General features: G+C 57.5%; 54 protein-coding genes (2 of these 54 cut by a window edge). 33 read left to right on the top strand and 21 right to left on the bottom strand.

Annotated features, from left to right (window positions below; all coding sequences use genetic code 11):
* The 5 genes from KUV22_RS11175 to KUV22_RS11195 all read left to right on the top strand — a co-directional run.
* Positions 1-440, top strand: partial view of an SPOR domain-containing protein gene (locus KUV22_RS11175; protein ID WP_222231140.1) — the 3' portion only. 127 nt of this gene lie to the left of the window's left edge; the window shows 440 of its 567 coding nt (coding positions 128-567); its start codon lies beyond the left edge, outside the window; its stop codon occupies positions 438-440.
* 99 nt (positions 441-539) lie between these two features.
* Positions 540-1079: an ATP-dependent protease subunit HslV gene (gene hslV / locus KUV22_RS11180; protein ID WP_222231142.1), complete on the top strand. Its 540-nt coding sequence runs from the start codon at positions 540-542 to the stop codon at positions 1077-1079.
* Positions 1080-1294: 215 nt separating this feature from the next.
* On the top strand, positions 1295-2608 hold the full coding sequence (hslU, locus tag KUV22_RS11185; RefSeq protein ID WP_222231144.1) for an ATP-dependent protease ATPase subunit HslU: 1314 nt from the start codon (positions 1295-1297) through the stop codon (positions 2606-2608).
* Between the two features lie 93 nt (positions 2609-2701).
* Positions 2702-3079, top strand: coding sequence for a gamma-butyrobetaine hydroxylase-like domain-containing protein (locus KUV22_RS11190; RefSeq protein WP_222231146.1), 378 nt, complete (start codon positions 2702-2704; stop codon positions 3077-3079).
* A 130-nt stretch (positions 3080-3209) separates the two neighbouring features.
* Complete coding sequence (locus KUV22_RS11195; protein ID WP_222231147.1) at positions 3210-4823, top strand: alkaline phosphatase; 1614 nt, start codon at positions 3210-3212, stop codon at positions 4821-4823.
* 45 nt (positions 4824-4868) lie between these two features.
* Here KUV22_RS11195 and KUV22_RS11200 read toward each other — a convergent pair whose 3' ends face one another.
* Complete coding sequence (locus KUV22_RS11200) at positions 4869-5702, bottom strand: CHAD domain-containing protein (protein WP_222231148.1); 834 nt, start codon at positions 5700-5702, stop codon at positions 4869-4871.
* 130 nt (positions 5703-5832) lie between these two features.
* On the opposite strand from KUV22_RS11200, the gene ubiE reads away from it, so the two are divergent.
* The 9 genes from ubiE (at position 5833) to KUV22_RS11245 (ending at position 12646) form a co-directional block, all read left to right on the top strand.
* On the top strand, positions 5833-6582 hold the full coding sequence (gene ubiE, locus KUV22_RS11205; protein ID WP_222231150.1) for a bifunctional demethylmenaquinone methyltransferase/2-methoxy-6-polyprenyl-1,4-benzoquinol methylase UbiE: 750 nt from the start codon (positions 5833-5835) through the stop codon (positions 6580-6582).
* Between the two features lie 171 nt (positions 6583-6753).
* Positions 6754-7425 (top strand): ubiquinone biosynthesis accessory factor UbiJ, encoded by a 672-nt coding sequence (locus KUV22_RS11210; RefSeq protein ID WP_222231153.1) that lies wholly within the window; start codon positions 6754-6756, stop codon positions 7423-7425.
* 1 nt (position 7426) lies between these two features.
* Positions 7427-9061 (top strand): ubiquinone biosynthesis regulatory protein kinase UbiB, encoded by a 1635-nt coding sequence (gene ubiB / locus KUV22_RS11215; protein WP_222231155.1) that lies wholly within the window; start codon positions 7427-7429, stop codon positions 9059-9061.
* A 111-nt stretch (positions 9062-9172) separates the two neighbouring features.
* Entirely contained in the window at positions 9173-9592 is a 420-nt protein-coding gene (gene hisI / locus KUV22_RS11220) for a phosphoribosyl-AMP cyclohydrolase (RefSeq protein ID WP_222231157.1), read from the top strand.
* Entirely contained in the window at positions 9589-9936 is a 348-nt protein-coding gene (locus KUV22_RS11225; RefSeq protein ID WP_222231160.1) for a phosphoribosyl-ATP diphosphatase, read from the top strand. The genes hisI and KUV22_RS11225 overlap by 4 nt, the downstream gene beginning before the upstream one ends.
* A 49-nt stretch (positions 9937-9985) precedes the next feature.
* Entirely contained in the window at positions 9986-10228 is a 243-nt protein-coding gene (tatA, locus tag KUV22_RS11230; protein WP_222231162.1) for a twin-arginine translocase TatA/TatE family subunit, read from the top strand.
* Between the two features lie 51 nt (positions 10229-10279).
* Entirely contained in the window at positions 10280-10990 is a 711-nt protein-coding gene (gene tatB / locus KUV22_RS11235; RefSeq protein WP_222231164.1) for a Sec-independent protein translocase protein TatB, read from the top strand.
* Positions 10987-11727 (top strand): twin-arginine translocase subunit TatC, encoded by a 741-nt coding sequence (tatC, locus tag KUV22_RS11240; protein WP_010132022.1) that lies wholly within the window; start codon positions 10987-10989, stop codon positions 11725-11727. Before tatB ends, tatC begins: the two co-directional genes overlap by 4 nt.
* Positions 11728-11821: 94 nt before the next feature.
* A complete protein-coding gene (locus tag KUV22_RS11245) occupies positions 11822-12646 on the top strand; it encodes an esterase/lipase family protein (RefSeq protein WP_222231166.1) in 825 nt (274 codons plus the stop codon).
* 42 nt (positions 12647-12688) lie between these two features.
* On the opposite strand, the gene KUV22_RS11250 is transcribed toward KUV22_RS11245, so the two are convergent.
* A complete protein-coding gene (locus KUV22_RS11250) occupies positions 12689-12922 on the bottom strand; it encodes a hypothetical protein (protein ID WP_222231167.1) in 234 nt (77 codons plus the stop codon).
* Between KUV22_RS11250 and KUV22_RS11255 the strand changes: the two genes are divergently transcribed.
* Positions 12921-14129: an aminopeptidase gene (locus KUV22_RS11255; RefSeq protein ID WP_224918468.1), complete on the top strand. Its 1209-nt coding sequence runs from the start codon at positions 12921-12923 to the stop codon at positions 14127-14129. The genes KUV22_RS11250 and KUV22_RS11255 overlap by 2 nt on opposite strands.
* Here KUV22_RS11255 and dtd read toward each other — a convergent pair.
* A complete protein-coding gene (gene dtd, locus KUV22_RS11260; protein ID WP_222231169.1) occupies positions 14060-14506 on the bottom strand; it encodes a D-aminoacyl-tRNA deacylase in 447 nt (148 codons plus the stop codon). The genes KUV22_RS11255 and dtd overlap by 70 nt on opposite strands.
* A 96-nt stretch (positions 14507-14602) precedes the next feature.
* Between dtd and KUV22_RS11265 the strand changes: the two genes are divergently transcribed.
* The 7 genes from KUV22_RS11265 to KUV22_RS11295 all read left to right on the top strand — a co-directional run bounded on the left by KUV22_RS11265 (position 14603) and on the right by KUV22_RS11295 (position 25997).
* Positions 14603-16741, top strand: coding sequence for a prolyl oligopeptidase family serine peptidase (locus tag KUV22_RS11265; RefSeq protein WP_222231172.1), 2139 nt, complete (start codon positions 14603-14605; stop codon positions 16739-16741).
* Between the two features lie 48 nt (positions 16742-16789).
* On the top strand, positions 16790-17806 hold the full coding sequence (locus KUV22_RS11270) for an NAD-dependent epimerase/dehydratase family protein (protein WP_222231174.1): 1017 nt from the start codon (positions 16790-16792) through the stop codon (positions 17804-17806).
* 146 nt (positions 17807-17952) lie between these two features.
* The gene (locus KUV22_RS11275) at positions 17953-18801 is read left to right on the top strand and encodes a mechanosensitive ion channel family protein (RefSeq protein WP_222231177.1); all 849 of its coding nucleotides are present in this window, start codon (positions 17953-17955) and stop codon (positions 18799-18801) included.
* Positions 18802-18965: 164 nt separating this feature from the next.
* Positions 18966-20870, top strand: coding sequence for a DUF885 domain-containing protein (locus KUV22_RS11280; RefSeq protein WP_222231180.1), 1905 nt, complete (start codon positions 18966-18968; stop codon positions 20868-20870).
* A 160-nt stretch (positions 20871-21030) separates the two neighbouring features.
* Positions 21031-22182 carry a PQQ-dependent sugar dehydrogenase gene (locus KUV22_RS11285; protein WP_222231183.1) on the top strand — a complete coding sequence of 384 codons (1152 nt, stop codon included), beginning with the start codon at positions 21031-21033 and terminating at the stop codon, positions 22180-22182.
* 352 nt (positions 22183-22534) lie between these two features.
* Positions 22535-25117, top strand: a complete 2583-nt coding sequence (locus KUV22_RS11290) for a plasma-membrane proton-efflux P-type ATPase (protein WP_261319442.1) — start codon at positions 22535-22537, stop codon at positions 25115-25117.
* Positions 25104-25997: a polyphosphate kinase 2 family protein gene (locus tag KUV22_RS11295; RefSeq protein ID WP_222231185.1), complete on the top strand. Its 894-nt coding sequence runs from the start codon at positions 25104-25106 to the stop codon at positions 25995-25997. The genes KUV22_RS11290 and KUV22_RS11295 overlap by 14 nt, the downstream gene beginning before the upstream one ends.
* A 47-nt stretch (positions 25998-26044) precedes the next feature.
* Here the strand turns inward: KUV22_RS11295 and KUV22_RS11300 are convergent, their stop codons facing one another.
* On the bottom strand, positions 26045-27724 hold the full coding sequence (locus tag KUV22_RS11300; RefSeq protein ID WP_222231188.1) for an NAD-dependent malic enzyme: 1680 nt from the start codon (positions 27722-27724) through the stop codon (positions 26045-26047).
* Between the two features lie 228 nt (positions 27725-27952).
* On the opposite strand from KUV22_RS11300, the gene KUV22_RS11305 reads away from it, so the two are divergent.
* Entirely contained in the window at positions 27953-28342 is a 390-nt protein-coding gene (locus KUV22_RS11305) for an acyl-CoA thioesterase (RefSeq protein WP_222231191.1), read from the top strand.
* A gap of 31 nt (positions 28343-28373) precedes the next feature.
* Here the strand turns inward: KUV22_RS11305 and KUV22_RS11310 are convergent, their stop codons facing one another.
* On the bottom strand, positions 28374-29498 hold the full coding sequence (locus tag KUV22_RS11310) for a GGDEF domain-containing protein (protein ID WP_222231193.1): 1125 nt from the start codon (positions 29496-29498) through the stop codon (positions 28374-28376).
* A gap of 81 nt (positions 29499-29579) precedes the next feature.
* Between KUV22_RS11310 and KUV22_RS11315 the strand changes: the two genes are divergently transcribed.
* Positions 29580-30131, top strand: coding sequence for a macro domain-containing protein (locus KUV22_RS11315; RefSeq protein ID WP_222231194.1), 552 nt, complete (start codon positions 29580-29582; stop codon positions 30129-30131).
* A 108-nt stretch (positions 30132-30239) separates the two neighbouring features.
* Here KUV22_RS11315 and KUV22_RS11320 read toward each other — a convergent pair whose 3' ends face one another.
* Complete coding sequence (locus KUV22_RS11320; protein WP_222231196.1) at positions 30240-30386, bottom strand: hypothetical protein; 147 nt, start codon at positions 30384-30386, stop codon at positions 30240-30242.
* A 23-nt stretch (positions 30387-30409) separates the two neighbouring features.
* On the opposite strand from KUV22_RS11320, the gene KUV22_RS11325 reads away from it, so the two are divergent.
* From KUV22_RS11325 to KUV22_RS11335, 3 genes are all read left to right on the top strand, one after another.
* Complete coding sequence (locus KUV22_RS11325) at positions 30410-31186, top strand: outer membrane beta-barrel protein (RefSeq protein WP_222231198.1); 777 nt, start codon at positions 30410-30412, stop codon at positions 31184-31186.
* Between the two features lie 127 nt (positions 31187-31313).
* Complete coding sequence (locus KUV22_RS11330; RefSeq protein ID WP_222231200.1) at positions 31314-31874, top strand: glutathione S-transferase family protein; 561 nt, start codon at positions 31314-31316, stop codon at positions 31872-31874.
* Between the two features lie 256 nt (positions 31875-32130).
* Positions 32131-34026: a C39 family peptidase gene (locus KUV22_RS11335; RefSeq protein WP_222231202.1), complete on the top strand. Its 1896-nt coding sequence runs from the start codon at positions 32131-32133 to the stop codon at positions 34024-34026.
* 64 nt (positions 34027-34090) lie between these two features.
* Here the strand turns inward: KUV22_RS11335 and typA are convergent, their stop codons facing one another.
* The 7 genes from typA to thiI form a co-directional block, all read right to left on the bottom strand.
* A complete protein-coding gene (typA, locus tag KUV22_RS11340) occupies positions 34091-35899 on the bottom strand; it encodes a translational GTPase TypA (protein ID WP_222231203.1) in 1809 nt (602 codons plus the stop codon).
* A 363-nt stretch (positions 35900-36262) separates the two neighbouring features.
* Positions 36263-38692: a transporter substrate-binding domain-containing protein gene (locus KUV22_RS11345; protein WP_222231205.1), complete on the bottom strand. Its 2430-nt coding sequence runs from the start codon at positions 38690-38692 to the stop codon at positions 36263-36265.
* A 183-nt stretch (positions 38693-38875) separates the two neighbouring features.
* A complete protein-coding gene (locus KUV22_RS11350; RefSeq protein ID WP_222231207.1) occupies positions 38876-40066 on the bottom strand; it encodes an ATP-binding protein in 1191 nt (396 codons plus the stop codon).
* Entirely contained in the window at positions 40066-40767 is a 702-nt protein-coding gene (locus KUV22_RS11355) for a response regulator transcription factor (protein ID WP_222231209.1), read from the bottom strand. The genes KUV22_RS11350 and KUV22_RS11355 overlap by 1 nt, the downstream gene beginning before the upstream one ends.
* On the bottom strand, positions 40764-41141 hold the full coding sequence (locus KUV22_RS11360) for a DUF3019 domain-containing protein (protein ID WP_222231211.1): 378 nt from the start codon (positions 41139-41141) through the stop codon (positions 40764-40766). The genes KUV22_RS11355 and KUV22_RS11360 overlap by 4 nt, the downstream gene beginning before the upstream one ends.
* Positions 41138-41977, bottom strand: coding sequence for a MipA/OmpV family protein (locus KUV22_RS11365; RefSeq protein WP_222231213.1), 840 nt, complete (start codon positions 41975-41977; stop codon positions 41138-41140). Before KUV22_RS11365 ends, KUV22_RS11360 begins: the two co-directional genes overlap by 4 nt.
* A gap of 234 nt (positions 41978-42211) precedes the next feature.
* Positions 42212-43684 carry a tRNA uracil 4-sulfurtransferase ThiI gene (gene thiI, locus KUV22_RS11370; protein WP_222231215.1) on the bottom strand — a complete coding sequence of 491 codons (1473 nt, stop codon included), beginning with the start codon at positions 43682-43684 and terminating at the stop codon, positions 42212-42214.
* A 391-nt stretch (positions 43685-44075) separates the two neighbouring features.
* Between thiI and glnA the strand changes: the two genes are divergently transcribed.
* The 6 genes from glnA (at position 44076) to KUV22_RS11400 (ending at position 50613) form a co-directional block, all read left to right on the top strand.
* Positions 44076-45482, top strand: a complete 1407-nt coding sequence (glnA, locus tag KUV22_RS11375) for a glutamate--ammonia ligase (RefSeq protein WP_222231217.1) — start codon at positions 44076-44078, stop codon at positions 45480-45482.
* A gap of 214 nt (positions 45483-45696) precedes the next feature.
* Entirely contained in the window at positions 45697-46377 is a 681-nt protein-coding gene (locus KUV22_RS11380) for a DUF4124 domain-containing protein (protein ID WP_222231219.1), read from the top strand.
* Between the two features lie 342 nt (positions 46378-46719).
* On the top strand, positions 46720-47793 hold the full coding sequence (gene glnL / locus KUV22_RS11385; RefSeq protein ID WP_222231221.1) for a nitrogen regulation protein NR(II): 1074 nt from the start codon (positions 46720-46722) through the stop codon (positions 47791-47793).
* 59 nt (positions 47794-47852) lie between these two features.
* On the top strand, positions 47853-49265 hold the full coding sequence (glnG, locus tag KUV22_RS11390) for a nitrogen regulation protein NR(I) (RefSeq protein ID WP_222231223.1): 1413 nt from the start codon (positions 47853-47855) through the stop codon (positions 49263-49265).
* A gap of 133 nt (positions 49266-49398) precedes the next feature.
* The gene (locus tag KUV22_RS11395) at positions 49399-49734 is read left to right on the top strand and encodes a zinc ribbon domain-containing protein YjdM (protein WP_222231225.1); all 336 of its coding nucleotides are present in this window, start codon (positions 49399-49401) and stop codon (positions 49732-49734) included.
* A gap of 84 nt (positions 49735-49818) precedes the next feature.
* Positions 49819-50613, top strand: coding sequence for a bestrophin-like domain (locus tag KUV22_RS11400; RefSeq protein ID WP_222231227.1), 795 nt, complete (start codon positions 49819-49821; stop codon positions 50611-50613).
* A gap of 3 nt (positions 50614-50616) precedes the next feature.
* On the opposite strand, the gene KUV22_RS11405 is transcribed toward KUV22_RS11400, so the two are convergent.
* The 8 genes from KUV22_RS11405 to KUV22_RS11440 all read right to left on the bottom strand — a co-directional run.
* Positions 50617-51159, bottom strand: coding sequence for a DUF3833 domain-containing protein (locus tag KUV22_RS11405; RefSeq protein ID WP_222231229.1), 543 nt, complete (start codon positions 51157-51159; stop codon positions 50617-50619).
* Between the two features lie 77 nt (positions 51160-51236).
* A complete protein-coding gene (locus KUV22_RS11410; RefSeq protein WP_222231230.1) occupies positions 51237-52358 on the bottom strand; it encodes an AI-2E family transporter in 1122 nt (373 codons plus the stop codon).
* 89 nt (positions 52359-52447) lie between these two features.
* A complete protein-coding gene (locus KUV22_RS11415; protein WP_077407599.1) occupies positions 52448-53176 on the bottom strand; it encodes a D-Ala-D-Ala carboxypeptidase family metallohydrolase in 729 nt (242 codons plus the stop codon).
* Between the two features lie 36 nt (positions 53177-53212).
* Positions 53213-53893: a D-Ala-D-Ala carboxypeptidase family metallohydrolase gene (locus tag KUV22_RS11420; RefSeq protein WP_222231232.1), complete on the bottom strand. Its 681-nt coding sequence runs from the start codon at positions 53891-53893 to the stop codon at positions 53213-53215.
* A 194-nt stretch (positions 53894-54087) separates the two neighbouring features.
* Entirely contained in the window at positions 54088-55635 is a 1548-nt protein-coding gene (locus KUV22_RS11425) for a phosphoenolpyruvate carboxykinase (RefSeq protein ID WP_222231234.1), read from the bottom strand.
* A gap of 390 nt (positions 55636-56025) precedes the next feature.
* Complete coding sequence (gene hslO / locus KUV22_RS11430) at positions 56026-56904, bottom strand: Hsp33 family molecular chaperone HslO (protein WP_222231236.1); 879 nt, start codon at positions 56902-56904, stop codon at positions 56026-56028.
* Between the two features lie 239 nt (positions 56905-57143).
* Complete coding sequence (locus tag KUV22_RS11435) at positions 57144-57608, bottom strand: DUF4124 domain-containing protein (protein ID WP_222231238.1); 465 nt, start codon at positions 57606-57608, stop codon at positions 57144-57146.
* Between the two features lie 55 nt (positions 57609-57663).
* Positions 57664-57671 carry the 3' end of a S1C family serine protease gene (locus tag KUV22_RS11440; RefSeq protein WP_222231240.1) on the bottom strand. Its footprint extends 1528 nt past the window's final position, so 8 of the gene's 1536 nt are visible here — the last part of the coding sequence; its start codon lies off the right edge, out of view; it ends in the stop codon at positions 57664-57666.

Here is a 57671-nt window from a genome sequence, read left to right on the forward strand (position 1 = left end):
AGATGCAGGTGGCCAAGCGCACGGAAAAGCCCGTCGCCGACAAGCCCGCCCCGGGTGAATCCAAGCCGCGCTTCGACTTCTACAAGCTGCTGGAAGAAAACGAAGTCAAAGTCCCCGAGCCGAAAAACCCGCAAGTGCGGGTGCGTGACGGCGACAAGCCCGCGGAAGATTCGCCGGTGCAGAGCGAGCCCAAATCCGATCTGGTGTATATCCTGCAGGCCGCCAGTTTCCGCGACAAAGCTGAAGCCGAGCGCCTGCGCGCCCAGCTGATGCTCGCCAACCTCGACGTCAAAGTGGAATCGGCCACCGACAACCGCGGCACCTGGCACCGGGTTCTCGTCGGCCCGTATACCAACCGCTCCAAGGTCGCCAAGGCCCGCAGCGTGCTCGCCGAACACCGTTTGATGCCGCTGGTGCTCAAGCGTCCGGCGCAGGGATAAACAAATCCTTTCCGACTGCCCGGTTTTCACCGGGCAACATTGAAATCCCCCTTCTCCGACCACACTTAGTGCTTCTGAATCCAAAATGCAGAGGCACCAGTGGAACAATATCGCGGTACAACCATCCTCTCCTGCCGCCGTAACGGCAAAGTCGTTATCGGTGGTGACGGGCAAGTCTCCATGGGCAACACCATCATGAAAGGTAACGCCCGCAAAGTGCGCCGCCTGTACAACGACAAGGTCATCGCCGGATTTGCCGGCGGCACCGCCGACGCCTTCACCCTGTTCGAGCGCTTCGAAGCCAAGCTCCAGGCCCACAACGGTCAGCTTACCCGCGCCGCCGTCGAACTCGCCAAAGACTGGCGTACTGACCGCGCCCTGCGTCGCCTCGAAGCGCTGCTTGCCGTGGCCGACGAAACCGCTAGCCTGATCGTCACCGGTAACGGCGACGTTATCCAGCCGGAAGACGACCTGATCGCCATCGGTTCCGGTGGCCCCTTCGCCCAGTCCGCAGCGCGCGCGCTGCTGGATAACACCGAGCTGGATGCGCGCACTATCGTCGAGCAGGGTTTGAAAATTGCCGGCGACATTTGTGTGTACACGAACCACCACAACACGATTGAAGAGCTGAGTTACTGATCGCCAAACTGGCAACGAAGCATTCAGGTATGAATTGAAGGTCGGGTGCCGGGTAAAAGATTTCGAAACCGTCGGCGACAGGACGTCGCCGCCGGAGCGTACAGGGATGTATTTATAGCGATTTCGAAATCTTTTACCCGGTGCGCGACCGCCACCGCAACAGCTTCAAAGCACATAGAAGCTGGAACGAAGCGAAAAGAATCCGAGTAAAGACCATGTCCATGACCCCTAGAGAAATCGTTCACGAACTCGACCGTCATATTGTCGGCCAGAACGACGCCAAGCGTGCAGTGGCCATTGCCCTGCGCAACCGCTGGCGCCGCATGCAGGTCAATGAAGAACTGCGCGCGGAAATCACCCCGAAAAACATCCTGATGATCGGCCCCACCGGCGTGGGTAAAACCGAAATTGCCCGCCGCCTCGCCAAACTTGCCGGCGCGCCGTTTATCAAAGTCGAAGCCACCAAATTTACCGAAGTGGGCTACGTCGGACGCGATGTGGAATCCATCGTCCGCGACCTCGTCGAAATGGCCATCAAGCTCGAGCGCGAACGCGCCACCGAAGGCGTAAAGCAGCGGGCCATGGACGCCGCCGAGGATCGCGTGCTCGACGCCCTGCTGCCACCGGCACGCAATACCGACCCGCTGGAAAAAGACTCCGGCACCCGTCAGGTATTCCGCAAAAAACTGCGCGAAGGCGAGCTCGACGACAAGGAAATCGAAATCGACGTCTCCGCCAGTCCCATGGGTGTCGAAATCATGGCGCCTCCGGGCATGGAAGAAATGACCAACCAGCTGCAGGGCATGTTCTCCAATATGTCCAAAGGCAAAACCCAGAAGCGCAAGCTCACCGTCAAGCAGGCGCTCAAGCAGCTGACCGACGACGAAGCGGCCAAACTGATTAACGACGAAGAAATCAAAACCAAAGCCATCCGCTCCGCCGAGCAGAACGGCATTGTGTTTCTCGATGAAATCGACAAAGTTGCCAAGCGCCAGGAAAGTGGTGGTGCCGATGTGTCCCGCGAAGGTGTGCAGCGCGACCTGCTGCCGCTGATCGAAGGCTGCACCGTCACCACCAAATACGGCATGATCAAAACAGACCACATTCTGTTTATCGCCTCCGGTGCCTTCCACCTGTCCAAACCGTCGGATTTGATTCCGGAACTGCAGGGCCGCCTGCCGATTCGTGTGGAACTGAGCTCGCTGACCTCCAAGGACTTCCAGCGTATTCTCACCGAACCTTCGGCCTCGCTCACCGAGCAGCAGAAAGCACTGCTGGGCACCGAGGGCGTCAATCTGGAATTCTCCGAAGACGGTATTCAGCGTATCGCCGAAGTCGCCTTCGAGGTGAACGAAACCACCGAAAACATCGGTGCGCGCCGCCTGCATACGGTGCTCGAGCGCCTGCTGGAAGAAATATCCTTTGCTGGTGGTGACGGCGACAGCACCATTACCATCGATGCGGCTTACGTTGACAAACAGCTGGGTGAGTTGAGTAAAGACGAAGACCTGTCGCGCTTTATTCTCTGACTCTGCTTGTTACTGGTTGGGGGCCGCATAGCGCGGCCCCGCTGTATCTCACTGTATCTTGCCGCCCGCTTCTAATTGACTCTTGGTTTTGCCATGTCCGCACCGAAAAAAATTCGCCTGAACAAGGCCGAAAAAAACCTTTGCCTGCAATACGCCGATAAAGAGTTTGTGCTGCCCGCCGAATACCTGCGGGTCTATTCGCCCAGTGCCGAAGTGCGCGGCCATGGCGCCAGTGACGGTACATTGGTGGATGGGAAAATCCGTGTGGGTATCGACAAGGTCGCCGCCGCCGGGCGCTATGCCCTGCAGATCTTTTTTGATGATGGCCACGATAGCGGTATATACACCTGGGCTTACCTGCGCGAGCTGTGCGATACCCAGGAGGAGAAGTGGCAAAGCTACCTCAAGCAACTGCAGGCCCAGGGCAAGGGTCGCGATCCCGATGAGAGTGCGGTGAAGCTGATTGGTTGAATCTACTCTCTAGGTCAGTAGCAAATCTGTCCGCAAAATCCTCTACACTATCGCCCCAGTCTTTAGCATCTCGCCACTTTGCCGCCTTTATCTTGGGTTTGCGGTCGGCGAATTTTTACCGGGGCACAGTATGCAATTTCATCGACTCCCTCTCACGTTCGTTACCGCCTTTGGCCTGACCGTGGCGGCATGTAGCGATCCTAATACCACCCCGAGTACTTCCTCGAATCCATCACCCAGTAACTCAGCAGCGCAGTCGGGGCAGATTCCCGAGTCGCAACAGAGCAGCAGCTGGTACCGCGATGGCCAGGCCGCACTCGCGGACGCCCAGAATGTGGTGATTAACAATGAGCGCGGTGCGGCCAAGAACATCATTCTGTTTGTGGGTGATGGCATGGGCATCTCCACCGTAACCGCCATGCGCATTCTCGCCGGCCAGATGGAAGGTCAGAGTGGTGAGGAATACCAGCTGAGCTTTGAAACCATGCCGTTTGCCGGCCTGAGCAAAACCTACAACACCAACCAGCAGACACCGGACTCCGCTGGTACCGCCACCGCACTGATGGCCGGGGTGAAAACCAAGGCGGGCGTGTTGAATGTGGATGAAACCGTGGCCCGCGGGGATTGCGCGGCGAGCCTGCAGCACCCGCTTACCACCGCACTCGAGCTGGCGGAGAATCTCGGCAAGAGCACCGGCGTGGTGAGTACCGCACGCATCACCCATGCCACCCCGGCTGCTACCTACGCGAAAGTGCCGGAGCGCGGCTGGGAAGCGACGGCTCCCGAAGGCTGTAAAGACATTGCCACGCAGATGGTGGAACTGGCGGCCGGCGATGGTATCGAAGTGGCCATGGGCGGTGGCCGCCGCAGTTTCCTGCCGGAAGAGGTGGAGGACCTGGAAGGCAAGTCCGGCAAGCGCACCGACGGTATCAACCTGATCGATGCTTGGAAGGCGCGCTATAACGACGGTAGCACCAAGGCGGTATACATCGAAGACCAGTCCGGATTCGATAAACTCGATGTGGCCGGCACCGATAAATTGCTCGGCCTGTTTGCCAGCTCGCACATGCGCTACGAAGAAGATCGCAAGAACGATAAAGCCGGCGAGCCATCCCTATCCCAGATGACCGCCAAAGCCATCGAACTGCTGAGCAAAAACGACAAGGGCTATTTTGCCATGATCGAATCCGGCCGCATCGATCACGGCCACCATGCGGGCAGCGCCTACAGTGCGCTGACCGACGGTGTGGAAATGGCCCGTGCGGTGCAGGTGGCCATGGATAATACCAGTGCCGAAGATACCCTGATCATAGTGACCGCCGACCACAGCCATGTAATGACCATCGCCGGCTACCCCACCCGCGGCAACCCGATTCTTGGCAAGGTGGTCGGCAATGATGAAACCGGCGAGCCCAAGGAAAACGTATCGCTGGCGGCCGATGGCATGCCCTACACCACGATTACCTATGCGAATGGCCTCGGCTTCGCCGACCTCGGTGACAGCACCAATGCGGACGATCGCTATGATGATCCGGTCAATGCTGGGCGCCATGATCTCCACGACATCGATACAGAATCAAGCGGCTTCCACCAGGAGTCGCTGGTGCCATTGGATAGCGAAACCCACGGTGGCGAGGACGTGGGTGTCTGGGCGCGCGGACCGGGTGCCCACCTGCTTACCGGCACCAAAGAGCAGAATGTTATTTTTCATGTGATGGTGCATGCGGGCGGGCTGCTGGATTAAACGGAGCCAGATTAATCGGCGCCGGATTAGTTCAGGCGGTATGTGCTAAGCAAACGACCAGTGTCCCTGCGCGAACAGTTGCCGGCACAGCTGCTCAATTTCATTGCGCAGCTGCTCCAGTCGTTTTTCGGCATGTTTCAGCAATGCGCGCTGCTCGCTGGCCATTTCGGGCGTGTCATCCCCGTAGCGCGCAAGGTGCTGGCAGAGTAGCCGAAGGTCGCGCCAGTCGCCCAGTGCGCTGGCCAGCCTTTGCAGGCCGCGGGTGCGCGCGCCGATGGTTTCCGGATAGTGCTCTTCCAGCAGGCGGCTCTGGTACCACTGGTCTTTGACCCGTTTGCGCAGCGTGTGGAAGCGCTCGTCTGTATTCATTGCAAAGGCGTGTCTCATGGCCTTGAATGCCCGCCGGTAGCTTTTGCAGTAGCCCAATTCAATATCGTCCCAGTTGGCGCCCTGAAAGTGCCACCCATCAATTTTTATCAGCGCCAGTTGCAACGATTTTTCGGCCTGCTCCAGCAGCCTCTCTGTGTGCCCGTTATCCAGTCGGCTCTTCAGGTGCGCTGCGGTGTGTGGGAAGCGGTCGGCTTCCAGCTGATCCTCCAGGGCGAGATGTAGCGATGCGCTTTCGCGGCAGGTACTGAGTGCAGCATTAATGCTGCGGTAACGGGCATTTTCGGTGTGGTACAGGGTGTCGGTCGTGGTATTGGCGTAGCGGATAAGGCGCAACAGGGCGCGCAATTTTTTTCCATGTTTTCGCACACTGTGGATGGCATGCCCGTCTTCCGCCGACTGGCAGCAGGCGATGGCTGCATGCACCTGCGCGCGCGCAACCGCATGAATCGATGGGGCAAGTGGGTGCTTACTGTGCAATTGATAGGACATAAGTAAGACAGGAGCAGAATGGAAAGAGAGCGGCGTTGCCTCGATATTGCTCAAGTTTAGTCTGCGGCGGTGCCGATCAGGTCCGCCCCATGTACAATGTGGCCCTGAAATTTGGCGCAGCAGGCACAAGATGACCGAACGCAAGACGACCCACTTCGGCTACCAGCAGGTACCGGTGGAGGAAAAGGCGGGACGAGTGGCGGATGTATTCCACTCGGTAGCGGCCCGCTATGATGTGATGAACGACCTGATGTCCGGTGGGGTCCACCGCCTGTGGAAACGTTTCACGATTGAGCTTTCTGCGGCGCGCCCGGGCCAGACAATCCTGGATATTGCCGGCGGTACCGGCGACCTGACCGCACGCTTTTCCCGCATCGTTGGCCCCACCGGCAAGGTGGTGTTGGCGGATATCAATGCGTCCATGTTGAAGGTCGGCCGCGATCGCCTGCTGGACCGCGGCATTGCCGGCAATGTGGAGACGGTTCAGGCAGACGCCCAGTACCTGCCCTTCCCTGACAACACCTTTGACTGCATCACCATCGCGTTCGGCCTGCGCAACGTGACGGATAAAGACCTGGCGCTGCGCTCCATGCTGCGCGTGCTGAAACCCGGTGGGCGCCTGCTGGTGCTGGAGTTCTCCAAGCCGGAATCGAAGCTGCTGGAAAAGGTCTACGATCAGTATTCTTTCCGCCTGCTGCCGTTTATGGGCAAGCTGGTGGCGGACGATGCCGATAGCTATCGTTATCTGGCGGAGAGCATTCGCATGCACCCGGACCAGGAAACCCTCAAAGGCATGATGAGCGATGCCGGCTTTGTGGATTGTGAATTCCACAATATGACCGGTGGCATCGTGGCTTTGCACAAGGGCATTAAGCCCTAGTTCTATTTATGTCTGTGGCGGTCCGAACGACGGGAACCCCTCGCGAGACACGCCGTGAACCCATCCCTGGGGGCTCTTCTAAAACATCCCTGTTTTAGAAGGTCTCGCGAGGGGTTCCCGCCGCCCGGACCTTCGCATCAGCGTATTTCGCACGGATGAATTCTGATAACAATGACCGATCCCACCTTCCGCGCCGGTTTTGACGCCACACTGGAAACCGCCATCAACACCGCCCTGCGTTACGACCCGGGCAGCCGCGCACGCCTCGGCAAACTTGCGGGCAAGGTGCTGGGGGTGAACCTCACGGCGCCGGCCATGTCCCTGTTCCTGTTTATCGACGACGAGGGTGAAGGTGGCTACATCGAAGTGCACAGCCGCTGGGATGGCGAGGTGACCACCGAGCTGTCCGGTTCTGCCCTGGCATTTATCCAGTTGCTGAGAAACCGCGATGCCACGCCGGCCAAACTGGGGGTGACGGTGCGCGGTTCCAGTGCACTGCTGGCAGAGCTGCAGTCGACCCTGCGCGAGCTGGATATCGACTGGGAAGAACCCGTCTCCAAGTTAATTGGCGATTCGCCGGCCCATCAGCTGGGCACCGGCGTGCGCATGGCGGCGAGCTGGCTGAAAGACGCGCTCGGCACCGCACCGAAAGCAACCGCGGAAGCGGTGAGTGAAGAGTGGCGCATGACACCGCCGCAGGCGCAGTTCGAAGCCTTTGCCGAGGATGTGGCCGAATTTTCCCACGGTGTGGACCGCTTGGAAGCGCGCCTGGCGATTTTGCAGCGCAAGTTTGCGGCGCAGGTAAAGGCCGCCAGCGGCAAGCCCGGCCAGGAGAAGCGTTGACGTGCCACTAGCGAGAAGCCTCACCATCGCGCGGGTGTTCCTGCGCTACCGACTGAATGAACTGGTGCCGGCGGAGTACCAGCCGCTGTGGCTGCGCACACTGTGGGCGCCCTACAAGCTGTTGCCTGCGGGTAAAGCGAAAAACATGACCCGCGGCGAACGCCTGCGTTGCGCGCTGGAAGACCTCGGGCCTATTTATGTGAAGTTTGGCCAGTTGCTGTCCACGCGCCCGGATCTGCTGCCACCGGACATGGTGCTGGAGCTGAACCAGCTGCAGGACAATGTGCCGCCGTTCCCCATTGACCAGTGTGTCGAGCGTATCGAGGCGTCGCTGGGTGCACCGGTGGATGAATTGTTTGCCGAGTTCGATCGCGAACCGCTGGCGTCCGCGTCAGTGGCGCAGGTACACGGTGCGCGCCTGAAAGGTGAAAACGGCGAGCCCGGCCAATCGGTGGTGGTGAAGGTGCTGCGCCCCGGCATTAATAAGGTGATCCAGCAGGACCTGCAGCTACTGCGTTATATCGCTCGCTGGATCGAGCGCTATCTGCCGGACGGCCCGCGCATGCGCCCGGTGGAGGTGGTGGAAGACTACCGCCACACCATCGAGGGCGAGCTGGACCTGGTGCGCGAGGCCTCCAACGGCTCCGAGCTCAAGCGCAACTTCGCCAATTCGCCCCTGCTGTATGTACCGGAAGTCTACTGGGACTATACCCGTGAGAACGTGCTGGTGCTGGAACGCATCGACGGCATTCCGGTAACCGACCTGGAGCAGCTGCGCGCGCAGAACACCAATATGGAAATGCTGGCCGAGCGCGGTGTGGAGATCTTCTTCAAGCAGGTGTTCGAGCACAACTTCTTCCACGCCGATATGCACCCGGGCAACATCTTTGTGTCTCGCGAACACCCGGATCGCCCCAAGTACATCGCCATCGATACCGCCATCGTCGGCAGCCTGACACGCGAAGATCAGTACTACATGGCGCGCAACATCCTCGCCATGTTCCGCCGCGACTACCGCATGGTGGCCGAATTGCATGTGCAGAGCGGCTGGGTGCGCCGGGATACGCCAATCAACGCCTTCGAGTCCGCGATTCGCGCGGTGTGCGAGCCGATCTTTGAAAAGCCCCTGGGGGAAATCTCCTTTGCGCGTGTGTTAATCAGTTTGTTCCAGACCGCGCGGCGTTTTGAGATGGAAGTCCAGCCCCAGCTGGTACTTTTGCAGAAAACCTTGCTCAATATAGAAGGATTAGGGCGACAGCTTTATCCTCAGCTGGATCTGTGGAAGACTGCCCATCCGTTTCTTGAGCGGTGGATGCGTGAGCGCATTCATCCGAAGACGATTGTCGGCGAAATTAAGCGATATGGGCCGGAATGGCTGGAAAAATTCCCGCAACTTCCGCAAATGGCGTTTTCCGCCCTGGAGCAGGGGCGCGAGCTGGGTCCCCAGCTGCAGCAGCTGAGTGACCAGCTGGCGGGCAGCCGCCAACGTGGGCGTACCCGTTATGCGCGGATGATTGTCGGTGGCTTGCTGGCGGCGGGCGCCGCCCTGTTGGCGTCACCGGGGTTACTGGCGCAGATACCGGCTGCCAGTTGGATTATGGGTGCGGCAGCGCTGGCGCTGCTGCTGTGGCCCTGAAGGATTGGGCGTGGGGCTTTTCATTGAGTCCTGTCGAGGCCCTCGAAAGGTCGGTCACACTCCGGCCTTCAGGCGAGGGTCATGAGCCTACAATATCGAATGCAGTAAGGAATGCGTACGGTGAGTGAAACTGATTTCACAGAAGCAGTCAGCTGGAACAGCGACGGTCTGGTGCCTGCCATTGCGCAGGATTTTAAAACTGGCCGCGTGCTGATGATGGCGTGGATGAATGTCGAATCCCTGCGCCTAACCGCCGAGGAAGGGCGCGCGGTGTACTGGTCCCGCTCCCGCGGCAAGTTGTGGCGCAAGGGCGAGTCTTCCGGCCATGTACAGTTGGTGCGCGAGATGCGCCTCGATTGCGACGGCGACACCATTGTTCTGCTGGTAGAGCAGCTCGGCGGCATCGCCTGCCATACAGGTCGCACCAGTTGTTTCTATCAGGTACTAGAAAACGGCCAGTGGCAGATTCGCCAGCCGGTCATCACCGACCCGAAAGAGATCTATTCAGGGGAGAAGAAGACCGCGTCATGAGTAATATGCTGACACAACTGGACCGGGTCCTGCGTATGCGCATGCAGGAAGCGGATGCCGACTCTTCCTATGTCGCCAGCCTGCACGCCAAGGGGCTGAACAAGATTTTGGAGAAGGTGGGTGAAGAGTCCACCGAGCTGGTGCTTGCCGCCAAGGACGCCGAGGGTAAGGGCGCCGACAGCGACGAGTACCAGGCGATGATTTCGGAAACCGCTGATCTGTGGTTTCACTCCCTGGTGATGCTCAACCATTTGGGCGCGGACTCTCGCGCGGTACTGGATGAGCTGGGGCGTCGATTCGGCCTTTCAGGCCTCGAAGAAAAAGCGTCACGCAGCCAAGACTGACGGCGTGCATTGAACATACGAATTCAAGATTGAATCAGGAGCATTTCTTATGGGTATTAGCTGGCAACAATTGCTGATCTTGCTGGTCATCGTCCTGCTGATTTTCGGCACCAAGCGTCTGCGCAACCTCGGCGGCGACCTCGGTGGTGCCATAAAGGGCTTCAAAAAAGCCATGAAGGAAGAAGACAAAAAGGACGCGGAGGACAAGGATCCGGAATTGCTGGAAAAAGACGAAGCCAGCAAACCGCAGCAGAAAACCTCTACCGAAGAAAAGCAGTCCCAGGACAAGTAAGGCCGGTTATCGGTTTTGCTTTGCATCCGTCGTTAACTGAGCGAGTAGCGCGTGTTTGATATCGGATTTTTTGAACTGCTGTTAATCGCGGTGGTGGGTTTGGTGGTCATTGGCCCCGAACGGCTGCCCGATGCGGTGCGTACCACCGTGCGCTGGTGGACCCAGATCAAGCAGACCCTGGGCAGCGCCAAGGAAGAGCTTGAGCGCGAAGTGGGCGCCGATGATATTCGGCGCGAACTGCACAACGAGCGGGTGCTGAAAGAGTTGCGCGAAAGCCAGCAGGCGATGGAGCGCACCTTCAGTGAAGCGGAACGCAAGTTCGAAAAGGATCTGAAATCGGTAGAAGCCCAGGCGCAGGCACTGAAAGAAGATGCCGCCGCGCATGCGGAGCCGGCAGCGGTGGAAGCCAAGGAGGCAGCCACCGAATCCTCCGCACCGGATCCCGCAGCGGACAAGCTGCGGCAGGCAGAGGACTACCTGCCGGAAGAAGACAAGCGCGCGCTCGCCGAAGGCAACCTCGACGACGACCATTTGCCGGAAGAAGAGGAAGAGCTGGAAGATCCGGATTACCCCGAGCATCTGCACGATCACGGTGAGCCCGAGCTGAACCCGCACCACCCGGATCACTTCAAGCACGAAGAAGATGCGGCCTGGGCAGAAGTTGATCGCCTCGATCCGGCCGAGCCCGCACCGTCTGCCGAGCAGGCGTCACCTCAGCCGCACACTGACAGTCCCACCGAGCCGGAAGACAAACGTCAATGAGTGAGAAAGACCAGCCGTTTATCGAGCACTTGATTGAGATGCGCGACCGCCTGCTGAAGACGCTGCTGGTGGTGGTGGCGATCTTTGCCTGCATGGTGCCCTTCGCCAACGATATCTATAACTTCGTTGCCGATCCGCTGCAGGCGCGCCTTACCGAAGGCGCGGGCATGATTGCCACCGAGGTGACCTCGCCCTTCCTGACGCCGTTTAAAACCACTTTCGTGTTGGCGTTTTTTGTGGCGATCCCGTTTGTGCTGTACCAGTTCTGGGCATTTATCGCGCCGGGCCTGTACAAGCATGAAAAGCGTCTGATCGCGCCGTTGATGATCTCCAGTATTTTCCTGTTTTACGCGGGGATGGCGTTTGCCTACTTTGTGGTGTTCCCGCTGATCTTCGAATTCTTTATCAGCTCGGCTCATGCGGATATCAAGGTGTTGCCGGATATCCGCAGTTACCTCGACCTGGCGTTGAAGCTGTTCTTCGCCTTTGGCTTCGCGTTCGAAATCCCGATCGCCACCCTGCTGTTGATCTGGAGTGGTGCGGTGACCGCGAAAGATCTGGCGCGCAAGCGCCCCTATGTGATCGTTGCCTGCTTTGCCATGGGCATGCTGCTGACCCCGCCCGACGTCATCTCGCAGACCCTGCTTGCGGTGCCCATGTGGATTCTGTTTGAAGTCGGGATTTTCTTCGGCCGCTGGGTAAAACGCGGCAAACCCGAAGAAATAGAGGCCCAGTAACCGGCTGCAGCCATCTGCTTTCACCGTTTTGTCGTATGTTCTTATGCGAGGCAAAGTTGCCTCGGCAGGGGCCTACGCAAACGGTGATGGTGACATGACGAAAAGAGCAGTGCGGCGTGCAGGCGTAATTCTCGGCGCGATCGTCTCGGTTATTTTGTCGCTGCTAATGTCGATGCCCATGGCGGCACAACAGGCGCCCTCCGCGTCACCAGCACTCCCGGATTCCTCTTCAGGCGCACTCGCACCCACACCCTGCGCCATTCTTCTGCACGGTATTACTAAAGACGCCTCGTCGATGACGGACATCGAGGACGCCCTGCGCGAAACCGGCTTTTACACCGTTAATCTCGACTACCCGTCAAAAAAGCATCCCATTGAAACCCTCGCCGAGATGACCGTCCCCCGTGGTCTGGCGGCGTGCAAAAAAGCAGGCGCGACGCCGATCTATTTCGTTGCCCACTCCATGGGCAGCCTGTTGTTGCGCCAGTATTTTGATCAGCGCGATGCCAGTGTTATCGAGCGCGCGGTGATGCTTGGCCCACCCAATCAAGGCAGTCGCCTGGGGAACTTCCTCTCGTGCATCCCAATCATCAAGGATGTTAACGGCCCGGCGGGCAATCAGATGGGCATCGATGAGCGCAGCCTGCCCAGTCGCCTCGGCCCGGTGCGCTTCCCGTTGGGGGTTATCGCCGGCACGCGCTCGTTCAACCCGTTGTTTTCTGCAATTATTGACGGCAATGACGATGGCATTGTCGGTGTGCCGAGTACCTATGTAGAGGGCACTTGTGCGCGCGTCACCTATCCGTTAACCCACAACGGTTTGACGGGCAGTCAGCAGGTCATTGATCAGGTGGTGAGTTACCTTACAGAAGGCCGATTTGTCGGCGAGGAAGTGGAGTACTTTGGCTGTGGTCCGTGACCGTCGAAATATCCCGTCAGTTTGGCGAGCAAAGTCGCGCCGTTAGCGCTCGAGAGCGGCTATGCTGCTGAACAATAGAATGGATACAAACAGCACGAGCAGTTGCTCCCGGTGTTCCGGATCCGTTAACAGCTGAATGAACGCGAGTGGCGGCAATAGTAGCGCGACCACACCCATGCCGCTGGAGCGGGCGACACTCAGCCGGATCAAATAAATCCATAACACGACACCGAGCACCAGCGAAAATACCAGCGAAACGGCAGCGACGGGCGGCATGGACGACTCCCAGATAAAAACCTTTTCTCTCACCATAAACCTAGCCGGTTTGTTCCGCGGGGCGCGTATTTGGCGTCGCTTCACGCGGCTGTCGTCGTTGCTGGTGGCACTCTCAACAGCAATGCTGATGGCCGGTTGTGAAACGGTGCATTTCTATTCCCAGGCCGCCGCCGGCCAGCTCAAGATCCTCGCCGGGCGCAAGCCTATAGATCGCCTGCTGCGTGATGAGGAAACCGACCCCAAACTGCGTCGCCAGCTCGAATGGGTGCAATCGATTCGCGCCTACGCCGCAGGCGAGCTGCATTTACCGGTCGGCTCGGCCTACAGCGAATTTACCCAGTTGGAGCAGGAATACGCCCTGTGGAACCTGGTGGCCGCGCCGGAATTTTCGTTGTCGCCCAAGCGCTGGTGTTACCCCATTGCCGGCTGCGCCAGCTACCGCGGTTACTTCAACAAGCGCGATGCGCAGGTCCAGGAACGGCGTTTACAGGCACAGGGTTACGACGCGTATCTGGGCCCGGTTCCCGCCTACAGCACGCTGGGCTGGTTTGATGACCCGGTGTTGTCGAGCTTCGTCGACTGGAAGCCGGACCGCCTCGCCAGTCTGCTGTTTCACGAGCTGGCGCACCGGCGTTTGTATATCGGTGGCGATACGCAATTCAATGAAAGCTTTGCCACCGCGGTCTCGCGCATCGCGCTACCGGACTGGCGGCGTCGCAATGGCATTCCCGCGCCCAAGGTGGCCAACGTGGAACAGGCGCGACGGGTAAATGGCTTGATGGTGAGCGCGCGCCGGCAGTTGCAGGCGCTGTACGCGTCGAATTTGAGTGCACCGGAGAAGCGCCAGCGCAAGGCGCAAACCCTGCAGCGTTTGCGTTATTGCTACCGCAAGGAATCGGAAGGCTGGACCCAGGACAAAAAATTCACCCAGATGATTGAGAAAACCAATAACGCCACCCTGGCGCTGGTCAGCGAGTACCAGTCGCAGGTGCCAGCATTTGTGCAGCTATATCGGGACAGCGGCAGTGACTGGGAAGCGTTTTATCGGGCTGTGGAACAGTTGGGTGCGCTGCCCAAGCCCGAGCGCAAGGCGCGCCTGGACGCGTTGACCAAGCGCATCCTCGGCTCAAGTGCAGCTCAGACTTCGAGCAAGAAAGTCACCGGGCCGTCATTGCACAGTGATACCTGCATGTCGGCGGCAAACTGACCGCCTGCCACCGGCAGCTCAGCGGCCATTTTCGCGCGTGCCTGCCGCAGGAAGTATTCATACAGCTCGTTGGCCTGTTGCGGACTGGCGCCGCGGCTGAAACTCGGGCGCAGCCCCTTTGCGGTATCCGCCACCAGGGTGAACTGACTCACCACCAATAGCCCGCCGCCCGCTTGCTGCACGTTGAGGTTCATTTTGCCCTGCTCGTCACCGAAGATGCGATAGTGCAGCACCTTGTGCAGCAGCTTGTCCGCGGTATCCTCGGAATCGCTGGCTTCCACACCCAAAAGCAGCAGAATACCGTGATCGATGGCGCCGACAGATTCACTACTGACTTCCACTTTCGCGTGTTTTACCCGTTGAATCAGGCCCTTCATCGACAACCTCTTCTAAAATGCTGATGACCGCTGGATGCGCGGCGGCGAATTTTCTAGATTAGCTCACTGATCATCAATAAAAAACCGGAAATTCCGATGAACAAAACTGCCCTGACCCTGATCGCGGGGGCCGCCATTCCTGTGATTGCCGCGGTGGCTGCCATCGCCGCGAACAGCGATAAACCTGCGAAGCAATACCCGAAAACGGCCACGGTTGCGCAGCAGGATACGTATTTTGGTACCCAGGTGAGTGACCCCTATCGCTGGCTGGAAGATCAGGAGACCAAGCCGGTAAAAGACTGGGTAAAGGCCCAGAACGATTTTGCCTTGCCTGCACTGAAAGCGTTGCCCGGCTGGCAGAAGATCAACGACCGTTTGACCGAGTTGTGGCAGTACGAACGCTACGGGGTACCCTACAAGAAGGCCGGGCAGGTCTTCTATCAATACAACGATGGCACCTGGGACCAGAGTGTTTTCTATAGTACCGCCGACATCAACAAGGAAGGTGGTGTGGTGTTGGATCCGCGCACACTGAGTGATGATGGCACCATCGCGGCCAAACGCTATGCCGTAAGCCCCAATGGCCGCTACCTCGCCTACGGAACTTCCGATGGTGGCACCGACTGGACCGACTACCACGTGCGCGATTTGAAAACCCGCCGCATGCTGCCGGACCACCTCACCGGGATTAAATTCAGTGGCGCCAGCTGGGCCAAAGACGAATCGGGTTTTTATTACAGCCGCTACCCGTTCAACAAGGACGGCAGTGCCGACGACAGCAAACAGGTGGCGATCTACTTCCACAAAATCGGTGAACCACAAAGCAAGGATCAGCTGGTATACCAAATCACCGACCACCCCACTCGCAATCCCGGTGCGCAGGTAACAGATGACGGAAAATATCTGTTGCTGCCAATTTTCGATGGCTACGATAGCAACGGTATTTACTACAAAGACCTGACCAAGCCCGACGCCGACGTTGTGAAACTGCTGGACGACTGGGATGCCCTGTATACCTTCCTCGGTAACAGTGGCAAAACGTTCTATTTCGAAACCAATTCCGGCGCGCCCAACGGTCGCGTAATTGCGATTGACCTGGACAAGCCAGAAAAAGCCAATTGGAAAATTCTGGTACCGGAACAGAAGAACGCCCTGCAAGACACCAACCTGGTGGGCGGCCGCTTGGTACTGCATTACCTGGAAGATGCAAAATCCAAGGTGGTGGTAACCGATCTGAATGGCAAGCAGCAGTACGAACTCAAACTGCCCGGCGTGGGCACCGTGACCGGTTTTTATGGTGACCCGGAAGATAGCGAAACCTACTTCGAGTTCAGCAATTTCCTGATGCCGCCGAGCATTTACAAACTGGATGTATCCACTGGCAAGAGCGAAAAAGTCAAAGCGCCCAAGTACCCGGCGGACTTTTCCGATTATGTGGTCGAGCAGCACTTCTTTACCAGCCAGGATGGCACCCGTGTGCCGATGTTCCTGGTGCATAAAAAGGGCATGAAAAAGGACGGGCAAAATCCCACCCTGCTGTATGGCTACGGTGGCTTCAATGCCGCGCAGCTGCCGCGTTTTTACACCCGCTTTGCCGGCTGGTTGGATATGGGCGGCACCCTGGCCATGGTGAGCCTGCGCGGCGGCAGTGAATACGGTAGTGCCTGGCACAAGGCCGGTACCAAGCTGCAAAAACAAAATGTGTTCGATGATTTTATTGGCGCAGCCGAATGGCTGATCGACGAAAAGGTCACCTCGCCGGAGAAGCTCGGCATTATGGGCCGCTCCAATGGTGGGCTGTTGGTCGGTGCGACCGAGGTGCAACGCCCTGAGTTGTTCAAGGTGGCCCTGCCGATCGTCGGCGTACTGGATATGCTGCGCTACCACACCGCTTCGGCCAACGCGCGTCAGTGGTCCAGCGATTACGGCTTATCGGAAAACAAAGACGAGTTTGCCGCGCTCTACGCCTACTCCCCCGTGCACAACACCAAGAAGGGAACCTGCTACCCCGCCACCCTGATCACCACTGCCGACCGCGACGACCGCGTAGTCCCCTGGCATAGCTACAAGTTTGCCGCCGCACTGCAGCGGGATCAGGGTTGCGATAACCCCATCTACCTCGCCGTTGAAACCCGTGCCGGTCACGGTGCCGGCAAGCCGGTGTGGATGCAGGTGGAAGACTTTACCAACCAGTATGCGTTTCTTGCCCATGAACTGGGACTCGAGATCGAGTAATCTCAGTGTTTTGGGGCGCGGCCTGCGCCCCGCTTCCGGGGGGAATTCATGCGCGCATTTGTGACTGGCGGTACCGGCTTTCTCGGTGCCAACCTGATTGAACAGCTGGTGGCCGATGGCTGGCAGGTGACCGCTATGCACCGGCCAAGCTCGGACCCGGCGCGCTTGCGCGCGTTGGGTGCCACGCCGGTGGCGGCGTCGCTGGGGGATATCGAGTCGCTGCGTGCGGCGCTGCCGCAAGAACTCGATGTGGTGTTTCACCTGGCCGGCAACACCAGTATGTGGCGCGGTGGCGATGCACAGCAGTGGCAAGATAATGTCGAAGGCTCGGCAAACCTGGCCAGAGCCGCGCGTGAGCACTTCGCGGCACAGCCGGATGCCCGCCGTGGACGCATGATCGTCACCAGTTCAATCTCGGCCTACGGCTACCACTCCGATGTGATCAGTGAAGCCAGCCCCAAGCTCGCCACCAACCCGCGCTTCCATTACCACTATTCAAAAATGCACGCGGAACAGGCCGTGTTGCGCGAAGCGGCCAATGGACTGGATGTAGTGTTCCTCAACCCCTGTGCCATTGTCGGCAAGTACGATGTCTCCAGCTGGGCGCAGACATTTTTTATGCTGGCAGAAAATAAATTGCCGGGTGTGCCGCCGGGTGCAGGGTCTTTCTGTCATGCCGGTGCCGTGGCGCGCGCGCACATCAATGCTTTCCATCGCGGGCGCAGTGGTGAGAACTATATTCTCGCCGGTACCGATGCCAGCTTTCTGGAGTTCTTCGGCATCATCGCGAAGCTGGTCGGGGTACCTGCGCCCAAGCGCACCACGCCGGCGCTGGCAATTCATACGCTCGCGCGCATTTCCGATATCGCCGCGCGCTTTAGTGGGCGCGAGCCTGCGGTAACCCCACAAAAGGCAACCATGCTGACCGGGCGCGCTCTGGCCGATTGCAGCCGCGCCGAACAAGAACTGGGCTACCAAAGCCGCGTAAGCCTCGAAGACATGCTGACCGAGTCCCGCGACTGGCTGGTGGCCGAAGGTTTGTTGCAGCTTCCACAGACAAAATAACTTCAGGGGAAACACGGGTGAATCGTCAAAATATTATCTTTATCCTGGTGGCGATACTGTTGGTTTTACAACTGGTGCAGCATTTCTTTCTCTCGGCCCCTCAATAGATCTGCGCTAGCGACTAAACCGTAGAAGGGAAACAACGCATGGAAAGCTTACAAGCGCAGTTGCAGGAGCTCGGCCCAGTTCTCACGGCCGTCGGAGCGAATATTCTCTGGGCGCTGCTGGCACTGGTGGTGACCTGGATTGCTGCAAAGCTGGTGTCGCGCGCGGTAGGCCGCCTCAGTGAGCGCGGTATCGACGAAACCTTGGTCCCGGTACTTGAGACGCTTGCGGTATGGGCTACCTATGTTGTCGGTGGCCTGGTGGTGCTGGATATTTTCGGTGCGAACACCACCTCACTGGTGGCTCTGCTAGGTGCCACCGGCCTGGCAATCGGCCTCGCCCTTAAGGACACGTTACAGAGTATTGCCGCAGGCTTCGTGCTGCTGGGGCTGCGCCCGTTCCGGGTCGGTGAAACCATTCAGTTCGGTAATACCATCGGTACCGTGCGCAAGATAGGCCTGTTCACTACGGAAATGGATACACCGGATGGCCTACGTATTTCCGCTCCGAACGACAAAGTGTGGGGTGAAACGCTCACCAACTTTAGCCGCAACCCCAAGCGCCGCATCGAATTAATCGCCAGTATCGCCTACCGTGATGATATTGAAACCGGGATGCGTGTCCTGCGGCAGCTGGTGGCTGACGAGTCGCGCATCCTGGCGGACCCGGAGCCTGCTTATGCGGTACGCGAACTGGCAGATAGTGCGGTTAATCTACACATGCGCGCGTGGGTGAAAACCGCAGAGTATTGGGATGTGTACTGGGCGCTGATGAAGCAGCTCAAACCCGCTCTGGAAGCTGAGGGGCTTTCCATCCCTTTCCCACAGCGGGAGCTGCATGTTGTCGCGGGGGACAGCGCAAAGATAGCGACCAAAGCCGGCCCAAAATGAGATCCGCCAGGGCGCTGAGGGCCGCTGTTTATCCCGTGTGACGGCAATTTCGTCGCAGAGGTATCGACGAACCTGTGATGCACTGCCATCTTGGCGGGCTAATTTTTTCTTATTCTTTTCCTATCAATCCGTTTACTGAGTAGTACTTTCAAAGAGGCGAAACTATGCGCAAAGCGCTCCTGAGTCTGGTTATTGCGGCGGCCGTCGCCGGCTGCCAGCAGGGTGAAGACCCCAAGAAACAAGCTGAACAGGCGAATGCCACTCAATCCGGTGAGCAGGCCACCCAATTGCCGCTGACCCCTGAAGATGGTCAGCAAGATGAAACCGCGCGCCTGACCGAGTGGTTTGATGCCAAGTACGAAGAAGAGCTGAAATTCAGCCCTACTCAGCTGAGCTACCTGGGCCGCAAAGAGCTGTACAGCGAAATCGACGATATGACCAAAGCCGCGGCCGAGAGCCAGCTGGCGTGGAAAAAAGCCACCGTCGACGAGATGAAGCAGCAGTTTGACTACGACAAGCTGAGCATCGAAGGCAAGGAGTCCTACGACCTGTGGATCCAGCAGTACGATCTGGAAAAAGCCAACCTACCTTTCTGGGACTACAGCTACTTCGCCAGCGAGCTGGGCGGCCCGGAGTCCCAGTTCCCCACCTTCCTGATTAATCAGCACAAGGTGGACACCGAGCAGGACATGCGCGATTACATCACCCGTATCGGTGGCATCAGCACGGCGTTAAGCCAGTTGCTGGAGCGCGCCAAGGTATCCGCGAACAAGGAAATCCGCCCGCCGCAGTTTACCTATGACCTGGCCATCGAACGCGCGCAGAAGGTCACCACCGGCAAGCCGTTCAGCGATGGTGACGATGCGCCGCTGATGGCGGATGCGAAGAAGAAGATTGCCGCTCTGCAAGAAGCTGGCACCATTGATGAGGCTACCGGTAAAGACCTGCTGGCCCAGGTAGAAACCGCGCTCACCAGTCAAATGAAGCCTTCCTATGACGCGTACATCGCGTGGCTGCAGGAAGACAAGGTCAATGCGGATGAGGTGCCCAAGGGCGTTTCCCACCTGCCCGACGGCGACAGCTACTACAACAACCGCCTGGCCAACCACACCACCCTGCAAATGACCGCGGAAGAGGTACACCAGATCGGTCTGGATGAAGTCGCGCGCATTCGCAAGGAAATGGAAGCAATTAAAGACAAGGTCGGCTTTGATGGCGACCTGCAAGAGTTCTTCACCTTTATCCGCACCGACGACCAGTTCTACTACCCGAACACCGATGAAGGTCGCAAGGAGTATCTGGACAAGGTGGAAGGTTTCCTCGCCGATATCGAAGCCAAGCTGCCGGAGTACTTCGGTATCCTGCCCAAAGCCAAGTTGATCGTGAAGCGCGTGGAGCCATTCCGCGAAGTCGCCGGTGGTGCCCAGCACTACGTACCGGGCACACCGGACGGCAGCCGCCCGGGTACCTACTACGTGCACATGTCGGATATGAGCGCGCTGTCTACTGCGGATATGGAAACCGTGACCTACCACGAAGGTAACCCCGGTCACCATATGCAGGTCTCTATTGCGCAGGAGCTGGAGGATATTCCCAAGTTCCGCACCAATGCGTTCTTCACCGCTTACCTCGAGGGTTGGGCGTTGTACTCGGAGAAACTGTCTAAGGAAATGGGTCAGTTCCAGGATCCCTACAATGACTTCGGTCGCCTGACCGCGGAAATGTGGCGCGCCATCCGCCTGGTGGTGGATACCGGTATGCATGCCAAGGGCTGGAGCCAGGATCAGGCGGTCGAATACTTCCTGGAAAACTCTGCCATTCCCGAGGCTGCTGTGCGTTCCGAAGTACGCCGCTACCTGACCTACCCGGGCCAGGCCACCGCGTACAAGATCGGTATGCTGAAAATTGAAGAGCTGCGCAGCAAGGCCGAAGAAACCCTAGGTGACAAGTTCGACATCCGCGGTTTCCACGACACCATTCTCGGTGGCGGCGCCCTGCCTCTGCCGCTGTTGGAAAAGCGTGTAGAAAACTGGATTGCAGAGCAGAAGCAAGCCAATACCGACGCTTAATCTTCGCGAGGATATGTCGAAAAAGCCGGGCTTTGCCCGGCTTTTTTTTGCCAGTGTTGGTCCAATGCCAAGCCAGCCCTGAGCCAACTCTAAAAAAGCGCCGCATATACAGGGACTAAAAATTTATTCTGCCCCGGACAAGAATTATGGAGAAATCGTTATGGTAAACCCGGTCAGTTATTTGCGTACCGGTCTCGTCGCTGCCGCGATCTGCTTGGCAATGCCAGCACTTGCGGAAAAAGTCATCGAGAAAAATATTGCCAGCGAGCAGCAGGCGTTTCGCATCGTGCAGCTTGCCGAAAATTTGCATCACCCCTGGGCAGTCGCACAGTTGCCGGACGGCCGTTTTCTGGTGACCGAGCGTCGTGGGCGCCTGGCACTCATAGACAATGGCAAGACCACCTATCTGGACGGTGTACCGGAAGTTTCCGCCAAGGGACAGGGCGGGTTGCTCGATGTGGTACTGCATCCCAAATTTGGTGATGGCACCAACGATTGGATCTACCTGACGTATTCAAAACCGTCTACGGATGGCGCGGAATCGGCTTCCGCGGTGGTGCGTGCCAAGCTCATTGAGCAGGGACTGGTCGATGTGCAGCCGGTGTTCGAGCAGGACCGCTACTCTGCCCCGGGACGCCACTACGGCTCGCGGCTGGCGTGGCTACCGGACGGTACCTTACTGATGAGCATTGGCGACCGCGGTGTGGTGCGCGAGCGTGCACAGGACCTTACAGACCATGCCGGCAGTGTGTTGCGCATGAGCGACACCGGCGCGCCGGTAGCCGGAAACCCGTTTGCTGGCGACAAGCGCGGCCATGATGAAATTTACAGTTATGGCAACCGCAATATTCAGGGTATGACGGTCACTGCCGACGGCCGTATTTGGGCGAGTGAGCATGGCGCGCGCACCGGCGACGAACTCAACCTGATTGAGCCCGGTGTTAATTACGGTTGGCCGACCGTGAGTAAAAGTTTTGAATACAGTGGTAAGGCTGCCATTGGCGTACCCTCGGCGCCGGGCGTGCGGGATGCGTTGTTTATTTTTGATGGGCGCTTTGCGCCGTCTGGTCTGGCACTGGTCGACAGTGAGCGTTTCCCCGCCTGGCAAGGCAACCTGTTGGCCGGCGGGCTCGGCAGTGAAAAACTGGTGCGGGTTGTACTTGATGGCGACAAGGTGACGGGCACTGAAACCCTGCTCGAAGGGCAGGTGGGAAGGATCCGCGACGTGCGCCAGGGGAAGGATGGCTATCTCTATCTGTTAAACGATAGCAACGATGGCGGGCTTTACCGTTTGGAACCCGTCGTGGAATAACACGGTCCGCGAGCGCTGAAAAATTCCATATGAAAGACCTTGCCATTTGGCGGGGTTTTTTATCGGATAAAAATTTTCGGAGAAAACTCACCGAATTGGTAATCCAACCCGCGGTATGCCGCGTAGAAATCCCCGAGACAAAACACAGACCCCCTTTGCAGTCTTTTGTCTCTCCCTCCTAGTGTGCTCACCCCCTGAGCACCTGCGAGTTGCCCCATTTATGCCGCCTTTGCCCAAGGCGGCATTTTTTCTTCCCGTATGCCCTTGGGCAGCAAAACCATCCTCAGCTGCTAGATTAACTATATGGCGCCGTTTTCGCGGTAGCTGGCGTGTATGGTGATCTGGGGAAACCTTGGCTACTTCGACTTCTCCCGGTGACGGGAAACCGACAACTGCTGCATCCGGCGACTCCGCCACAGCTGATCAGGTCAATCTGGAGAAGGCAGATCTGGCGAGTGTCTTTGCCACTTTGGGTTCGTCCGCTCAGGGCCTCACCGGTGCGGATGCCAAGTCACGCCTGCAAAAATATGGTCCCAACGCCATCACCGAGAAAGAAGAAAGTGCATGGCGCCGCTTCCTGCATTATTTCTGGGGCCCGATACCGTGGATGATCGAAGCTGCCGCCTTGCTGTCGGCGATCATCGGCCACTGGGCCGACTTCGCGATTATCAGCGTGCTGCTGCTGTATAACGCAATTGCTGGCTTCTGGCAGGAGCGCAAGGCTTCCCGTGCCCTCGCTGCGCTGAAAGCCGGTATGGCACCCAAGGCCGAAGTGCTGCGCGATGGTGACTATCAGGCGGTGGATGCGGCGGAAGTGGTCCCCGGGGATGTCGTACGCGTGCGTCTGGGGCAGATAGTGCCCGCGGATGTGCGCTTTATCGATGGTGACTTCATTAGCATCGATCAGGCCGCGCTCACTGGCGAGTCCCTGCCGGTGGATAAGAAGGTGGGCGACATCGGCTACTCCGGCAGTATTGCCAAGCGCGGCGCCATGAGTGCCGTGGTCATCGGCACGGGTAGCAATACCTTTTTCGGGCGCACCGCCAAACTCGTGGCCAGTGCCGGCAAAGGCATGTCGCATTCACAGCGCGCCATGACCCAGATCGGCGACTTCCTGATTTTCTTCTGCCTGTTGCTGGCGCTGGTTTTGGTGGGCTACGAGCTTTACCACGACATTGTGGTGGCGAAGGATTGGCACTGGTCCAGCGCGGTAGATATTTTGCGTCTGGTGTTGGTGCTATTAATTGCGTCGATTCCTGTGGCCATGCCGTCGGTGGTTACTGTGACCAATGCACTGGGTGCACTGGCGCTGTCGCGCAAGAAAGCCATTGTGTCGCGTCTCGAATCGATCGAGGAGCTCGCGGGCGTGGATATCCTGTGTACCGATAAGACCGGCACGCTCACCAAAAACCAGCTCACCTTGCACGAACCAAAACTGTTCGATGCAGAGGATGCAGACACCCTGATCGTCGGTGCTGCGCTGGCCTCGGAGGCCGGTTCCAGTGATCCCATCGATTGCGCAATCGCCGCCGGAATAAAAGACCCCTCCGCACTGAAAAAGTATACCCGCGGTGACTTTACCCCCTTTGACCCGGTCACCAAGTACACGCTTGCCAAAGTAACCGACGCCGACGGCAAGGCCCTGAGCTTCGCCAAAGGCGCGCCCCAGGCCATCGCCAAATTGTGTGCGCTTGAAGGCGACGCGGCGAAAAAAGTTGAACAGAGCGTGGCGGATCTGGCCGAGCATGGTTTGCGCGCGCTGGCCGTTTCCATGTCGGCAAATGGCGGCGATCACTGGTCATTTCTCGGCATCCTGTCACTGGAAGACCCCCCCCGTGAAGATTCCCGCGAGACCATCGCCAGGGCACGGGAGCACGGGCTCGCGGTCAAAATGATTACCGGCGACGATGTCGCCATTGGCAAGGAGATCGCGCAACAGGTTGGTATCGGCACCAATATCCTGAATGCCGCCGATGTATTTCCCAAGGACCTAAATCCCGATCACCTGCCGCAGAAAAGCATCGAGTGTGTCGACAAGGTAGATGGTTTTGGGCGCGTGTTTCCCGAGCACAAATACGCGATTGTGAAAGCGCTGCAGGGTCAGCATCACCAGGTGGCGATGACCGGTGATGGCGTCAACGATGCGCCGGCACTCAAGCAGGCCGACTGTGGTATTGCCGTGAGTGGTGCCACCGACGCCGCGCGCGCAGCGGCGGCGATTATTCTGACCGCGCCCGGTCTATCCACAGTAGTAGACGCCATTGATGAGGCGCGTCGAATTTTCGTACGTATTCTCAACTACATGCTGTTTCGCGTTGCCATGACGCTCGACATTATGGCAGTGGTAGTCATCGCCACGGTGTTTTTTGGATTTACCCCACTGACGCCAGTGATGATCGTGCTGATTGCATTGCTGGACGATGTACCCATCATGACCATCGCTTACGACAACACCCGTGAGCCGGCGCGCCCGGTGCACTGGCAAATGCACCGATTGCTGTTTGGTGCCGGTGTGCTGGGGCTGTTTGCGATTGCGCAAACCGTTGGGCTTCTGTTGATTGGTATGGAGTGGCTCGGCAATAAAGAGTGGCAGTCGTGGATCGAGCTCAGCAAGGAACAGCTGCAAACCGTGGTCTTTCTACAGATCGTCGCCGGCGGTCACCTGCTGCTGTTTGTGGTGCGCGCCCGCCACGCCTTTTACGCAAAACCCTGGCCGGCGCGGCCACTGGTGATTGCGATTCTGGGCACCCAGATACTTGCCGTATTGATGTGCGGCTTTGGCTGGCTGGTGCCGAAAATACCCTGGGTGATTATCGGGTTGGTGTGGTGCTACATGCTTGCCTGGATGTTTGTGCTCGACGTGGTAAAGCGCGTGCTCTACCAGCATCTTGGTGGTGCAGAACAAGTTCCGGAGAAAAGCAGTGGATTACTTTGACGATTTCCGTGTCAAACCCGGGAGCAAGGTGCACCTGGACAAAATTGATGCCTCGTACCATGGCGATATCAAGGATGAAGACGCAGCGATTGCGGTGACGCAGGCATACAAGAGCAAACTGCGTGAATTGCAGTATCTGATGTACGCCGAACACAAACACTCGCTGTTAATCTGCCTGCAGGGGCGCGATGCCGCGGGCAAGGATGGCACCATCAATCATGTATTGGGTTTTATGAACCCGCAGGGGTGTACGGTAACCGGGTTCAAGCAGCCGTCAACGGCAGAGTCGGAGCACGACTTCCTGTGGCGCTGTCACAAGGTGACGCCGCGGCGTGGCCATGCGGCGATTTTTAATCGTTCGCATTATGAGGATGTACTGGTTCAGCGGGTGCACAACATCGTACCGAAAAAAATCTGGTCCGGTCGCTATGAGCACATCAATAACTTTGAGAAGTTGCTCGCCGACAATGGCACTACCGTTCTCAAGTTCTATCTGCATATAGATGCCGATGAGCAGTTGGAGCGCTTTAAAAAGCGTATCGACGATCCCGCGCGTCACTGGAAGATCAGTGAGTCGGATTACTCTGAGGCACAGTATTGGGACGACTATACGGCGGCATTCGAAGATGTACTGGAAAAGTGCAGTACCAAACACGCGCCCTGGTTCGTCATTCCGGCGAATAAGAAGTGGTTTCGAAACCTGGTTGTATCGCAAATCGTATTGCGCGCGCTGCAGTCACTGGAGATGAAATTTCCCAAGCCCACCGTGGATATCGACAGTATCCGCAAGAAATATCATGCGCTGAACAAGGAGGTGAACAAGGAAGGTAAGGATTCGGGAAAAAACGGCGAGAAAAAGAAAAAAAACGGTAAGAAATAAATGGTCCGGCCGCAGGTGCGGCCAGACACAAGTGGCGGTGGGCTGCCTTAGAAGGCAACCCGGCGGTAGCGGCGGTAGTTCGGCGACCAGAAATTCTTTTCGATATTTCTCTCCAGCTTTTCCTGGGTAATACCCGGCGCTACGCCATCTTCCTGTGCCTGCAGGCCGACGGCCATGGCGATAGCCTTGCCCACTTCGCGAATGTTCGACATCGCCGGCAACAACGCACCGCTGCCCTCTTTTACCACCGGCGCGTTTTCCGCCAGCGCGTTGGAGGCCGCCATCAGCATGTTCTCGGTCACCCGGTTGGCATTGGACGCGATCACGCCGAGGCCGACGCCCGGGAAGATGTACACATTGTTGCACTGGGCAATGGGGTATTTTTTGCCGTCGACTTCTACCGGATCAAACGGACTGCCGGTGGCCACCATCGCCTCACCCTGGGTCCATTCCAGCACTTCCTGAGGCGTGGCTTCGGCGCGCGAGGTGGGGTTGGACAGCGGCATTACCAGCGGGCGCTTGCAACCCTTGTGCAACGCTTCAATCACTGGCTGGGTGAACAATCCGCCCTGGCCGGATACGCCGATCAGGATGGTGGGCTTCACGTGTTCGATCAGGGTCTGCAGGTCCCACTCCGGCGACTGCGGATATTTTTCGGTGCTCTGTGCCAGCTTTTCCTGGAAGTCGTGCAGGCCCTTCATTTCGTTGGTGACCAGACCGTAGCGGTCGAACATAAAGATGCGCTCGCGGGCCTTTTTCTCGCTGAGCCCGTCACCGACCATGGCGGAAACCACCTGCTCGGCAATGCCACAGCCGGCGGATCCGGCGCCCACCACCAACACTTTCTGTTTGGCGAGCTTCTCTTCCTTGGCCTTGCATGCGGCCAGCATGGTGCCGAGCGCAACCGAAGCGGTGCCCTGAATATCGTCATTGAAGCAGCACACTTCATCGCGGTAGCGGTTAAGCAGCGGCATGGCGTTGTTCTGGGCGAAGTCTTCGAACTGAATCAGCACCTTGGGCCAGCGACGTTTCACCGCGGCAATAAATTCCTCGATAAATTCATCGTACTCCTCCTGCGAAATACGCTCGTTGCGCCAGCCCATATACATGGGGTCATTCAGCAGGGTGCGGTTGTTGGTGCCCACATCCAGGGTGACTGGCAATGTATAGGCCGGGCTGATGCCGCCGCAGGCCGTATACAGGGACAGCTTGCCGATGGGAATACCCATGCCGCCAATACCCTGGTCGCCCAGGCCGAGGATACGCTCACCGTCGGTGACCACGATGACTTTTACGTTCTCTTTCGTCGCACTGCGCAGGATGTCGTCCATATGCTTGCGGTCCGGGTAGGACACGAACAAACCGCGGTGATTGCGGTAGATATTGGAGAACTCTTCACAGGCCGCGCCCACGGTGGGGGTATAGATGATCGGTAGCATCTCTTCGATATGCTGTTCGATCAGTCGGAAGAACAGGGTTTCGTTGTCGTCCTGAATTGCGCGCAGGTAGACATGGCGCTCCAGGTCGGTGCTGCATTGCTGGTACTGATGGTAGGCGCGCCGCGCCTGCTCGCTGATGGATTCCACATTGTTGGGCAACAGGCCCACCAGGTTGAATTCGATACGTTCCTGTAGGGTGAAAGCGCTGCCCTTATTCAGCAGCGGCATCTCCAGCAGCGAGGGGCCGGCGTGGGGGATATACAGGGGGCGTTTGGTTTTCTGGCTCATAAATAAGTAAACAGCTAATTCGGCGACCAATATGGTGGTAAACAGTCATGTGCGCGACAGCCTTTGTCATTGACGCGCAGGAAATTCTGGGGCGCATTTTACGCAGGCTTGTGCGTCTGTGTCCCACCCCGACAGGGAGGTAAAAGCGGAATTTTTCTGAAAAGAACAATTAGAAAAGAAAGTGCGGTAGGCTCTCGCAAAACAACACAAAACTTTGCAAGGATTTTCATGTTCAGCTTTCAGATCGAACCCCGCTTCAGCGAAACCGACGCCCTCGGGCATATCAACAACACCGTGGTACCGGTGTGGTTTGAGCAGGGGCGCACACCGATCTTTGAGTTGTTCAATCCCACGCTGGATCTGCAGAAGTGGAACCTGATCCTGAAGAAAATGGATGTGGATTTCGTCGCGCAGATCTACCTGTACTCGCCGGTGGAGATCCGCACCAGCCTGAGTAACGTGGGCAATACCTCAATGATCATTCATCAGGAAGTGTGGCAGAAAGGCAAGTTGGTAGCGCAGGGGGATTGTGTGATGGTGCACTTTGACTATGCGCAGCAGACCAAGGCGCCGATTCCGGAAGACGTTAAGCAGAAGCTGCTGGAGCATCTCGCTTAACGTATTGTGACCGAGGCAGCGGTTGCCGTTCTCAGGCGGTGATGACCTGATTGCGACCACTGTCCTTGGCCCGGTACAGACGGGAATCCGCTTCCGCCAGTAGTTGGCTCTGCTTGGCGTTGCTGCCACCTTCGGCAACGCCGAAACTGATAGAAATTTTCACATCTTCTTCGTACTGGCCGCTCAGCGCCTCCACCTTGTGGCGCAGCTTTTCGGCCAGTATGCCGCCGCCCTGCACGTCCGTATTGGGCAGCAAAATCAGAAACTCCTCGCCGCCCCAGCGTGCCACCATATCATCCGCGCGGGTATTGTCCTGCAGTGTCTGCGCGACGTCCTGCAGGATGCGGTCGCCGAAGCAGTGGCCATAGGTGTCGTTGATCGCCTTGAAGCTGTCCAGGTCGCCAATCAGTACGGTATAGCGCCCTGCCAGTTCACGGTTGCGTCGCTCCATCTCATCGATGGCGCGGTAGGCTTCGCGGCGGTTGGCCAGCCCGGTGAGGGCATCGGTGCTGGCATGGTTTTCCAGCTCCGCGGTGAGCTTGTGCAGCATCTGTTGGGTCTGGTGGCGGCTGCTGTCGAGGATTGCGGTCAGCGCGGTGAGGGCACCGAATACGGCGATAAAGCGCGCACGGTGCGCGGTGTCATATTCAGCCAGCAGCCCGGGGAAGTCCGGGTAGAACAGGATCAGCGCGGTGGCGCCGCCGACACCGCCGAGGGTTATCGTGCCCCACTTGTAGCCGTACAGGTTGATAAAGCCCGGCACCAGCATCACCGCCCACATCAAACCGGTGTTATTCACGCCGCCAGACAGTAACAGATAGAAAAACAATACCAGCAGCAAGGCGCCCACCAGCATCGGTGTCTTGCGACTGGGGCCGGCGACGTTCACGCCCACATACGACAGCAGGATAATCCCGGCAACGGCAAACAGCGTTGCGGACAGCACCACATCCGCGGACATTAACGCAATGACGCCCATGGCGCCGGTAATGGCGAGGGCAAAGATCAGCATATAGCCAGACGCCTGGATCCGTCGGCGCAGTTCCAGGGCGCGGGCCTGCGCGATCGGATCGGCGCTGTCGTTGTGCAAGAGTTCGTTGGTGGGTGCTGCAGTGATTTCCATGGTATCGCCAGTACTCTGTTCGGCCACTTCCATTGGCCGTGTGTTTCCCGCCGGCTAACACCGGGCGCTCAGCGGGCTATATTAAAGGCGAATGGGGCTGGCGCGGAGAGGGTCATGGGACGGCTGCTACTGATTTGTGAAGATGTTCTCAGTCTGGAGGCAGATGCACTGGTGTGTCCCGCCCACAAGCACCTGATTCGGGGTCGCGGGCTGTCCGCACAGATCTATGATCGTGCCGGTGACGAGCTGGTCAGTGAATGCTCGCACTTGCCGGAGTGCCCGGTGGGCGAGGCCCGGATTAGCGCCGCACCCAATCTAGTGGTGAATCATCTGATCCATACAGTCACGCCACAGTGGAGTAGCGGTGATCAGTGGGGCGCGCAGGGCGTGGCGCAATTACGTGCGTGTTATGAAAGTGTGCTGGCGCTCGCCAAGGAGCGCGGATTGCGCCGCTTGCTGTTTCCAGCACTCGGCGCCGGTACCAACCGCTTTCCCCATGAAATTGCTGCCCATCAGGGGTTGACCGCCCTGCGTGCCGCGCAGGATGACTTTTCGCAGCTGACCGTAAGCCTGCACTCGCGGGCGGCGCTCGCCACCTGGCGCAAAGTGGATGCGCGTTTTTTTTCTGAAAATCAAAACGGCGCTGATCCGGCAGCCTCGGCTTAACAGAATTTGGCGCGATCTACGCGCGTGTCGAAATTCTTTCTGTGTTTGAATCGGTGCCAAAATTCCTCGTGATTTAACGCGTTGATACGCCGGATTTTTTCCCACAGATTAATCCCAATCGAACGAATGTTCTGAACTTCCAACTGCTTCACGATTTTTCAAATTTTTCCCTTCGCGATCAATCCGCACTTTTGCTGCACCCGTACTCCAATCGCAACCATCAATGACAAAGATCAAAAACGCGATCTGAATCATCTAGCAAATACCGGAGTCCTTTTATGTTCAGCAAAAACAAACTCGCCCTTGCCCTGGCGGTGAGCGCAATTTCTATCTCTGCACAGGCGGAGGAATTCTATATTGGCGGTAACATTGGTTACAGCGATATGGACAACACCGCGACCAGTGGCAGCTTCAGCAGTGAATTCGTAACCGGGCCGGGCACCACACTGCCGGCCGGCGTTGCCCTACCTGCGGGTACCGATGTGGGTTGGAATACCAATATTGACAGTGGTGCCGCATTCAGCCTGACCCTCGGCTACAACATGGGGCAGATTCGCTTCGAAGCCGAGTTCGCGCGCTCCATGAATGAGGTTGATTCCCACAGCAATGTTGCCACCGCGGGTATCGCGCTCGGCAGTGAAGATGCCGGGATTCTGGTGACGGGTGCGCCGGACAATTTGGGTGTGAGTGTTGCAGACCTGGTCGCCGATGGCCGCGGTGAATTCGACGCAAAGTATCTGTTTGCCAATGTGTATTACGACTTCGATCTGGGCAGTCCGTTTAAGCCCTACATCGGCGCCGGTATTGGTAACGCCGATGTCGACATCGAGTATCGTCCGTCCGGCGTAACGATCATCAACGATGACGACAGTGTATTTGCCTATCAGGTCATGGCCGGTGTTAACTTTGATGCCACCGAGCAGCTGACCGTGTTCGGTGGTGTGCGCTGGCGCGAAACCGACGATATCCGCGTCAACGCGGACCTGTTCGACGCCCGCTTTGATATGGAAATGAGCAGCTTTGTCGCGGAGCTGGGTACTCGCTTCAATTTCTAATTGGTGATTGACTACCGACTAAAGAACGGGCCAAGTGGCCCGTTTTTTATTTGCCGCGCATCCTTCTTTTCGTCATGATGCAGGTCCCGCCTCCCGGGTATGGATTTGTAAAAGGAACCTCTGCGCCATGAAACTTTTTGGAAGCTTCACTTCACCCTTTGTGCGCCACTGCCGTATTGCCCTGATGCAGTCTGGCCTAGATTGGGAAATGGTCGAGCTGGATATTCATACCAGCAAAGATCCCGGTACCCCAACCTTGCGCGTGCCGTTCCTAGAGGATGGTGCACTCAAGCTCACCGACTCCACGAGCATCGTAAAATATGTACGTGAAAAAGCCGGGCAGGAATTTATCGGCGACATACAAGATCTTGATCGCTATTGCCTTGGGAATACCTTGCTGGACAGTGCAATCAATTTATTCCTGCTGGAACGCTCCGGTTTGGACCTGAACGACAATGTATACACGCGCCGTCAGCAAAAGCGTGTTGAATCGATTTTGGGTGAGCTGAACTCGACGCCGTTGCCCGTAGTCAGTGAGTTTAATGATGCCGACTATCGCGTAGCGGTTGGTGTGGCCTGGGGGCAATTCCGTAATCGCTTTTCAATTGCTGGCCATGAGAACTTGCAGCGCCTGCTGGAAATTGCCAGCGAAGATCCAACTTTTGTCGCTACCGCACCGCCGGCTTAATCGCGCCGAAACGAAGAGGTGGGCCTGAGGGTTCACCTTTTCGTGATTTTCCTCTTGCTATTTTTTCCTTGTTGCTAGACATTTGTTCAAGCTGATTTCTTTCTACAATCGCTCCTACCGATAGATTCTGATTTTCTTTAGAAACTCTGCCCGTCATATAACACGCTCAGGAGACAGCGGTGAGCGCCGTAATTCTGGCTGTGCGCTCTGCGGTCCCTTGTCTTTTCCTTTAAAAAAATAAATACAGGAAAAAACCATGACGCTCAGAAAAGTTTTTCTGGTGGCGGCGCTAATGTTTTGCGCAAAAGGACACGCCCTGTGTCCGGAAGGCTCCACCTTTGACTCCTCGCTAGATTTTTGTGCAACCGAAACCGATGCTTTTGGCCCATTCACCAATGCGATGGTCGACAAATGTGTTGCCTATGGCGGTGGTAGTGCGTGTACCAATACCTACACCTACCCAGTACAGGGCACCAATATCGAAGTGCTGCGCTGGTCCCGCGGCTTCACCGAAAATCTACGCGGCACCGGCAGCTGCCCGGACGATACCGTGCGCTCGCCAACCTACGGCGGCCACTGTTTTGAACAGGTAAGCGGCGCGGAAAACAATGTGTACGGCAACTTCAAGGGCGAAGAGGTCGAGGCGTGTGATCGCTTGGGTGGCGGCACTGCGTGTTACACCAATCGCTGGTCAGCGAACTTCTACCTCGCGGTAAAAGATGAGATCGCTAACGCGCCGGATCCAGATCCCGCTCCGCAGCTGGTGAATAAATTTGGTGTGTGGCTGTGGTACATCGACGAAGCCGGCCTCGGCCGCACCCACACCCAGTTGGCAGACGAGCTGGCGGCAACGGGTGTAAAGCGTATCTTTATTAAGATCGCCGACGGCTCGCAGAACTGTGATCTGTTCGCCGATGCCTGCTCAACTACCACCACCGATATTTACCGCTCCCGCGGTATCGAGCCCTGGGCCTGGTCCTATAACTACCCGGGCAATGAAAGTGCGCAGGCGGATGCACTTTATTATGCCGCCAAGTATGGCTATGTGGGTTTTGTTCTGGATGTGGAAGTAGAGTTCAACAACACCACTACCGAACTGCACAGCATTTATCAGGCAATGCTTACCGCACGTGATGACGCGGAACGCGATGGACATTTCTCCGGCAGTTTCCCCATCGGCACCACCACCTGGGGTAACCCGATGGATCAGGGTATGAATGTAGGCATCATCGACCAGTATGTGGATTTCCATATGCCGCAGACCTATGTCGAAGTCTGGGGCCAGCCCTACATGCAGGCGGCCAAGCAGTGGATTGCTGCGGGTAACTGCGAGTACCGTGAGATGGGTGCGCAGAAGCCGATTTGGCATATCGTTTCCACCGAGTACGACGACATCACCCCAGCACAGCTCACGGACTTCCTGGAAGCGTCGGGGCCGAATACCTCAATCTGGCGTGTGCCCGGCGGCTCCGTACCGCAGGCGGTGTGGGATGACTGGGCAGCACTCGACTGGAATATGTCCGAGTTTGATGCGACCGACTGCAACACCGGCAATAACGACCTGACCGATTATCTGGGTGATTCCGGTGTGATTGTCGATCCCGTTGATCCGGTAGACCCGCCGGCGCCGGTTGCGATTCCCTACTGGAAGCAAACCGAAAACTACTACGACCCCTACGGCACCTGCTCCATCACCTCACTGGCGATGGTTACCGACCACTTCGGTTTCACCAGCCCGGCCGCTAATGGCCGCACCCCGGATTACCTGTACGAAGAACTTGGTGGGGTACTGCAAACGGTGCCGGACCTGGAGTGGGGCTTTAACCAGATGGCGATTCGCGCCGGCAGCAGCAAGCGTGCGGACAGTAAAACCAACGGTACCATTCAGGAGCTGCGCGACGCAGTCACATCCGGCAAGCTGGCGATTGTGCACGGCTGGTTCACCAATCCGGGCCACATCATGGTGGTGACCGACTTTGATGGTGAGTACTACACCGTGAATGATCCGTTCGGTCAGTGGAACCTGCAGAAGTGGGGCAGCTATAACTCGAATGTTTCTGGAGAAGGTGTGCGCTATCCGAAAGACGCCTTTGAATACGCCATTAATGACAATGGCACCGGCGACGATCTGTGGCTGCACATTTACGAATAAATATTTGTGTTGAGCCAATAAAAAACGGGGCCAGTTGGCCCCGTTTTTTTGTGCGTGGAAGAAATTACTTCTTCGCGCGCTTGCGCATATTTTCCTGCAGGATTTTTTTGCGCAGACGAATGTGGTTCGGGGTTACCTCTACCAGTTCGTCGTCTTCGATAAACTCCAGCGCCTGCTCCAGGGTGTGGCGCACCGGCGGAGTCAGGGTCAGGGCTTCATCGGTACCCGCGGCGCGCACGTTGGTGAGCTGCTTGGCCTTGGTGGGGTTAACCACCAGGTCGTTGTCACGGGAGTGCAGGCCGACGATCTGGCCTTCGTAAATCTCTTCACCGTGGCCCAGGAACAGACGGCCGCGGTCCTGCAGTGCATACAGGGCGTAAGCCAGGGTCTTACCTTTCACCATGGATACCAGTACACCGTTGATGCGGCTGGTTACGTCACCTTCCTTCACCGGACCGTAGTGGTCGAAGATACTGGTCATGATGCCGGAGCCACTGGTCAGGGTCAGGAACTGGTTACGGAAACCGATCATGCCGCGGGACGGTACCACGAAGGTCAGGCGCACACGGCCCTTGCCGTCCGGTTCCATGTTGGTGAGTTCAGCCTTGCGCAGACCGAGCTCTTCCATAATGGAACCCTGGTGCTGATCTTCGACGTCGATCACTACCTGCTCGTACGGCTCCTGTACTTCACCGTCGACGATTCTCTGGACTACTTCCGGGCGGGATACACCCAGCTCGAAGCCTTCGCGACGCATGGATTCGATCAGTACCGACAGGTGCAGTTCACCACGGCCGGATACCTTGAACTTGTCTGGGGAATCGCCCTGTTCCACACGCAGTGCCACGTTGTGGATCAGTTCCTGGTCCAGGCGCTCCTTGATGTTGCGGCTGGTAACGTACTTGCCGTCCAGGCCGGCGAACGGCGAGTCGTTCACCTGGAAAGTCATGCTTACGGTGGGCTCGTCCACGGTCAGTGCAGGCAGCACTTCCGGGTTTTCCGGGTCACACAGGGTGTCGGAAATATTCAGCTCACCCACACCGGTAATACAGACGATGTCACCGGCGCTGGCCTGTTCCACTTCCACACGCTCGAGGCCCAGGTAACCCATTACCTGCAGTACCTTGGCTTTGCGGGAGTTGCCTTCGCGGTCGAGTACCACGGTCTGCTGGTTCGGCTTCAGGGTGCCGCGGGTGATGCGGCCAACACCGATCACGCCCACGTAGCTGTTGTAGTCCAGTGCGGAGATCTGCATCTGGAAAGGGCCGTCCTGGTCAACCTTGGGCGGCTCAACCTTGTCGACGATCATCTGGAACAGCGGGGTCATGTCGTCCGCCATATCGGTTTCATCGGTACCGGCAATGCCGTTCAGGGCGGAAGCGTAGATGACCGGGAAGTCCAGCTGCTCGTCGGTGGCGCCGAGGCTGTCGAACAAGTCGAATACCTGGTCCATCACCCAGTCCGGACGCGCGCCCGGGCGGTCGATTTTGTTGATGACCACGATCGGGTTCAGGCCCTGCTCGAACGCCTTCTGGGTTACGAAGCGGGTCTGCGGCATGGGGCCGTCTACCGCGTCTACCAGCAGCAGCACCGAGTCCACCATAGACAGTACGCGCTCTACCTCACCACCGAAGTCGGCGTGCCCAGGGGTGTCCACGATGTTGATACGGTAGTCGTTCCAGTTGATCGCGGTGTTCTTGGCGAGGATGGTAATACCGCGCTCTTTTTCCTGATCGTTGGAGTCCATCACGCGCTCGGAATCGGCGCTGCGGCGGTCGAGGGTGCCGGACTGCTGCAGCAGCTTGTCCACCAGGGTGGTCTTGCCGTGGTCAACGTGGGCGATGATCGCGATATTGCGAAGATTGTCTATCACAGGGGGCCTCTGGGCGTAATGCGTGATTGGGCGTAACCGTAGGGTCACACCAGAGAATTAGGTCAGGCGGGGGCTGGGCTGAGAGGAAAACAGCGGCTGTCCGGCCAAGGCGCGCGCATTATAGAGCTGAAATGTGGCAATTGGGAGTTGAACTGGTGAAAAGTTGTGCGAAAAAGTCGCTTTGTTGGCAGTTGAGCCGTTCACCCGCGCTGCCAACAAACGTCTAGTTGCACGCATCAACGCGATACGGAGGACTCGATATTGGCGGATGTGCGCGCCTTCGAACTCTGAGTCTTACCATTTCGTAGAACACAGCTTCGCATTCGCGCGAGTGAGGATGCTCCCGCCGAGGCCGCTCTGGCGTCAGTGAGTACTGGCCAGTGTCCCCGCTTGCCCGCATCGCTCAGGGGTGGAGGCTGGCCCCGAAGCATAGGAACTAAGCCAATTTGGCCAGGCTGCAGCCACCACACAGTGAATTGCACTGACGTCCTGTTGGCGACGGTAGGCTTCCAGAAGCGCCGCGTAAGTGCGGAAGCGTTGGGAAATTTTGCGTACGTAATCGTAGGGTTCCTGCCCGCGTGCGTAACCGTAGCGTGCCTTGGAGTAGTATTTCCGCTCTGAAAGCAGCAGCATCGCGTTTTCCACATTGCCAAACCAGACATTGCGGTCCCAGCCTTTTTCCTCCGCCAGATCCTGCGCGTCGTACACGTGGCCGAGACCGGCGTTGTACGAGGCGAGGGTGAACCACATTCTGTTCTCGGGGCTGATCCCTTTGTCCTCAAATTTGCGATACAGCCAGCGCAGGTACTTCAGGCCGGCACGCACACTGGTTTCAGGGTCGAACAGGTTCTTCTCACCCACCTGCTTGCCGGTATCCGGCATCACCTGCATCAGGCCCTGCGCACCCACCCAGGATTTTGCTTTTGGGTTGAATGAGCTCTCTTGAAACATCTGTGCGACGATCAGTCTCCAGTCGAAGTTAAATTCCTCCGCATATTTCTTAATGAGCTCGTCGTAGGGGGAGATTTTGCCCTTCACGCTGAGCGATTTAATTTCATCGCGGGTGCGGCGCGGTTGGTCAAAATATTTTTTGTACAGGGTATCGCGTAACTTGACGATTTTGGGTCTGTTAAAGAACTTCTCGATTGCGGCGAGCAGCTGGGGATTGCTTTCCCGTACCATCCACGCATAAAAATTATCTTCAATTTTGAGGTCGTAAATCTTCACAATATCGTTACGCCAATGTTTTTCCAGGCGCACGGTAATGTCATCGGCAATCGTAAGATCGTACTCACCATCGGCCACGTGATCGAGAATCTGCGGGATGGTCAAATCTTCCGGAACCAGTGCAACATCGATCTTTAAATCCTTAAATTCGGGCCGCTCTTGCATCAGCTGCATCAGCAGTTCGAACTGGCTGCTGGATTTCAGCAGGTGAATGGTTCTGCCGTTCAAGTCTTCCAGCTTCTCTAACTTGTCCTCCGGCTGGCCAACAATGGATACCGCTGCTTGTATGTAGTGGGGACCAAAGTCCATACCCGCTTCATCCCGCGCCTCGGTGTCAGAGATCAGGCTGGCAGCAACATCTGCCTTGCCGTCACGTACCATGGTGAATATTTCCCGGTGCGTGGGAGCAACCACTATCTCCAGTCGCACGCCGAGGCTCTTGGCAAATTTTTGCAGCAGTTCATATTCGTACCCCATCACTCGCCCTTTCCACATGAAATAGGTGCCCGGATGGTTGCGGGTAACCGCGCGGAGTACGCCGCGTTCCTTGATTGAATCCAGGTCGCCGATATGGCGGGCATGCGGACTGGTCAGCTTGATGCTGCGGATGGCCTCATTGAGTGCCTGCTGTAACTGCGGTGAGTCTTTGCGAATACCGATGGTCAGCGGGTCTTCGCGCTCAAACACCACATTTTTTTTGATATTGTCACGGAACTGTTGCACCAGATCGAAAATCTGTTCATCGATCACCGTGAAGTCGATATGCCCCATGGAAACGTCGATTGCCAGTTCGACATAATTTTGTGTGACCACCTCAAGCTTGAGGCCCGGGTGTTGTTTGGCGATTTCCCTGCCGCGGGTCTCAAAAACCGTCCCCTTGGTAACCGCGAGAGTCTTTCCTTGCAGCGAATCGCCAGGCTTAACCTCCGGCGTATCTTTTTGCGAGACCAGGGTGTCATGGGTCTTGCCGATGGTTTTGCTAAAGTCGATGAGTTCTGCGCGCTCTCTGGTGGGCACCAGATTGTTCGCGATGATATCGCCCTTGCCTTCGATCAATAGTGGAATAAGCCGGTCAAAATTTTCCACGAACAGCACCACCGGCTCGAGGCCCAGCTTTTCTGCTTTCTGCCTTGCCAGCTCGATCTCAATATCCTGCTGCGTCGCCGCGCGGTGTAAAGAATCTGTATTGGCGATGTCTACCAGAATGCGCAGCATGCCGCGCTTTTTGATCGCATCAAGATCGCCGGTTTCGATGTAGTTATTGAAAGCGCCAATCGGGTATTCCGCGGTGGTGTCGGGTTCCCACGTGGCACTGGGGCGGAGATCACCTTTTTGTGCCGCCTTGCCGGTGAACTTTTCATGGGACTGGCCGGAAGCGCTTGTTATGGTCGTGGCGTCAGTACCATCATCGGTATCCGTGGCGTCGGCATCGCCTTCAGCGTATTCGGTGCCCTTCGCTGTCTGATCCCTGGGTTCTGCATCTTCCGGTGTGCGCTCGCAGCCCCCAACAAAGAACAGTGCGCAGAGTAGGCACAGGCCCGTAATTACTCGCAGATTGGTTGGCATCCGCCCGTCCCGGCTTCATGAAGGAATATTTTCAGTTTAGTTGCAGGGCGCTGCTTCGCCGGTGGGAAAGTGGCACTGGTACAGGTGGTTGAATATGATGTCTTTACCGACGCGGAATAGCCGTGACCTGGGGACGAGATCTAGAGATTTGAGGGCTGCATGGGCAGCCTTAGATGTGGTCGTTCAGGCGGAATTTGGCCAGCTGAGTGTGGCGCGGGTACCACCGAGTGTCGGTGAGCGGTCCAACTGAAATTCTCCGTCGTGCCACATCATCACTTTTTTGACGATATACAGGCCCAGCCCGTAGCCCTGATCATCTGTTGCCGAGCGCGTAAAGGCGTCGGTCAGCTCCAGCGCGTCACCCGCGAGCCCGGGCCCGTTGTCCTCGATGGTCAGGACGCAGCGGTTGATATCGTGATGAAAACGCACATCCACGCGATCCTCAGCGTATTTGCTTGCATTGGTCACCAGGTTGTGAATCGCGATGGTTAACGAATCCGGTTCAAACCAGGCATTGCCGTCGGCGAAGTAGTAGCCGATCTGTAAGTCCGGGCACTGCACCTCGAGAGAATCCGACAGGGTGCTGAAAAATGAATTGAGTGCGTTCTGCTTGCGGGAAATAAACTGTTCTTGAATCTCTATCTTGGCAAAGGTCAGGTATTTCTCGATCAGCGATTCGATATCGCCCGTGGCCTGGGCGATCATGCGGTTGCCGTCATTGCTTTCGTTAGCTTTGTTTTCGAGCGCGAGCTGGAATTTAATCCTTGCCAGGGGCGTGCGAATTTCGTGCGCAATGGTGCGTGCCAGATCCTGATTCATCTGACAGTATCCGAGCACGATATTGGCGTTGCGGCGAAAGGTCTCCGCCAGAGGGTAAATGGTCGAACGGCGGCTGGTGCGCGAAGGCAGGCGGAATGGTTTGTTACTGAAACGAATCGCCGTATTTTGCAGGCGATTCAGATCACGAAACATTGGCCAGATAGCGGCCAGCAAAACCAGTAGCATGGCGCCAATAAATAACAGCCGCCATTGGGTTACATTTTCCTGCTGTCGCTGCGGGAAGGGGCCTATCTGGACAACATTTGTATCACTCAGGTGGTAGAAAAGGATCTGCTCATCGCCGTTGTCCAGGCCGATAATTTCTCCGCCTTGCATGCGTTCCATTAGCTCGTGGGGAAAGTGCACGGCAGTTAGCGGATAGCTTTGGGCAAGAGGTGTGTCGCGGTGCTCAAGTACTTTGGCGAGTTGCGCGGCACTGATGGCATATTCACCGGGCTCATCGGAATAATTTTGGTATAGCGCGCTCAATGCGCTCAATACGACGATAAGTGCAAGGGCAAAAATCCCCAGCAAGCGCAGCATTTGATTACGCATCAGCTGTTACCAGTCGTCGTATGTAACGCGTAGCCGCGGCCGCGAATGGAGCGAATCACCACGCCGTCGTTAAAGCTATCCAGCTTTTTACGCAGGCGGCTGACTCGCATGTCCACCACCCGATCGAGGCCATCAAATTCCCGCCCGATTACTCGCCGGAAAAGATATTCACGGCTCAACAGCTGGGTGGGTTGCTCGGCAAAAATCAGCAGCAGGTCAAACTCGTTTGCGGTCAGTTCAATGACATCGCCGTAAATGGAAGCCGTGCGCGCGGTCAGGTCGATTTGCAGTGGCCCAAAACAAATATCACTGACCAGTGTGGGACGTTTGGAATTTCTGATATTTGCGGTAATCTTTGCCCACAGCAATTCAGGATCCACGGGCTTTACCAGATAATCGCAGGCACCCAGATCGAGACCGCTAACCTGATCGTTAATGGAGCTCAGCGCGCTCAGGAAAATTAACGGGCAGTTAATCTGGTGTCGGCATTGCTCTAACAACTGGAAGCCACTGGCGTCGGGCAACACGACGTCGGCAATAATCAGATCATAATCGCGATGGTGCAAAGCCTTTAGGAAATCCCTGCCGCTGGCTGCGTGTATCACTTCGCACTGGCGCGTGCTCAGAAAGCGCAAGGTGAGTTCGGCGAGCTGTTGGTCGTCTTCGAGCAACAGGATACGGTAGCCGTTTACGGGCTTCATAAGAACCCCCAGCCATAGCGGCGCTGGTGGCGTTTGGGGCGAAACTTGGCGACTTTTAGTGTTGTCTGGGCAACCTGCAATCCACTCGCACTATTGGTTACTTCGAAAGAAAGGTCTTCTTGTGCCGAGACATAGACCTGCAGCGAGCGGCCGTTTTTCGCTGAAAAGCAGCTTACCAGCCCGCGCCCGGAAACGATGAGACAGTATTCATTGTCATCTTTCGCTTGGAAATCTACCGTCACCGAAATGCTGCACAGCTCTTCATCTTCCGCCACTGCACATAGCGAGGGCGTGATGCGCAGTTCCGCTGCCAGCACGCCTTGGTTGGTGCCCAATAGAAAGATGCTGAAGAGAATCAGATACAGCCGTTTCATCGGTCACCACCGATACTGTACTGAACACCGGCAAACCAACTCAGGGTTTCCGGCTTTTCAATCATCAGAGGGTTTCGACCATCCAGGTCGAACTGGTTGAATTTGGCTGCGAATTTGAGTTCGAAGTGTTTCCCCAGTGGATAGGCGAACTGAATTCGCGCATAGCGGTCGGTGACATCGTCAGGGGGAAACTGCCTCGTGTAGGAATAGGCGAATCTCCCGGCTTCTTCGGGGCGCAGATGGTAGTAATAGTTCACCAGGTCCGCATCTTTTTGCACGGCGCCCAGGCTCCAGGCGAATGAGCCACCAAACAATGGGTATTGCTTGTCGAAACTAAGATGGGTTTCGGAACCGTAATGGACCTTGGTGATATCCTGAAAATAGGCAAAGGAGATATCCACCGGCGCGGTAACGAATGTTGCGCTCGGCCCCGCGACCGCGGAGATATCCCGTGAAATGTTTTCCGGTGTCCAGCCGAAGGCGCCGCCGGTGCTGCCGAGGATGTTCGACAGTGAGGCCATGGTGTAGTCGTCACGGTCTAGCTGGAAAAATATCCCGTCTTCATTCGGCCTGACGACCAGGTCCACATATAAATTCTTTTGTTCCAGCAGGCTATAGCCGACGGTGAGGTTGCTGACGAAGAAGCGCTCGCCATAGTAGCTGAAGGACGGCAACAGGCTGGTGGTCCCGTTATCCCGCCCCTTAAGCGGGTTCTCGATAACCCCCTCGCCCACCGCCAGGCTCAACTTCCAGACCGGCGCGCGTGACTCTTCGGCCGCGACTTGAGTGCAGACGACGAGCAGGCTTAACAGCGTTATTAGACTTCGTGGAAACATTGGACAGTTGTTATTTTTTTATCGCTGGCAACTTTTATCACAGTGATTCCGTGTGTCGCTAGCGAACGCAGCAAAAGCTAACAAATTGTTACAAAAATGATTCAGGCGACACTTCGCCTCGAAGAAAGTGCTGACTGCAAAGTTTTGTGCTGTCGTTGCGGGAGCAGGCCTGTAGGCCCGCTACCTGTCATGGCGCGGGCCCTGTTGCGGCGGTCTAGCAGGGGAGTGCGGGCGTTATTTGCCCTGGTGCGGGATCTCCGGACGGAAGACACCCACGTTGCGATAGCCTTCGTCGAGCAGGTGCGATGCGTGCAGCTGGCTCATCACCCCGCGCGCGCAGTACAGCAGGTACTGTTTGTCCTTATCCAGCTTCTGGAAGGCGGTGCTGAGGCGGTAGAAGGGAATGGTCTCCACTTCCGCATCGTCGAGTTCCAGCGGGTTCACCTCTTCCTCGGTGGGGTGGCGGATATCGATAATGATGGCATCGCCGGGCTCTTTAAAGATGTCCACCGGTGGGACGTCTTCACCCAGGTCATCCATTACCTCATCGATGTTTTGCATTACCCGGTTGCCCACCGCGCGGTCGAGCACCGTGAAGTCGAAGCGCGCTTCTTCGTTTTCGACTTTTTCCATTTTCGCGCGGGTGGTGGGTTTCACCGAGATCACGCCGCAGTATTCGGGCATATTCGCGGCGAACTCTTCGGTGCCGATCTCGCGTGCGGTGCGGATGATGTCGGTTTTGTCGGAAGTGATCAGTGGGCGCAACACCAGAGTGTCAGTCACGCTGTCGATTACTGCCAGGTTCTTCAACGTCTGGCTGGAAACCTGGGCGATGGCTTCGCCGGTTACCAGCGCATCCACTTCCAGTTCCTTGGCGATGACCGAACCCGCGCGCAGCATCATGCGCTTCAGGGTCACACCCATATAGGAGTCGTCCACCTTCTCCAGGATTTCTGCCACGACCTCATCAAAAGGAACGGTGACAAAGCGCACCCGGTGGGAGGAGCCGTATTTGTCCCACAGGTAAAACGCCACTTCCTTTACCCCCAGCTCGTGCTGGCGGCCGCCCAGGTTAAAGAACAGGAAATGGGTGCGGATACCGCGCTTGATGGTGAGGTAACTGGACACGGTGGAGTCGAAGCCGCCGGACACCAGTGAGATGACCGGGTCCTGGGTGCCCAGCGGGAAGCCGCCGAGGCCCTGGTGCAGCTCCTCGATCACGTTCAGCTTGTCGTGACGGATTTCCAGCTTCACGGTGATGTCGGGTTTCTTCAGCTTCACGCCGGCGGCGTCGGTGTTCTGGTTGAGGCCGCCGCCCACGTACTGCTCCACGTCCAGCGACTGGAAGTCGTGTTTGCCGGTGCGTTTTACCCGCACGCAAAATGTCTTGCCGGCAAGTTGCGGGCCCCAGATGGCGAGGGTCTTCTGGTAGATATCGTCCAGGTCGCCCAGCGGGAACTGCTGCACGCGGGCAAAGTTGGCGATGCCCGGGGTGTGCGCCAGTACCTCTTCAATGCGCTCGGAAAGATGGGATACTGCGTCCGGCGCGGTCACGTCGATTTTTTCCCAGTCTTTGCGCACCTGAATACGGTCATCCAGTTGTCGCATCAACTTGCGCAGATTGTCTGCGAGCTGTCGCGACATGCGCTTGCGCACGGGATTGCTCTTGATGGTGATCTCTGGGAAAAATTTAACGACAAAGTGCATAAGGGATGTGCCGGAACCGCGGTTGAATTTGAGGCCGGAAAGGATTTACTGGCTTCCCGGGAGAGGTGGCGAATTATAAACTCGCTATCGCGAATTTGCTTGTGGCACCAAATTGGTGCCAATTGCGTGTTTATCGCCCTAAAATGGTGCGGATGGAGGTTTGGGGGCACCATTTTTGGGAATGCTGCGGGCCACCCGGGAAAGCTGGCGTGTTAATGCTGGTCCGGGTTGGATGATTTCTATTCGATTGTTCTCCCCAGCAACCAAATCCGATTCCCCGAACCCCCTTGCCGTCAATTTGCCCCAATTTGGCACACTCTTTGCTTTTACAGTTGCCACAAGATAAAGCGAATTGGCGCGAACATAACTTTTTCATTCCTGGAGGACTGTAATGTCAGCGAAAACGCTCGGGCTCATCAAAGAGAGCGAAGCTAAATGGGTAGACCTGCGCTTCACCGATACCAAAGGTAAGGAACAACACGTTTCCCTTCCCAGCAAGGAAGTTGACGGCGAGTTCTTCGAAGAAGGCAAGATGTTCGATGGCTCCTCCATCTCCGGTTGGAAAGGCATCAACGAATCCGACATGATCCTGATGCCGGACGACGAAACTGCATTCCTGGACCCGTTCACCGATGAAGCGACCGTAATCGTTCGCTGTAACATCGTTGACCCGATCACCGGTCAGGGCTACGAGCGCGACCCGCGTTCCATCGCTCTGCGCGCTGAGGAATACCTGAAGTCCACTGGTTTCGGTGACACCGCGCTGTTCGGTCCGGAGCCTGAGTTCTTCGTATTCGACGACATCACCTGGGGTGCCGAAATGGGCGGCGCCTTCTACAAAATCAACTCCGAAGAAGCGGCCTGGTCTTCCGGCGCTAATTTCACCGACGGCAACATGGGCCACCGTCCGGGCGTTAAGGGCGGTTACTTCCCGGTTCCTCCGGTCGACTCCCTGCACGACGTACGTGCCGCCATGTGTTCCGCTATGGAAGCCATGGGTCTGGAAATTGAAGTACACCACCACGAAGTGGGTACTGCTGGCCAGTGTGAAATCGGCGTTGGCGCGAACACTCTGACCAAGAAAGCGGACGAAGTTCAGATCCTGAAGTACGCGGTACACAACGTAGCGCACGCTTACGGCAAAACTGCGACCTTCATGCCGAAGCCGCTGGTAGGCGACAACGGTTCTGGTATGCACGTACACCAGTCCTTCAGCAAAGACGGCGTAAACCAGTTCGCTGGCGACGCTTACGCTGGACTGTCTGAAACTGCCCTGTTCTACGTTGGTGGTATCATCAAGCACGCACGCGCGCTGAACGCGATCTGTAACGCGTCTACCAACTCCTACAAGCGTCTGGTTCCGGGCTTCGAAGCGCCAGTAATCCTGGCCTACTCCGCGCGTAACCGTTCTGCGTCCATCCGTATCCCGTTCGTACCGAGCCCGAAAGGCAAGCGTATCGAAACTCGCTTCCCGGATCCGACCGCTAACCCGTACCTGGCCTTCTCCGCTCTGCTGATGGCTGGCCTCGACGGCGTTAAGAACAAGATCCACCCTGGCGATGCTGCGGACAAGGATCTGTACGATCTGCCGGCGGAAGAGCTGGCCGAGTACCCGACCGTTGCTTCCAGCCTGGAACAGGCTCTGGACGCACTGGATCAGGACCGCGCGTTCCTGACCGAAGGTGGCGTATTCACCGACGACGCGATCGATGCTTACATCGAGCTGAAGCGTGAAGAAGTTCAGCGTGTGAACATGACCACTCACCCGGTTGAGTTCGACCTGTACTATTCCGTATAAGCAGGTATCATCAGCGCGCCGCCGCCGATTTTCCTTCGGGAGATTGGTGAGAACGGCGCAAAGATGACGAGAAAGCCCACACCTTGCGGTGTGGGCTTTTTTTATGCGCTTTTTATGGCTCTTTTGTGCACAGGCGCTTTACGTCGCGCCCGTGTTCGCGAGTACACTAGCCTTACTAAACAGGTAAGTTGAAAACACGACTGCGGGAGCAACCATGATCAAACTGACCGCGTTGCTTGCGGTGCCACTGGCGGCACTGCTGATTGCCACCGCGAGCGCCCAGGACAAGTCCGACACCACCAAGGGTGGCTCAGGTACTGGTAGTGGCTCGGTGTACAAAATCGTCGGACCCGACGGCCGCGTGACCTTCAGCGACACCGCACCGGCGGGCGAGAAGGTGGAAAAGATTGAGATTGGGCCAATCAATGTGCAGCCCATTGCGCCGAAAAGCGCGCTGCCCACGCGCAAGCTATCTCCGCGCTCCGGCGATGAGCGCCAGCGCGAAGACCTGGGGCCCATCAGCTTCGCCATTGTCAGCCCGGCGGATGATGCGACCATCCCGCCCGGCCAGCGCTTTATCGTGCTGCAGGTGGCCCTGAATCCGGTGCCGCGAGACGGTTACCGCTTTTTCGCGGTCATCGATGGCCAGCGCTGGAGCGGCGGCTCATCCACCAACAGCCTGGACATCTCCGCGCTTGAGCGCGGTACCCATACCATCCAGGCGGTGCTGTACAGCGCCACCGGCCAGCCGCTGGCGCAATCGCAAACCATTCAGGTCCATGTGAAGCGACCCGGCGGACAGATACCGGACTTCCCTGCCCAGCAGGCACCGCAGATGCCCCAGGCGCCGCAGGTGCCGGGTATCGCGAAGCCGCCCAGCCCCCAGCCCCGCTGATACCGCTACCGCGAATACCTAGTCTATTTCGGCTTGCGCGCCCTTCGAGCGGGCGCACTCGCCTGCTACACCCGCTCTCACCCGCCCAACGGCAAACCCCGGAGCACACCGCGCCACTCTCAGTCATCTCCCGTGCCCCGCAATGAACACCAGAATTGGCTATTTTTCACTCAATGCACAATAATGGTGCGCGCGCTGGTGGCCGACGCCGCCAGTGCCCCCTAATTCATTCTGTTTCATCTGTTTTTTGCGCCATTTTGGTTTGCTTCTTGCACTCCCAATAGGCGAATCGGACAAGTGAACAACATCGCGACACTTAACGCCTCAACCTCGGAAGCTGGAATGCTCAACGATCGTCAGTTACGCCTGCTGCTGGACAACCTCACCTCGGCCGTATTGGTGCTCGATGACAAGCTGGCGCTCTGCTACCTGAACTCCGCCGCGGAAAACCTGATAGCGGTTTCCAATGCGCGCGCCAGTGGCCAGCCGCTGGAAGAGGTGGTGCGGGAAAACCCGGCGGCGCTCGAGGCGTTGCGAGCGTCCCTGGCCAGTGGCGAGAAGTACACGGTGCGCCGCGCCCTGTGGCTGCTGCACAACCTGGAAGAGTGCACCGTGGATTACTCGGTAACCCCGCTGCCGGACCTGGGTTTGTTGCTGCTGGAAGTGCAGTCGATGGATCGCCTGCTGCGCATCGCTCGCGAAGACGCGCTGCTTTCCGCGCAGGAGACTACCCGCAACCTGGTGCGCGGCATGGCGCATGAGGTGAAGAATCCACTGGGTGGTATTCGCGGGGCGGCACAGTTACTGCAAACAGAATTGAAAGAGCTGGATGACGAAGGCCTGGGTGAATACACCCAGATCATCATCGAAGAGGCGGATCGCCTGCGCAATCTGGTGGACCGCATGCTGGGCCCGCGCAAGCCGGTACAACTGCAGCCGGTCAATGTACACACCATTACCGAGCGGGTAGCGCAGCTGATCGAGGCGGAGTGCAGCGGCGCATTGATTATCGAGCGGGACTACGACCCATCGATTCCGGACATTCCCGCCGACAGCGAGCAGCTGATCCAGGCGGTATTGAATATTGCCCGCAATGCCATGCAGGCCATCGCCGAGAGCATTGGCCTCGACAAGGGCAGCCTGATGATCCGCACCCGGGTGCAGCGCCAGTTCACCATCGGTCGCCGCCACTGCTCACTGGTGTGCCGCATCGATGTTGTGGATAACGGGCCGGGCATACCGGAGGACATCCGCGAACGTATTTTCTACCCGATGATTTCGGGGCGCGCGGAGGGCACTGGACTGGGGCTGTCCCTCTCGCAGCACATTATTAACCAGCACCGCGGGCTCATTAAATGTGAGAGCGAGCCCGGGCAAACGGAATTCCAGATTTATCTGCCGCTGGCTTCGGAATAGCCGCGACAGCACCGAATACGTACAGATTTTTGACTTAGAACGCAGGCCGGAAAATTATTATGAACAACCGTGTTTGGATCATTGATGACGACCGTTCCATCCGCTGGGTGCTCGAGCGCGCACTATCCCGCGCCGGCATCGACACGACCTGTTACGAGAATGGCGACCGGGCGCTGGATGACTTTTACAGCGAGTCACCCGATGTCGTGATCAGCGATATCCGCATGCCCGGTTCTGACGGTTTCAAATTGCTGCAGCGTTTCCAGGCCGAGCGCCCCAACCTGCCCATAATCATCATGACCGCACACTCGGATCTCGACAGCGCGGTTGCCGCCTACCAGGGCGGTGCGTTCGAATACCTGCCCAAGCCGTTTGATGTGGATGAGGCCGTGGCGGTTACCCGCCGCGCGCTGGCGCTGGCCAACGAGCAGCAGCCGGAAGAGTCGGTGGTGATCGAAAATGGCACTGGCAATAAAGAGATTATTGGTGAAGCGCCGGCGATGCAGGAGGTGTTCCGCGCGATCGGCCGCCTGTCCCACTCGAACATCACGGTGTTGATCAATGGTGAGTCCGGTACCGGTAAAGAACTGGTGGCGGCGGCACTACACAACCACAGCCCGCGCAAGAACCAGCCGTTTATTGCGCTGAACATGGCGGCGATTCCCAAGGACCTGATGGAATCGGAATTGTTCGGCCATGAAAAGGGCGCGTTCACCGGCGCCAGCGCACAGCGCGCCGGACGCTTCGAGCAGGCCAATGGCGGCACCCTGTTCCTGGATGAGATCGGTGATATGCCTGCCGAGACTCAGACCCGGCTGTTGCGGGTGCTGGCCGATGGCGAGTTTTATCGCGTCGGTGGGCATACGCCGGTGAAAGTGGATGTGCGCATTATTGCCGCGACACACCAGGACCTGGAGCGCCTCGTAGAGGAGCACAAGTTCCGCGAGGACTTGTTCCACCGCCTCAACGTAATCCGTATCCACATCCCGCGACTCTCCGACCGCCGCGAGGATATTCCGCGCCTGGTACGCCACTTCTTCAACAGTGCCGCCAAGGACCTGGGTGTCGAGCCGAAAATTCTTACCGCGGAAACCGAAGAGTACCTGTCCGGACTCGATTGGCCGGGTAACGTGCGCCAGCTGGAAAACACCTGCCGCTGGATCACCGTGATGGCTTCGGGCCGCGAAGTGCATATCGAAGATCTGCCGCCGGAACTGCATCAGCAGGGCGCCACCAGTGAAGCACCGCAGGACTGGCAAAAGGCGCTGCGCCTGTGGGCAGATCAGGCCCTGGCCACTGGCCAGCGTGAGATCCTCAGCGAGGCGGTGCCGGCCTTCGAGCGCGCACTGATTGAGATTGCCCTCAAGCACACCGCCGGCCGCAAGCGCGATGCCGCTGAGCTGCTTGGCTGGGGACGCAACACGCTGACCCGCAAGCTGAAAGAGCTGGGCATGAACGGCGGCGAAGACTAACGCCGCTCCCTGTCCGGCAAACTAAAAAGATCCAGGTCGCGCCCCGTATTCCCAGCGGGGCCCCTGGTCGCTATGCTAGCGCCAATGCAAACCCGCTATCCTCAATTTCCTGCCACAAGATGTATCCAAAGCTATGAGCGAATTACCCAATTGCGTGAAGTGCAACTCCGCATACACCTATGAAGACCGCGGCCTGTTTGTGTGCCCGGAGTGCGGACATGAATGGAGCGCCGCGGATGCGTCAGATGACGAGGCCCTGACTATTCGCGACGCCAACGGCAACGCGCTGCAGGACGGCGACACGGTGACGGTGATCAAGGACCTGAAGGTAAAAGGCTCGTCACTGGTGGTTAAGGTAGGTACCAAGGTAAAGAACATCCGCCTGGTGGAAGGCGATCACGATATCGATTGCAAAATTGATGGGATTGGCGCCATGAAACTCAAGTCAGAGTTTGTCAAAAAGGCCTGAGACTCGCTTGCTGTGTGTGCAGAGCGCATTGGAATGATCCAGACTTGAGAGTGGCTTAACGATTTCTGCCTGACTCAAGCGTAAATGTTCAACTTTCTCACCACATTACCGCTCTCGATTATCTACCTCATATCCGTGCTGCTGATTCTGCTGGCGCTATCCTGCGGCTACCTGGTGGGCCACCGGTTAGCGCGCCAGCGCGCCGATCAGCAGGATAGCTCCATTGGCAGCGCCGTCGCGGCCATGCTGGGGTTGCTCGCGTTTATGCTCGCGCTCACATTCAATATGACCTCGGAGCGTTTTAGCGAACGCAAGGCGTTGTTGCTGGATGAGGTCAATGCCATCGAAACGACGTTTTTGCGCGCCGATTTTTTACCGGCGGCCGAGCGTGCGCAGGTACGGCAACTGCTTAGAGAATACGCCGAGGTGCGTAGCACCGACCCGACCCGTCGCAGTATGGCGGAAACCTTCGAGGCAATGGTGCGCAGCGAAGAGATTCATGGCGCGCTGTGGCAGCTGCTGGGTAGCAGTCAGGACAATGACGCGGTGAACGCGATACATGTAAGAGCGTTTTATGAGTCGTTGAACGAGGTGATTGACCTGCATTCCAAGCGGGTTCAGGTCGGATTGATTTATCAGATCCCTGGGGCCATCTGGGCCGCGCTTTATACCATCAGCGCGCTGGCGGTATTTGGGCTGGGCGTACAGCTGGGGATCAATGCGCGGGGCTCCGCGCCAGTCGCGATCTCCCTGGCACTTGCGTTTGCGCTGGTGATTTTATTGATCGCCGACCTGGATCGCGCGGGTGAGGGCTTGCTGGTGGTTAATCAGGAGCCCATGCGCGCTTTGGCAGAGCGCATGACCAACCAACGGCAATAGTGATTATTTGACGATGGTGAGCTGAATTTCGCCCACATTAAAGCCCCACTTGCTCAGCTTAGACTCGGCGATCAGGATATTTGGTGCCACCAGATACATCCTGTCGTCGACATTGAGATCGAGGGTGCGCCCCTTGTAGGGCACCTGCAGTACATAGCGCATAAATACCGCATTGCCCGCGGTGCGCATGGTGGATTCGCCCACCACATCTTCTGCCGTGGCGGTAAAGGCGCGCACCGGCCCCACCGACGCTTGTGCATTCGGCACCATCACCCAGTTGCGATACTGAATCTCGCCGTCATCGAACTCGAACTTTTCCCGCAAGATCCCGCGGCCGTCTTCCCAGCTGCCATTCAGTTCGGCGACGAACTTGCGGGTGACTGCGCCGCTGCGGTCTTTCACCACGCCGTAGGCTTTCATCGGCCCGGAGAAAAACTCTTCGGCCACAAACCGTGGCGTCTTATCCGCATAGGATTCGATACTCGGCGCACTGCAGCCGCTGATGGCCAGTAAAACCGTGAAGAACAGGGCGAGCGCTTTAATCATCGTTTACCTCAGTTGCGATAAGACATTCAGGGAATACCTGAGACATTACGCTGAGAAGTTCAATCTGGATTGGTGCGTTAGCCGTCCCGGTCAGATACCCCGGCATTGGCCTCCACTTCGGGCAGCTGCGCAGTTTGCGGCGGTGACAGCGTACCGGTGTCGCCGAGAAACTCCCGCATAAAGATTTGCCAGAACGCCATAAACAGCGCCGCCAGCAGCGGGCCGATGGCGAAACCGCTGATACCAAACAGCATCAGGCCGCCAACGGTGGAAAACAGCACCATGTAATCCGGCAGTTTGGTGTCACGCCCTACCAGAATTGGTCGCAGGATGTTGTCCACCAGGCTGATTACCAGTACACCGTACAGCATCAGCACGGTGGCCTTGATCACGTCGCCGGTGGCGTACAGATACAGCGCCGCGGGAAACCAAATAATTGCCGCGCCCACCGCAGGTAGCAGAGACAGCACGGTCATTACCACACCCCACAACAGTGGCGCTGGTAACCCGAGCACCCAGAAAATGATGCCGCCGAGCGTGCCTTGGGTAACAGCCACTACCAGGTTGCCTTTAATGGTCGCACGGGTAACCTCGGCAAACTTTGCCAGCAGCAGTTTTTCGCGTTCATCGCCAAGCGGCAGCGCGCGAATCAGCAGATCTACCAGCGAGCTGCCGTCGCGAATCAGGAAGAAGGTGAGGTACAGCATCAGGCCGAGACTGACGAAAAAATTCAGCGTGTTCTGGCCGAGTGCGAGGGCATTTTTGGCAATCAGGCTGCCGATGCTCATCAGGCCACCCAGCAGACTTTCCTTCAGGCCGTCAAAGTTCATGCCGACCCGTTCCAGCGCGGCGTTGATGCCGGGGAATGCGGCTCTTACTTCTTCGACTTTAGCGCCCAGGTTGACCTTGCCGGACTGAACATTTTGATAGAGGTTTGCTACCTCACTGATAAATGAGCTGGCCACCAGCAATACTGGAATGACCACAACCACGATACACAGGATCAGCGTCAGCAGGGCACACAGGTTAGGCCACTTGGGGAAGCGATTGCACAGGTAAACATACAGTGGGTAGAAAATCAGCGCGACCGCACAGGCCCAGAAAATGGCGATGAAAAATGGCTGTAGCATCAACGCAAAGGCGATGGTCACCAGTGCGAGAGTAAAAATAAACGAGCGTCGTTCCAGCTTTTCCTGCACTGGTATTTCCCTGTTGTTACTGCGTGTCGCGAGTGGCAAATGTTGAACCTGCTATGAAAGCAGATCGCCACAGGCTTTACCAGTGACCTTTACCAGCGGCGATAACCACAGGTGTCTACATGAAAGCGAATGCCGCTGTAGATCCCCAGGCCCATATTCCACTTGCGTCCGACTTTTCGATGGATACGGCGTAATTTTGGCACCAGCTGTTTGCGGGTGTATTCATCCTCGGGAATCATATCCAGACCGCAAAAATGCAGGTGTTTACTGGTGCGCGCGCCGCCGGCCTTGGCGTTGTAGCTGGGCGTGCGCCAACCGGACAGCACAATCACCGGGCCGATGGTCGGAATAATGTAATCCTTCATCACCCGCAATGTGTCCACCATGGTTTCCCAGGTATCTTCGGGTGGTATCGCAAAGGGTGGCTCGCCAATTTTCTGCCAGTCGGTGCCTTGGCGCATCAACTCGTAAGGCGGCACAACTTCATCGACCTCATTGAGCTTCAAAAAACGCTCGAGTTTTTCGAAGCGCGCGCGATTGTCCCCCTCCTCCAGAAAGCGCTCAAACGCTGCGCCAGTCGCTGCGGTGTAGCCCTTGATACGGAAAATCATTGGCACATCCGGGTCGACGATCACCGGTTCGGGTTCGATGTGCGCAACCGGGCTCACGATGCGCTCCGCCAGCTCACGGGCCTTTTCTGCCGTCAGCACCACCAGTACCAGTGATGCGATCAGCAGCCCCGCGACGATCCAGATAACGCGCCGGCGTTCAATATGAATATCGATGTACTCGTGATCGGCGCTTTCTTTGATATCCATAGGCGCTACTACTTAACCTCTGAACCATTGAAACAACTACCAACGACGAAACCCGCAGGTGTCCACATGAAAACGCACACCGCTATACAGGCCGAGCCCCATATTGCTGTCGGGGCCGAGGCGCGTGTGCAGATTGGTTAACTCCTCGACCAATTCCTTGCGCCCAATATTCGAGCGCGGCACCAGATCCACACCACAAAAGCTCTTGTGCTTGCTCTTTTTGGAGCCGCCGGCCTTGTGGTTGTAATCGTCGGTGCGAAACGCCGACACGATATCCACCGGGCCGATAACGGGCACGACTTCGTCGCGAATCAGCTTCAGGGTCGCCACCATATTCGGCCAGTACTCTTCAGGGGGTATGGCGAAGGGAGGCTCTTTGATATCCAGCCAGTCGGAGCCCTGACGCAACAGGTTCGGGATTTTGGTGGTATCACCCACACCGGACTGATTCAGGAAGTCGGAAAGCTGGCGCAGGGTCCGACGGTTATTGCCCTCGCGCAGGAAGGCCTTGAGGCTGTCATCGTCGGCTACCCGGTAGCCCTTGAGTTCGTAATACGGCTTTTCCACCGCCTGGTACTGGAGGTACAGCCACAGTGTCAGCAGTAGTGACAGCAGTAGCGCGACGATGCCCACGACCACCCACCAGTTGGTTTGCTGGTTGGGCGGCAGGTGCTCGTAGCGACGCTTTGCTTTGGAAAATGGATTGCCCAATGGCATCTGTGCTAACCGTAAGTCGGAACCAATGACGGTCGTTGCGCACGGAGTGCCGGCGCAAAAACAGTCCCTCTACTCACTATAGCTGCCGTGGCGCAAATGTTGCCCACAAAAAAAGGCGACCGGAATGGTCGCCTTTTTTGTGCAGGAAGCGCCGATTGGCACTGCCTGCAGTGGTGGGCTGTCGCGGGTGGCTTTTACGCCTTGGGCCCTGCCGCCTTAACGTTATCGCTTACCGCGAACTTCTCGATGTTCTCGGCAAACAGGCCGGCCAGCTTGCTGGCAGCGGCGTCGTAGGCCGCCTGATCGGCCCAGGCATTGCGCGGGTTCAGGTAGGACTTGTCCACACCCGGTACTTCGGTGGGGATGTCCAGGTTCATGATGTCCAGGTGCTCGGTTTGTGCGTTCTCAAGCGCGCCGCTCTGGATTGCCGCAACCACGGCGCGGGTTACCGGAATCGGGAAGCGCTTGCCGTTGTCGCCGGAGCCACCGGTCCAGCCGGTGTTGACCAAGTACACCTTGGAATCGAAGTCTTCGATACGCTTCATCAGCAGGTCGGCGTATTCACGCGGTGCACGCGGCATAAACGGTGCGCCGAAGCAGGTGGAGAAGGTGGGGTGAATGCCCGCTTCTGCGCCCAGTTCGGTGGAGCCCACACGCGCGGTGTAGCCGGACAGGAAGTGGTAAGCCGCAGCTTCCTTGGACAGTATGGATACCGGAGGCAGTACGCCGGTGACGTCGCAGGTCAGGAAGATCACATTTTTCGGCTCGCCGGCGCGGTTTTCCAGCTGACGCATTTCCACGTGTTCCAGTGGGTAGGAGCAGCGGCCGTTTTCGGTCAGGCTGGTGTCGTCGTAGTCCGGCACGCCGGCGTCGTCGGTCACCACGTTCTCAACGATGGCGCCAAAGCGGATGGCGTCCCAGATGACCGGCTCGTTCTTTTGGCTCAGGTTGATGGTCTTGGCGTAGCAGCCACCTTCCATATTGAACACGCCGCCCTTGGCCCAGCCGTGCTCGTCGTCGCCGATCAGGTAGCGCGCCGGGTCTGCGGACAGGGTGGTTTTACCGGTGCCAGACAGGCCAAAGAACAGGCACACATCGCCATCTTCGCCCACGTTGGCGGCACAGTGCATCGGCATTACGTCTTTTTCCGGCAGCAGGAAGTTCTGCACGGAGAACATGGCCTTCTTCATCTCGCCGGCGTAGCGCATACCCGCTAGCAGTACCTTGCGCTGGGCGAAGTTGATGATCACGCAGCCTTCGGAATTGGTGCCGTCGCGGCTCGGGTCACATTCGAAGTTGGCCGCGTGCAGGATGCGCCACTCTTCTTTGCCCTTGGGGTTGTACTTTTCGGCGCGGATAAACATGTTGCGGCCGAACAGGTTGTGCCACGCGGTCTGGGTGGTGACTTTCACCGGGATATAGTGATTCTCGTCCTGGCCGACGTGCAGCTGCTGAACAAAGCTGTCGTGGCTGGAGACGAAGTCTTCGACACGGCTCCACAGAGCATCGAACTTGTCTGCGGGGAAGGGGCGGTTCACATTGCCCCATTCGATGCTGTCGGCGGTAGAGGCTTCTTCCACCACGAAGCGGTCTGCGGGAGAACGGCCGGTGCGGGCGCCGGTAACTGCGAGCAGTGCGCCGGTGTGCGTAAGGTGACCCTCACCACGCTGCAGTGCCTGTTCGACTAATTGCGCTGCGGAGAGGTTGGAGAACGCCTGCACCGTCTCGTTTTGCTGTGCCATTCGCTTATTACCCATTGAAGTTGTATCACTGAAATAAATAGTAGGGGGTGCCACCTGAGTTCGCGACCAACAGTCGTGGTTACGTTGCGCGACCGGCCGGCTGGCGCGCGCATTATTGCAAACTTCAAAATCTCTTCACAGGAACATCCGTATAAATTTTGAGCGAAAAACGGTTTATTTGGGGAAATTTTCGCGAAAATTTATTCAACACAGTGATGTAGTTTTTTTACTTCATAGTTTTGGAGAATATTGGGTGTTCTGTAGTTTTCACTACAAAGCGGGGGCGAATTCTCGGGGTGGGCAGCGGCTAGGCAGCGGGCACAAAAAACGCGCCTCGGGGGCGCGTTTGCGGAATTTTCTGCGCCGGCGCAGGTGCCGGCATAAATCAGATCAATGGAGGGTGTGCGGCGGGGCGTTGAACAGCTCTTCTACCTTGTCGCGATCGAACTTGTAGGTGCGATTGCAGAACTGGCAGTCAGCGGTGATTTCGCCACCCTGCTCTTCCAGCAGGCGGTATACGTCCTCTGGCCCCATGGCGATCAGGGCGCGCGCGCTGCGCTCGGCGGAACAGCTGCACTTGAAGCGGATGTTGGTGGTGCCCAGCGTGGCGGGCTCCATCTGGTGGAACAGGCGGAACAGCAGTTCATCGTGGGGCACGCTGTGCAGCTCTTCGGCGGTAACGGTGGAGGCGAGCTGTACACCGGTCTCCCAGGCGTCTTCGTTTTCTGCGGCACTGGCGGCGTTATTGCCCGGCAACACCTGCAGCATGATACCGCCCACGGTATCCGCACTTGTCTCGATCCAGAAGCGGGTTTGCAGCTGTTCGGACTGGGTAAAGTAATCCTGCAGGCACTCCGCCAGGGTCTCCTTTTCCAGCGGCACAATGCCCTGGTAACGTTCGCCCTGCTGCGGGTCGACGGTGATCACCAGAGTGCCACGATTGCCCACCAGATCGCGCAGGTTGGCATCTTCGGCAATTTCCGCACCCTCGGCCACACGCGCCAGGCCGCGCACATCGCTCTGATGGCTGCATTCCGCCACCAGCAGCGGCACATCGCCTTCGCCACGGGCCTGCAGCATCAGCATGCCCTCAAATTTCAGCGTGGTGGCGAGCAGGCAGGAGGCCGCAAGGAATTCGCCCAGCAGTTTCTGTACCGGCGACGGTAGTTGGTTGTGCTCCAGTACCTCCCGGTAAGCATCGGTAAGCGTGACCACCTGGCCCCGTATATCGTGCTTGGAGAAGATAAAGCGTTCCAACTGATCCGACATGATGTTTGCCTCGCTAGGTTTTGGGGGAGGCGATTTTAGGCGCTGCGTGCGCGAAATGCGATAAATGCCACCTTATTGTCACTATAGCCCTACGGTGACGGCGAAGAGTAGTGTGCTTTGGGAGGGGCGGCGCTTGGCGAAAGGTGGATTAGGCAAGAGGCTTGGAAAAGTGGCTTGGAAACGTTGCTTAGAAAAGTGGTTTGGAGTGCAGGGCGGGCGATAATGCCCAGCGCTGCCCGCTAGCCACAGTTTCTGCGGATCTGGGATTCCAGCTTGCGCGCCTGCGCGACCCGCTCGCGCTCACTGATGGTCGATTCGTTGCCTTCCGCATCCACGAAGTACACCGGGCCTTTCAGAATCTTCAGCTGCTTGCGGGCGTAGTCGCAGGCTCTCTGTTGCGCACGCTGTTGCTTGGCTTTTTCGGCCTGCTTGCGCGCGGCGTATTCCTGATCGATCTGGTTTTTGCGCGTGTTGTTGGGGAAGTCCTGACGTCTGGTAGGATCGGCGCTGTTGACCGGTTTGAGCTGGCCTTCCAGCGATTCCGCTTCTGCCTCCACCGGAGGGCGGTCGCCAAAGTGCACCTTGCCGTCCTTGTCGACCCAGCGGTATAGCTCACCGGCGTTCACCGAGATAACAGTGAATGCGCATAGCGCAAGCAAGCATGGCGTAAGCCAGCGAGCGCAAAGGCATGAACGATTATTCACGGCTCCTCCCTGAGGCGATTATCACACTCAACCCGGCAACCGGGATGAGAGGCGTCTATTCTA

Origin of the sequence: Microbulbifer agarilyticus, assembly GCF_019800665.1 — a bacterium.
Classification (GTDB): domain Bacteria; phylum Pseudomonadota; class Gammaproteobacteria; order Pseudomonadales; family Cellvibrionaceae; genus Microbulbifer; species Microbulbifer agarilyticus_C.

Excerpts from the sequence above, each read along its gene's own strand:
- hslU (WP_222231144.1), top strand. The coding sequence starts at position 1,295 with ATGTCCATGACCCCTAGAGAAATCGTTCACGAACTCGACCGTCATATT.
- KUV22_RS11190 (WP_222231146.1), top strand. The coding sequence starts at position 2,702 with ATGTCCGCACCGAAAAAAATTCGCCTGAACAAGGCCGAAAAAAACCTT.
- KUV22_RS11195 (WP_222231147.1), top strand. The coding sequence starts at position 3,210 with ATGCAATTTCATCGACTCCCTCTCACGTTCGTTACCGCCTTTGGCCTG.
- KUV22_RS11200 (WP_222231148.1), bottom strand. The coding sequence starts at position 5,702 with ATGTCCTATCAATTGCACAGTAAGCACCCACTTGCCCCATCGATTCAT.
- ubiE (WP_222231150.1), top strand. The coding sequence starts at position 5,833 with ATGACCGAACGCAAGACGACCCACTTCGGCTACCAGCAGGTACCGGTG.
- KUV22_RS11210 (WP_222231153.1), top strand. The coding sequence starts at position 6,754 with ATGACCGATCCCACCTTCCGCGCCGGTTTTGACGCCACACTGGAAACC.
- hisI (WP_222231157.1), top strand. The coding sequence starts at position 9,173 with ATGCGTACGGTGAGTGAAACTGATTTCACAGAAGCAGTCAGCTGGAAC.
- KUV22_RS11225 (WP_222231160.1), top strand. The coding sequence starts at position 9,589 with ATGAGTAATATGCTGACACAACTGGACCGGGTCCTGCGTATGCGCATG.
- tatA (WP_222231162.1), top strand. The coding sequence starts at position 9,986 with ATGGGTATTAGCTGGCAACAATTGCTGATCTTGCTGGTCATCGTCCTG.
- tatC (WP_010132022.1), top strand. The coding sequence starts at position 10,987 with ATGAGTGAGAAAGACCAGCCGTTTATCGAGCACTTGATTGAGATGCGC.
- KUV22_RS11245 (WP_222231166.1), top strand. The coding sequence starts at position 11,822 with ATGACGAAAAGAGCAGTGCGGCGTGCAGGCGTAATTCTCGGCGCGATC.
- KUV22_RS11255 (WP_224918468.1), top strand. The coding sequence starts at position 12,921 with ATGGACGACTCCCAGATAAAAACCTTTTCTCTCACCATAAACCTAGCC.
- KUV22_RS11250 (WP_222231167.1), bottom strand. The coding sequence starts at position 12,922 with ATGCCGCCCGTCGCTGCCGTTTCGCTGGTATTTTCGCTGGTGCTCGGT.
- dtd (WP_222231169.1), bottom strand. The coding sequence starts at position 14,506 with ATGAAGGGCCTGATTCAACGGGTAAAACACGCGAAAGTGGAAGTCAGT.
- KUV22_RS11265 (WP_222231172.1), top strand. The coding sequence starts at position 14,603 with ATGAACAAAACTGCCCTGACCCTGATCGCGGGGGCCGCCATTCCTGTG.
- KUV22_RS11270 (WP_222231174.1), top strand. The coding sequence starts at position 16,790 with ATGCGCGCATTTGTGACTGGCGGTACCGGCTTTCTCGGTGCCAACCTG.
- KUV22_RS11275 (WP_222231177.1), top strand. The coding sequence starts at position 17,953 with ATGGAAAGCTTACAAGCGCAGTTGCAGGAGCTCGGCCCAGTTCTCACG.
- KUV22_RS11280 (WP_222231180.1), top strand. The coding sequence starts at position 18,966 with ATGCGCAAAGCGCTCCTGAGTCTGGTTATTGCGGCGGCCGTCGCCGGC.
- KUV22_RS11285 (WP_222231183.1), top strand. The coding sequence starts at position 21,031 with ATGGTAAACCCGGTCAGTTATTTGCGTACCGGTCTCGTCGCTGCCGCG.
- KUV22_RS11300 (WP_222231188.1), bottom strand. The coding sequence starts at position 27,724 with ATGAGCCAGAAAACCAAACGCCCCCTGTATATCCCCCACGCCGGCCCC.
- KUV22_RS11305 (WP_222231191.1), top strand. The coding sequence starts at position 27,953 with ATGTTCAGCTTTCAGATCGAACCCCGCTTCAGCGAAACCGACGCCCTC.
- KUV22_RS11310 (WP_222231193.1), bottom strand. The coding sequence starts at position 29,498 with ATGGAAGTGGCCGAACAGAGTACTGGCGATACCATGGAAATCACTGCA.
- KUV22_RS11315 (WP_222231194.1), top strand. The coding sequence starts at position 29,580 with ATGGGACGGCTGCTACTGATTTGTGAAGATGTTCTCAGTCTGGAGGCA.
- KUV22_RS11320 (WP_222231196.1), bottom strand. The coding sequence starts at position 30,386 with ATGATTCAGATCGCGTTTTTGATCTTTGTCATTGATGGTTGCGATTGG.
- KUV22_RS11325 (WP_222231198.1), top strand. The coding sequence starts at position 30,410 with ATGTTCAGCAAAAACAAACTCGCCCTTGCCCTGGCGGTGAGCGCAATT.
- KUV22_RS11330 (WP_222231200.1), top strand. The coding sequence starts at position 31,314 with ATGAAACTTTTTGGAAGCTTCACTTCACCCTTTGTGCGCCACTGCCGT.
- KUV22_RS11335 (WP_222231202.1), top strand. The coding sequence starts at position 32,131 with ATGACGCTCAGAAAAGTTTTTCTGGTGGCGGCGCTAATGTTTTGCGCA.
- KUV22_RS11345 (WP_222231205.1), bottom strand. The coding sequence starts at position 38,692 with ATGCCAACCAATCTGCGAGTAATTACGGGCCTGTGCCTACTCTGCGCA.
- KUV22_RS11350 (WP_222231207.1), bottom strand. The coding sequence starts at position 40,066 with ATGCGTAATCAAATGCTGCGCTTGCTGGGGATTTTTGCCCTTGCACTT.
- KUV22_RS11355 (WP_222231209.1), bottom strand. The coding sequence starts at position 40,767 with ATGAAGCCCGTAAACGGCTACCGTATCCTGTTGCTCGAAGACGACCAA.
- KUV22_RS11360 (WP_222231211.1), bottom strand. The coding sequence starts at position 41,141 with ATGAAACGGCTGTATCTGATTCTCTTCAGCATCTTTCTATTGGGCACC.
- KUV22_RS11365 (WP_222231213.1), bottom strand. The coding sequence starts at position 41,977 with ATGTTTCCACGAAGTCTAATAACGCTGTTAAGCCTGCTCGTCGTCTGC.
- thiI (WP_222231215.1), bottom strand. The coding sequence starts at position 43,684 with ATGCACTTTGTCGTTAAATTTTTCCCAGAGATCACCATCAAGAGCAAT.
- glnA (WP_222231217.1), top strand. The coding sequence starts at position 44,076 with ATGTCAGCGAAAACGCTCGGGCTCATCAAAGAGAGCGAAGCTAAATGG.
- KUV22_RS11380 (WP_222231219.1), top strand. The coding sequence starts at position 45,697 with ATGATCAAACTGACCGCGTTGCTTGCGGTGCCACTGGCGGCACTGCTG.
- glnL (WP_222231221.1), top strand. The coding sequence starts at position 46,720 with ATGCTCAACGATCGTCAGTTACGCCTGCTGCTGGACAACCTCACCTCG.
- glnG (WP_222231223.1), top strand. The coding sequence starts at position 47,853 with ATGAACAACCGTGTTTGGATCATTGATGACGACCGTTCCATCCGCTGG.
- KUV22_RS11395 (WP_222231225.1), top strand. The coding sequence starts at position 49,399 with ATGAGCGAATTACCCAATTGCGTGAAGTGCAACTCCGCATACACCTAT.
- KUV22_RS11400 (WP_222231227.1), top strand. The coding sequence starts at position 49,819 with ATGTTCAACTTTCTCACCACATTACCGCTCTCGATTATCTACCTCATA.
- KUV22_RS11405 (WP_222231229.1), bottom strand. The coding sequence starts at position 51,159 with ATGATTAAAGCGCTCGCCCTGTTCTTCACGGTTTTACTGGCCATCAGC.
- KUV22_RS11415 (WP_077407599.1), bottom strand. The coding sequence starts at position 53,176 with ATGGATATCAAAGAAAGCGCCGATCACGAGTACATCGATATTCATATT.
- KUV22_RS11420 (WP_222231232.1), bottom strand. The coding sequence starts at position 53,893 with ATGCCATTGGGCAATCCATTTTCCAAAGCAAAGCGTCGCTACGAGCAC.
- KUV22_RS11425 (WP_222231234.1), bottom strand. The coding sequence starts at position 55,635 with ATGGCACAGCAAAACGAGACGGTGCAGGCGTTCTCCAACCTCTCCGCA.
- hslO (WP_222231236.1), bottom strand. The coding sequence starts at position 56,904 with ATGTCGGATCAGTTGGAACGCTTTATCTTCTCCAAGCACGATATACGG.